49 protein-coding genes and 2 pseudogenes (2 of these 51 running past the window's edge) are annotated in these 56788 nt (G+C 72.9%); 19 read left to right on the top strand and 32 right to left on the bottom strand.

Annotated features, from left to right (window positions below; genetic code table 11):
• From ABZZ79_RS15810 to ABZZ79_RS15795, 4 genes are all read left to right on the top strand, one after another.
• Positions 1–781, top strand: partial view of an acyl-CoA synthetase gene (locus tag ABZZ79_RS15810; protein ID WP_356689500.1) — the 3' portion only. 713 nt of this gene lie to the left of the window's left edge; only the last 781 of its 1494 coding nucleotides appear in the window; its start codon lies off the left edge, out of view; the stop codon is at positions 779–781.
• Between the two features lie 719 nt (positions 782–1500).
• Positions 1501–2001, top strand: coding sequence for a MarR family transcriptional regulator (locus ABZZ79_RS15805; protein ID WP_356689499.1), 501 nt, complete (start codon positions 1501–1503; stop codon positions 1999–2001).
• Between the two features lie 112 nt (positions 2002–2113).
• Entirely contained in the window at positions 2114–2458 is a 345-nt protein-coding gene (locus ABZZ79_RS15800; RefSeq protein WP_356689498.1) for a hypothetical protein, read from the top strand.
• A gap of 729 nt (positions 2459–3187) precedes the next feature.
• Entirely contained in the window at positions 3188–4027 is an 840-nt protein-coding gene (locus tag ABZZ79_RS15795) for an alpha/beta hydrolase (RefSeq protein ID WP_356689497.1), read from the top strand.
• Here the strand turns inward: ABZZ79_RS15795 and ABZZ79_RS15790 are convergent.
• The 8 genes from ABZZ79_RS15790 to ABZZ79_RS15755 form a co-directional block, all read right to left on the bottom strand.
• Complete coding sequence (locus tag ABZZ79_RS15790) at positions 3964–5973, bottom strand: sulfatase (RefSeq protein ID WP_356689496.1); 2010 nt, start codon at positions 5971–5973, stop codon at positions 3964–3966. The two genes, ABZZ79_RS15795 and ABZZ79_RS15790, sit on opposite strands and share 64 nt — an antisense overlap.
• A gap of 145 nt (positions 5974–6118) precedes the next feature.
• Positions 6119–6550, bottom strand: coding sequence for a hypothetical protein (locus tag ABZZ79_RS15785; protein WP_356689495.1), 432 nt, complete (start codon positions 6548–6550; stop codon positions 6119–6121).
• A gap of 30 nt (positions 6551–6580) precedes the next feature.
• On the bottom strand, positions 6581–7048 hold the full coding sequence (locus ABZZ79_RS15780) for an SHOCT domain-containing protein (protein WP_356689494.1): 468 nt from the start codon (positions 7046–7048) through the stop codon (positions 6581–6583).
• Positions 7049–7178: 130 nt separating this feature from the next.
• Entirely contained in the window at positions 7179–7808 is a 630-nt protein-coding gene (locus tag ABZZ79_RS15775) for a DUF308 domain-containing protein (protein WP_356689493.1), read from the bottom strand.
• Between the two features lie 323 nt (positions 7809–8131).
• The gene (locus ABZZ79_RS15770) at positions 8132–8329 is read right to left on the bottom strand and encodes a hypothetical protein (RefSeq protein ID WP_356689492.1); all 198 of its coding nucleotides are present in this window, start codon (positions 8327–8329) and stop codon (positions 8132–8134) included.
• A 136-nt stretch (positions 8330–8465) separates the two neighbouring features.
• On the bottom strand, positions 8466–8996 hold the full coding sequence (locus ABZZ79_RS15765; RefSeq protein WP_356689491.1) for a hypothetical protein: 531 nt from the start codon (positions 8994–8996) through the stop codon (positions 8466–8468).
• On the bottom strand, positions 8993–10612 hold the full coding sequence (locus ABZZ79_RS15760; RefSeq protein WP_356689490.1) for an MFS transporter: 1620 nt from the start codon (positions 10610–10612) through the stop codon (positions 8993–8995). The genes ABZZ79_RS15765 and ABZZ79_RS15760 overlap by 4 nt, the downstream gene beginning before the upstream one ends.
• A gap of 194 nt (positions 10613–10806) precedes the next feature.
• Positions 10807–13482 carry a LuxR C-terminal-related transcriptional regulator gene (locus ABZZ79_RS15755; RefSeq protein ID WP_356689489.1) on the bottom strand — a complete coding sequence of 892 codons (2676 nt, stop codon included), beginning with the start codon at positions 13480–13482 and terminating at the stop codon, positions 10807–10809.
• 241 nt (positions 13483–13723) lie between these two features.
• Between ABZZ79_RS15755 and ABZZ79_RS15750 the strand changes: the two are divergent.
• The 6 genes and pseudogenes from ABZZ79_RS15750 to ABZZ79_RS15725 all read left to right on the top strand — a co-directional run.
• Positions 13724–14547 (top strand): annotated as a pseudogene (locus tag ABZZ79_RS15750) (thiolase domain-containing protein); the annotation flags it as partial.
• Positions 14548–14631: 84 nt separating this feature from the next.
• The gene (locus tag ABZZ79_RS15745) at positions 14632–14874 is read left to right on the top strand and encodes a DUF397 domain-containing protein (RefSeq protein ID WP_356689488.1); all 243 of its coding nucleotides are present in this window, start codon (positions 14632–14634) and stop codon (positions 14872–14874) included.
• Positions 14875–15072: 198 nt separating this feature from the next.
• Complete coding sequence (locus ABZZ79_RS15740) at positions 15073–15975, top strand: universal stress protein (protein WP_356689487.1); 903 nt, start codon at positions 15073–15075, stop codon at positions 15973–15975.
• 29 nt (positions 15976–16004) lie between these two features.
• Positions 16005–16598 (top strand): CGNR zinc finger domain-containing protein, encoded by a 594-nt coding sequence (locus tag ABZZ79_RS15735; protein WP_356689486.1) that lies wholly within the window; start codon positions 16005–16007, stop codon positions 16596–16598.
• A gap of 136 nt (positions 16599–16734) precedes the next feature.
• Positions 16735–19638, top strand: coding sequence for an AAA family ATPase (locus ABZZ79_RS15730; RefSeq protein ID WP_356689485.1), 2904 nt, complete (start codon positions 16735–16737; stop codon positions 19636–19638).
• Between the two features lie 256 nt (positions 19639–19894).
• Positions 19895–20392: a hypothetical protein gene (locus ABZZ79_RS15725; protein WP_356689484.1), complete on the top strand. Its 498-nt coding sequence runs from the start codon at positions 19895–19897 to the stop codon at positions 20390–20392.
• Positions 20393–20445: 53 nt separating this feature from the next.
• Here the strand turns inward: ABZZ79_RS15725 and ABZZ79_RS15720 are convergent, their stop codons facing one another.
• Complete coding sequence (locus tag ABZZ79_RS15720; protein ID WP_356689483.1) at positions 20446–22431, bottom strand: peptidoglycan recognition family protein; 1986 nt, start codon at positions 22429–22431, stop codon at positions 20446–20448.
• Between the two features lie 259 nt (positions 22432–22690).
• Positions 22691–23869, bottom strand: a complete 1179-nt coding sequence (locus ABZZ79_RS15715) for an aminoglycoside phosphotransferase family protein (protein WP_356689482.1) — start codon at positions 23867–23869, stop codon at positions 22691–22693.
• A gap of 244 nt (positions 23870–24113) precedes the next feature.
• Here ABZZ79_RS15715 and ABZZ79_RS15710 point away from each other — a divergent pair, with 244 nt between their 5' ends.
• Positions 24114–25610, top strand: coding sequence for a hypothetical protein (locus ABZZ79_RS15710; protein ID WP_356689481.1), 1497 nt, complete (start codon positions 24114–24116; stop codon positions 25608–25610).
• Between the two features lie 74 nt (positions 25611–25684).
• Here ABZZ79_RS15710 and ABZZ79_RS15705 read toward each other — a convergent pair whose 3' ends face one another.
• Complete coding sequence (locus tag ABZZ79_RS15705) at positions 25685–27142, bottom strand: SpoIIE family protein phosphatase (protein ID WP_356689480.1); 1458 nt, start codon at positions 27140–27142, stop codon at positions 25685–25687.
• A 404-nt stretch (positions 27143–27546) separates the two neighbouring features.
• On the opposite strand from ABZZ79_RS15705, the gene ABZZ79_RS15700 reads away from it, so the two are divergent.
• On the top strand, positions 27547–27960 hold the full coding sequence (locus tag ABZZ79_RS15700) for an SsgA family sporulation/cell division regulator (protein ID WP_356689479.1): 414 nt from the start codon (positions 27547–27549) through the stop codon (positions 27958–27960).
• Positions 27900–28346: pseudogene (locus ABZZ79_RS15695) on the top strand (alkaline phosphatase family protein); the annotation flags it as partial. The gene ABZZ79_RS15700 and the pseudogene ABZZ79_RS15695, both read left to right, overlap by 61 nt.
• 76 nt (positions 28347–28422) lie before the next feature.
• On the opposite strand, the gene ABZZ79_RS15690 reads toward ABZZ79_RS15695, so the two are convergent.
• The 3 genes from ABZZ79_RS15690 to ABZZ79_RS15680 form a co-directional block, all read right to left on the bottom strand.
• Complete coding sequence (locus ABZZ79_RS15690) at positions 28423–29436, bottom strand: Gfo/Idh/MocA family oxidoreductase (RefSeq protein ID WP_356689478.1); 1014 nt, start codon at positions 29434–29436, stop codon at positions 28423–28425.
• Between the two features lie 129 nt (positions 29437–29565).
• Entirely contained in the window at positions 29566–30660 is a 1095-nt protein-coding gene (locus tag ABZZ79_RS15685) for a chemotaxis protein (protein ID WP_356689477.1), read from the bottom strand.
• A gap of 76 nt (positions 30661–30736) precedes the next feature.
• Positions 30737–32350 (bottom strand): alpha/beta hydrolase, encoded by a 1614-nt coding sequence (locus ABZZ79_RS15680; protein WP_356689476.1) that lies wholly within the window; start codon positions 32348–32350, stop codon positions 30737–30739.
• A gap of 477 nt (positions 32351–32827) precedes the next feature.
• Between ABZZ79_RS15680 and ABZZ79_RS15675 the strand changes: the two genes are divergently transcribed.
• Entirely contained in the window at positions 32828–33505 is a 678-nt protein-coding gene (locus ABZZ79_RS15675; RefSeq protein WP_356689475.1) for a chaplin, read from the top strand.
• Positions 33506–33638: 133 nt separating this feature from the next.
• On the top strand, positions 33639–35540 hold the full coding sequence (locus ABZZ79_RS15670; RefSeq protein ID WP_356689474.1) for a glycoside hydrolase family 15 protein: 1902 nt from the start codon (positions 33639–33641) through the stop codon (positions 35538–35540).
• Here ABZZ79_RS15670 and ABZZ79_RS15665 read toward each other — a convergent pair.
• The 10 genes from ABZZ79_RS15665 to ABZZ79_RS15620 form a co-directional block, all read right to left on the bottom strand.
• Positions 35500–36246 (bottom strand): class I SAM-dependent methyltransferase, encoded by a 747-nt coding sequence (locus ABZZ79_RS15665; protein WP_356689473.1) that lies wholly within the window; start codon positions 36244–36246, stop codon positions 35500–35502. The two genes, ABZZ79_RS15670 and ABZZ79_RS15665, sit on opposite strands and share 41 nt — an antisense overlap.
• A 70-nt stretch (positions 36247–36316) precedes the next feature.
• Positions 36317–40747 carry an aminotransferase class I/II-fold pyridoxal phosphate-dependent enzyme gene (locus tag ABZZ79_RS15660; protein WP_356689625.1) on the bottom strand — a complete coding sequence of 1477 codons (4431 nt, stop codon included), beginning with the start codon at positions 40745–40747 and terminating at the stop codon, positions 36317–36319.
• Between the two features lie 189 nt (positions 40748–40936).
• Positions 40937–42028 (bottom strand): UDP-glucose 4-epimerase GalE, encoded by a 1092-nt coding sequence (gene galE, locus ABZZ79_RS15655; RefSeq protein ID WP_356689472.1) that lies wholly within the window; start codon positions 42026–42028, stop codon positions 40937–40939.
• A gap of 5 nt (positions 42029–42033) precedes the next feature.
• On the bottom strand, positions 42034–42210 hold the full coding sequence (locus ABZZ79_RS15650) for a hypothetical protein (RefSeq protein WP_356689471.1): 177 nt from the start codon (positions 42208–42210) through the stop codon (positions 42034–42036).
• A gap of 117 nt (positions 42211–42327) precedes the next feature.
• Positions 42328–42825, bottom strand: coding sequence for a nucleoside deaminase (locus ABZZ79_RS15645; protein ID WP_356689624.1), 498 nt, complete (start codon positions 42823–42825; stop codon positions 42328–42330).
• 126 nt (positions 42826–42951) lie between these two features.
• Positions 42952–43335, bottom strand: a complete 384-nt coding sequence (locus tag ABZZ79_RS15640) for a hypothetical protein (protein ID WP_356689470.1) — start codon at positions 43333–43335, stop codon at positions 42952–42954.
• Positions 43336–43339: 4 nt separating this feature from the next.
• The gene (locus ABZZ79_RS15635) at positions 43340–45031 is read right to left on the bottom strand and encodes a zinc ribbon domain-containing protein (RefSeq protein WP_356689469.1); all 1692 of its coding nucleotides are present in this window, start codon (positions 45029–45031) and stop codon (positions 43340–43342) included.
• A 53-nt stretch (positions 45032–45084) separates the two neighbouring features.
• The gene (locus ABZZ79_RS15630; RefSeq protein WP_356689468.1) at positions 45085–45450 is read right to left on the bottom strand and encodes a hypothetical protein; all 366 of its coding nucleotides are present in this window, start codon (positions 45448–45450) and stop codon (positions 45085–45087) included.
• Positions 45451–45496: 46 nt separating this feature from the next.
• Entirely contained in the window at positions 45497–46123 is a 627-nt protein-coding gene (locus ABZZ79_RS15625; RefSeq protein WP_356689623.1) for a hypothetical protein, read from the bottom strand.
• 17 nt (positions 46124–46140) lie between these two features.
• A complete protein-coding gene (locus ABZZ79_RS15620; protein ID WP_356689638.1) occupies positions 46141–46479 on the bottom strand; it encodes a hypothetical protein in 339 nt (112 codons plus the stop codon).
• Between the two features lie 154 nt (positions 46480–46633).
• On the opposite strand from ABZZ79_RS15620, the gene ABZZ79_RS15615 reads away from it, so the two are divergent.
• On the top strand, positions 46634–47410 hold the full coding sequence (locus tag ABZZ79_RS15615) for a GNAT family N-acetyltransferase (protein ID WP_356689467.1): 777 nt from the start codon (positions 46634–46636) through the stop codon (positions 47408–47410).
• A 117-nt stretch (positions 47411–47527) separates the two neighbouring features.
• Positions 47528–48292: a metalloregulator ArsR/SmtB family transcription factor gene (locus ABZZ79_RS15610; RefSeq protein WP_356689466.1), complete on the top strand. Its 765-nt coding sequence runs from the start codon at positions 47528–47530 to the stop codon at positions 48290–48292.
• Positions 48293–48489: 197 nt separating this feature from the next.
• On the opposite strand, the gene ABZZ79_RS15605 is transcribed toward ABZZ79_RS15610, so the two are convergent.
• Positions 48490–48930, bottom strand: a complete 441-nt coding sequence (locus tag ABZZ79_RS15605; protein ID WP_356689465.1) for an SPW repeat protein — start codon at positions 48928–48930, stop codon at positions 48490–48492.
• Between the two features lie 234 nt (positions 48931–49164).
• Here ABZZ79_RS15605 and ABZZ79_RS15600 point away from each other — a divergent pair, with 234 nt between their 5' ends.
• Positions 49165–49353, top strand: a complete 189-nt coding sequence (locus tag ABZZ79_RS15600; protein ID WP_356689622.1) for a hypothetical protein — start codon at positions 49165–49167, stop codon at positions 49351–49353.
• Positions 49354–49411: 58 nt separating this feature from the next.
• Here the strand turns inward: ABZZ79_RS15600 and urtE are convergent, their stop codons facing one another.
• The 6 genes from urtE to ABZZ79_RS15570 all read right to left on the bottom strand — a co-directional run bounded on the left by urtE (position 49412) and on the right by ABZZ79_RS15570 (position 55492).
• The gene (urtE, locus tag ABZZ79_RS15595) at positions 49412–50104 is read right to left on the bottom strand and encodes an urea ABC transporter ATP-binding subunit UrtE (RefSeq protein WP_356689464.1); all 693 of its coding nucleotides are present in this window, start codon (positions 50102–50104) and stop codon (positions 49412–49414) included.
• Positions 50104–50898, bottom strand: coding sequence for an urea ABC transporter ATP-binding protein UrtD (urtD, locus tag ABZZ79_RS15590; protein ID WP_356689463.1), 795 nt, complete (start codon positions 50896–50898; stop codon positions 50104–50106). Before urtD ends, urtE begins: the two co-directional genes overlap by 1 nt.
• Complete coding sequence (gene urtC / locus ABZZ79_RS15585; RefSeq protein ID WP_356689462.1) at positions 50895–51998, bottom strand: urea ABC transporter permease subunit UrtC; 1104 nt, start codon at positions 51996–51998, stop codon at positions 50895–50897. The genes urtD and urtC overlap by 4 nt, the downstream gene beginning before the upstream one ends.
• The gene (gene urtB / locus ABZZ79_RS15580) at positions 51995–52891 is read right to left on the bottom strand and encodes an urea ABC transporter permease subunit UrtB (protein WP_356689461.1); all 897 of its coding nucleotides are present in this window, start codon (positions 52889–52891) and stop codon (positions 51995–51997) included. The genes urtC and urtB overlap by 4 nt, the downstream gene beginning before the upstream one ends.
• Positions 52892–52905: 14 nt before the next feature.
• Positions 52906–54162 carry an urea ABC transporter substrate-binding protein gene (gene urtA / locus ABZZ79_RS15575; protein ID WP_356689621.1) on the bottom strand — a complete coding sequence of 419 codons (1257 nt, stop codon included), beginning with the start codon at positions 54160–54162 and terminating at the stop codon, positions 52906–52908.
• Positions 54163–54388: 226 nt separating this feature from the next.
• On the bottom strand, positions 54389–55492 hold the full coding sequence (locus ABZZ79_RS15570; RefSeq protein ID WP_356689460.1) for a substrate-binding domain-containing protein: 1104 nt from the start codon (positions 55490–55492) through the stop codon (positions 54389–54391).
• A gap of 101 nt (positions 55493–55593) precedes the next feature.
• Here ABZZ79_RS15570 and ABZZ79_RS15565 point away from each other — a divergent pair, with 101 nt between their 5' ends.
• Positions 55594–56046: a MarR family transcriptional regulator gene (locus ABZZ79_RS15565; protein ID WP_356689459.1), complete on the top strand. Its 453-nt coding sequence runs from the start codon at positions 55594–55596 to the stop codon at positions 56044–56046.
• A 138-nt stretch (positions 56047–56184) separates the two neighbouring features.
• Here the strand turns inward: ABZZ79_RS15565 and sph are convergent, their stop codons facing one another.
• On the bottom strand, positions 56185–56788 hold the 3' portion of the coding sequence (sph, locus tag ABZZ79_RS15560; RefSeq protein ID WP_356689458.1) for a sphingomyelin phosphodiesterase. The gene runs 383 nt beyond the window's last position; 604 of the gene's 987 nt are visible here — the last part of the coding sequence; its start codon lies beyond the right edge, outside the window; it ends in the stop codon at positions 56185–56187.

Below are 56788 nucleotides of genomic sequence, written 5' to 3'. Positions count from 1 at the left end.
ATCCGGCCGCGTGGACAGTCTGTTCGCCCCGCCGACGGTGTGGATCGGCCTGTCCAACCGTGCCGACTTCGCCACCCGCGACCTCGACGGCCTGCGCAAGGCGTACTACGGCGCGTCGATCATGCCGGTGCCGGTGCTGACCCGGCTGCGCGAGCGGCTGCCCCGGCTGGCTTTCTACAACTGCTTCGGCCAGAGCGAGATCGGCCCGCTGGCCACGGTCCTCGGCCCCGACGAGCACGACGGCCGCCCCGCCTCCTGCGGCCGGCCGGTGCTGTTCGTCGACGCGCGCGTGGTCGACGCGAGCGGCAAGGACGTCCCCGACGACACCCCCGGCGAGATCGTCTACCGTTCACCGCAGTTGTGCGAGGGTTACTGGGGCAAGCCCGAGGAGACCGAAGAGGCCTTCCGCGACGGCTGGTTCCGCTCCGGCGACCTCGCGGTCCGGGACGCCGAGGGCTATCTGACGATCGTCGACCGGGTGAAGGACGTCATCAACTCCGGTGGCGTCCTGGTCGCGTCCCGGCAGGTGGAGGACGCCCTCTACACCCATGAGGCGGTGGGCGAGGTGGCCGTGATCGGCCTGCCCGACCCCAAGTGGATCGAGGCGATCACCGCGGTCGTGGTCGTCCGGGGCGAGGCCGGCGAGGACGACCTGCTCGCACACGCCCGTGAACGGCTCCCCTCGTTCAAGGTGCCCAAGCGACTGGTGTTCGTCGACGCCCTTCCGCGCAACGCCAGCGGCAAGATCCTCAAGCGGGAGCTGCGGGACCGGTTGGGCTGAGCGGGGGGTGCGCGCGGGCCGGCCCAAGGCGATCGCCGTCTCCAGACGCTCCAGCGCCGGCGCGCACAGGGACCGGGCGAAGGGCTCATGCCCCGGCCCCCGGCGGCCCGTCCGGTCCTCGGCTCCGGGCCGCCCGGTCCTCGACCTCGGTCCGCCCGGTCCCAGGCCCTCCGGGCCCCGTCCCGCCGGGTCTTCGGCTCCCGGTCCTCGGCCTCGGTCCCCGGGTCCGCCGGGTCTTCGGTCCCGGTCCCCGGGTCCGCCCCCCCCGGGCCCGCCGGGTCGGTCCCCGGGTCCGGCCCCCGGTCCGCCAGATTCCCGGTCCCCCGGCCCGACAGGCCCGGTCCCCGGGCCCGCCGGGTCCTCGGTCCAGTCCCGGGCCCCCGGCCAAGGCTGGCCCTGCCCGCGGCTCAGCGTGGGGCGCGCCCACGATTCGGCGGATCTTGCCCCTGCCGGGTTTCCGGCGGCAGCGGCTTATTGGTCGAGTCCGGAAGTCCTTCGGGGGTTGACACAGCGGCGGGTGCTGCGTCCCGGGTGTTGTTGGTCAGATGTCGGGGGCGGTGAGTGAGGGTCCGAGGGTGTCCCCGGGGACGCCAGGGCTTGGCAAGCTAGTGAAGCCGGCATTAAAGTCCTACTTCATTATGAAGCAAGTACATAACTCTCCGTCCAGCCTCGCTCGTGACCCCGATGGCAGCCTCTTCGACCCCCGGGTGAGGTCTGCCATGGCCCAGTTCACCGCAGGAGAGGACACCTTGGCCCTCGAAGGCGCAGGAGCGGTCCGCGGAGCCTTCCACGCCATCGAACGCTTGCGTGCCCGCGGGGCCGAGGGGCGAGGGCTGAGCGCGGGGGCGCTCGACCTCCTGATCCGTCTGAGCGCCGCATCCGATGATGGGATCAGCATTGGCGCGTTGGCCCAGGCGGCCGGAGTGAGCTCACGCAATGTCACCGGACTGGTCGACACCCTCGAACGCGACGGACTGGCTGAGCGGATCCCCGACCGGCGTGACCGCCGTTCAGTACTGGCCCGGGTCACACCCGCCGGGCTGGCCTGGGTGGACTCCTTCCGTCGACCCACCCAGGCCGCCATGGCAGCGGTCTTCCGCGGATTCACGCCCGCCGAAGTGACCCAGCTGCGGCATCTGTGCCTGCGCCTCGTCGAGAACCAGCATCGACTCGACCAACACCTGAGCCAGGCCGACGGGACGAACACCACCCAGCCGTGAACCGGACATCCACCGTCCGAAGAAGCGACCAAAGGACCGCGCCGCGATGACACCCGAGACCCGGACCCGGCAGATCGTCCGGGGCTATCACGACGCCAGGTTCAGTGGGGACGTGCCCGCAGCTGTCGCGCACCTTGCCGAGCCGTTCACCTTCCAAAGCCCGCTGATGGGCTCCGAGGATCCCGTCGGCCACCTGGCCGGGCTTCCCGGATTCCTCCAGGTAGTCACCGGCGTCGACATGATCAGCGAACTGTACGGCGAGAGCGAGGCCACACTCGTCTACGACGTGCATACCGCCACCCCAGCCGGCACCCAGCACACCGCCGAACACTTCCGCCTCGACGGCGCCGGAATCACATCGATCAGGCTGATCTTCGACGGAACACCCTGGCAGGCGATGCTGGCAATGATGGGCCAGGCCCCGCCCGACACCGCTGCGGCGAAACGCGCACGCTGAAACGCCACCAGTCGAACTCGGCGAGGCGACAAGGCCGTCCCGTTCCTTCCGTCGTGTCCGCCATGGGGACGCCTCCCTCACCAACCGCATCAATTCGGACGACCGATCATTCGGTCGAGGTGCTGGAGATCAGTTGTCCAGGCGTGCGGGGGCCTGGCAAGGGGTCGGTCCCGGCCTTCTCGGCGCGCGTCGCGAACCGGTGGGGCGACAACACATGGACGGCGATCATCCCGATTGGTGAAATATGCCAAATGCATGAGTGAAGCGGTATTTGCCTGGTCAAAGCTGCTTCTGAGCAACTGCCGTCAGCAGCGAAGGGATGTTCATGGCGGACAACAAGGTCGACACGGGCAGGTCGACAAGGTCAGGAGAGCCGCCGCCGCAATAGGACTCGTGACCCCGCTGGGCACACCGGCGGCGCCCCCGCCCGACGAGGAGTGGCCGCTGCCCGGCGGCAGCGCCCGCGTGTACTGCGGCGAGGGCCGAAGGGGGTGGTCCGGCCGGTCGTCCCGGCCGCCGGGTTCAACCCCGGGCCGGCCGACTTCGCCCGGCTTCGGAACGGGCTGGATGGCGGGCGGTTCCCGTTCAACGGCGAGCTGCGCCGCCGCGGCCGCACCCTGGCGTGACGTCCGTGCCCTCCCGGGTCCGCGTCCCGCCGGCGGGGCCGGGGCTTCGGCCGTGCCGAAAGTCCCTTGCCGACCCGGTCGCCCGACGCACATGATCGGCCGCATGCCGACCTTCGCCGCGTACGACGGGACCCTTCTGGCTCACCACTCGCTCGGGGGGAGTGGTGAGCCCGTGGTCGTCCTGCCCGGAGGTCCGATGCGTGCCTCGGCCTACCTCGGCGACCTGGGCGGACTCGCCGCGCGGCGCCCGCTGGCCCTGCTCGACCTGCGCGGCACCGGCGACTCCGCCGTACCCGCGGACCCGGCGACGTACCGCTGCGACCGGCTCGTGGACGACGTGGAGGCGCTGCGCGTCCACCTCGGCCTGGAACGGATGGACCTGCTCGCGCACTCGGCGGGCGGCAGTCTGGCGATGCTCTACGCCGCCCGGTACCCGGCGCGTGTGCGGCGGCTGGCGCTGATCACCGCCACGCCGTGGGCCCTCGGCATGCCCGCCACGCCCGAGCACCGGCTCGCGGCGGCCCGGCCGCGGGAGAGCGAGCCGTGGTTCCCGCGGGCCTTCCCCGCCTACGAGAAGTGGCTCACCGGCGGCGGCGACTTCGACGACGTCTTCCTGCCCTTCTTCTACGGCCGCTGGGACGAGACCGCCGCCGCGCACGCCGCGAGCGACCTGGAGCAGACCAACGAGGAGGCGTGCGAGCGCTACGGGTCCGAGGGCGCCTACGACCCGCCCGCCACCCGGGCCGCGCTCGCCGCCCTCACCGCGCCCGTGCTCGTGTACGCGGGCGCGGCCGACGGCGGTCCCCGGCCGGAGCTCGCCCGGCGTGCCGCGGAGGTATTCCCGCACGCCGAGCTCGTGGTGCAGCCGGGCGCGGGTCACTACCCCTGGCTGGACGACCCGGAGTGGTTCGCCGACCGGGTCGCGGGCTTCTTCGCGGGCTGATCGCCGTAGGCCGTCATGAAGCGGTCCCGGAAGCGGTCCATGTCCCACACCGGGGCGGTGCGCGCGGGCTTGAGGCCCTCGGTCCAGCCCCAGTCGGCGATCCGGTCCAGCACCTTCGGATCGCGGGCGACGAGCGTGACCGGGACGTCGCGGCTGGTGCTGCCGGCCGTCACCGTCGGCACCGGCTGGTGGTCGCCGAGGAAGACCAGGACGGTGTTCTCGTCGCCGTAGCGCTCCAGCCAGCCGGTCAGGCTGCGCAGCGAGTACTCGATGGCCCGCCGGTACTCGGTGCGCACGCTGTCGGGGTCCCGCCACACCTCCTCCGGGTCCTTGCCCTCGGCCGCGATGCCGTGGAACACCGAGCCGTCGCCGAGGTCCTCCCAGTCGATCATGTGCGCGACCGGCGCCCAGGGGTTGTGGCTGGAGGCGAGGATGATCTCGGCCATCAGCGGACCCCGGCCGGCGCGGCCGTGCTCCAGGCGTTCGAAGGCCTCCATGCTGAACTGGTCCGGGACCGGCGTCCAGCTGAAGTACGGGCCCCGGTAGCCGAGATGCTCCGAGTCGTAGATGTGGTCCAGGCCGAAGTACCGGCCCTCGGGCCACGCGCGGCGCACCCCCGGCACGATGCCGACCGTGCGCCACGCACCCGACCTGCGGAAGTAGCCGGTGAGCGTCATACGGTCGCTCGTGGTCAGACTGCGGTAGCGCTGCTGGTTCTTGATCCACAGACCGGACAGGAAGGTGGAGTGCGCCAGCCAGCTGCCCGCGCCCGTCACCGGGGAGCGCAGCCAGCCGCTGCGCGCCTCGAACCCGGCCGCCTTCAGTGACGCGGTGCCGTCGGCCAGCACCGCGCCCACCCGCGCGGCCATGTCAGGGTCCTCGATCGCGGTCCGGCCGTAGCTCTCGACGAACGTGAACAGCACGTCCTTGCCGCGCAGTCCGGTCAGCAGCCGGTCCGGCGGAGTGGCGGCGAACGCGTCGACCGCCGCCTCCTTCTCGAAGACCTCGGCGTCCTCGATCCCCGCGCGCACCATCTCCACACGGTTGCCCAGGAATTCGGATGTGCCCCTGGTGGCCAGCGGGACACCGACGCCCGGCACGGCGAAGGTGACACACACGATCCACGCGGTGCCGAGGATCACCGTCGTCCGTGCCGCCACCGGACGGTGACGGTCCATCAGCCGCGCCAGCCGCGTCGTCGACCAGGTCATCAGCGCGACCACCACGACCAGCAGCACCGACGCCCCGCCCACGGCGAGCACTTGACCCGTCCGCCCGAACGACTCGTGGACGAACTCCACGGCGTCGTCGAGCAGGATCCAGTCCAGGACCAGGTCGAAGGGGCGGGCCAGTACCTGGTAGAAGCCCATGTCCAGGCACTTCAGGACGGTGACCAGACCGAGGAACACCCCCGTGGCGACCGCCGCGATACGCCGGGGCCTGGGCGGCAGCACGAGCAGCAGCCCGGCCAGCAGGACCCCCTCGGCGGGGATGCGCAGGAACGCCCCGAACGACAGCCTTTCCAGGCGGTTGGGCAGGAGCAGGGCGCACAGGGGCAGGGCCACGGCCAGGACGGAGGCGGTCACGGCGGCGCCCCGGACCGTGCGCGGATGCCGCTGCCGCCATCCGCGCGGTCCGGGGCGCCCGGCCGGGGCCTCGGCCTCCTCCCGGCCGGTCCGCTCCGACGAGGCCGGTTCCCGCCCGGCGTCCGACGAGGCCTGTTCCCGCCCGGGGGCCAACGAGGACTGTTCCCGCCCGGTGCGCTCCCGCTCGGGGTCCGACTCGGCCTGCTCCTGCCCGGCGCGCTCCGGCTCCGGCTCCGACCCCTCTGTCTGCTCCGCCCTCGCTGTCTGCTCCGGCTCCGTCTGCTCCGGCTCCGTTTCCTCCGGCTCCGGCTCCGTCTCCTGCGCCTCCGCGTCCGTCGGTTGCCCCGCGCCCTGCGACACCCGTGGTCCTCCCGTACCTGGCCCGTAGACATGCGTACGGCCCGCCGTCGCCTTACGTTCAGACGCCGGGCGGGCCGGACGCACACGCTACGCGCGAGGGCGGTGTCTCACCGCCGCGGGCGGTGCTCCGCGCGACCGTGTCGGCTCACGGGCCGGTGGTCCCGGTGCGCTTCACGCACAGAGCCCAGATCACCAGAGCGGAGATGGCGATCGCGACGATCGACCACACCGGATAGTAGGGCAGGGACAGGAAGTTGGCGATGATGACGAGCGAGGCGATCACCACGCCGGCCACCCGCGACCAGGTCGCCCCGGTGAACAGTCCGTAGGCCACCAGAAGGGCGAGCACGCCGAGGATCAGATGGATCCAGCCCCAGGAGGTCAGATCGAACTGGAACACGTAGTTCGGGGTGGTGAGGAAGACGTCGTCGTCGGCGATCGCCATGATGCCGCGCATGATGTCGAGGATTCCCTCGATCATCAGCATCACGGCGGCGAAGACCGTCAGTCCCTCGGCCCAGCTCTGCTTCGCCGACGAGGGCCGGCCGGCGCCGGTCGCGGAGGGGGTCGTGGTCATGTGGTTGCTCCTCTCCCTACGGTGCCGGACTCAGGTGCCGGCGGCCGGGGCAGTGGGTTCGTGCTTGGCGCCCGCCGGTCCGTGGCCCGACAGCACCAGTTCCTTGGCGCGGCGGTACTCGTCCTCGGAGATGTGGCCGCTGGCCCGCAGCTGCGACAGCTTCGTCAGCTCGTCGGCGCTGGACGGGCGTCCGCTGCCGGCGGTCTCCCGGACGTAGTCGTCGAACTGCTGCTGCTGCTGACGGGCCTGGTCGATCTCCCGGCGCCCCATGTTCTTGCCCCGCGCGATCACGTAGACCAGGACGCCGAGGAAGGGCAGCAGGATCACGAACACGAGCCAGCCCGCCTTGGCCCAGCCGCTCATACCGTCGTCACGGAAGATGTCGACGATGATCCGGAAGAGCAGGATGAACCACAGGATCCACAGGAAGAACCACAGCATGGTCCAGAACATGCTCAGCAGCGGGTAGTCGTACGCGAGGTAGGTCGCAGTGCTCATCTTCTGCCTCCGTCCCGGCCCCGTGCCGGGTAGCCGTTGACTGCACTCTCAGCGTGCCCGGCTCGGCACCCGCCGCCCTCACCCGAATCGGGTGATCGCGCAGGGCCCCGGGCGCCCGGGAGCGGCCCGCTCAAGGTGCCGGATGCCCGCCGACGCCCGCGCGGCGCAGCGCGGACCGCCAGGCGAAGGCGACGGCACCCTCCACCACACCCATCAGCACCATCCACAGGCCCAGCAACCGGGTCAGCGCCACCGCCGACTCGCTCGGCAGGGCGAGCACCACGATGCCCGCGACGATGCCGAGCAGGGCCGCGCCGAAGACGAACCCGCGGTGCGGAAGGCTCTTCGTGGCGATCGCCGCGTAGGCGGTCAGCATCCCGGACACCAGCCACACCACTCCGACGATCACCGACAGCGCCGCGATGGTCTGCAGCGGGTTGCGCAGACACAGCACCCCGGCCAGCACGAACAGCACCGCGAGCAGCAGCCCGGTGAGCCGGTCGCCGCGTTCCTGGGCGAACACCGCCACGAACCGGAAGACACCGCCCACGAGCAGATACAGCCCGATGAGGACCGCGACCACGTGCAGCGTGACATCCGGCCAGACCAGCAGCAGGATGCCGGGGATCAGCGTGGCGAACGCCGACGCGAGCAGCCAGGTCCACGAACGGCCGAGCTCCGCCAGCGCCTGTTCGGTGTCGGCCCCGCCGGACCCCGGTCCTGACGCGGCAGGCTGTGCCGATGTGCGCGATTCGGTCATGGCTCCCCCTCGGCGGTTCGGCGGTTCGGCGGTTCGGCGGTTCGGTTGGGCGTGCCGGCGGGCAGCCGGCGGGACGGGCTGCGGAGAACCCTCGCGGCCCACCCTGCCGCGTCCGCCGGACGCCCGGATCACCCACGACGGGTGATCCGGGCGAGGGGAGCGCCGGTGAGGGCGGACACGGACCGTCGCCCGGAAACGGGGGCGCAGGAGTGGCAAGCAGGGGGTGGCAGAAGGCCGGACATGACGGCGGACAGTGCGCCCACCCCCACCGTGACGCCCGCGCGGGGCCTTGCTCCGGCAAAACGGCCTCGACCCCGAGCGCCTCACTCCGGCACCCGCCGCATCTCCACCACCCGTAGCCCCAGGGACTGACAGCGGGCCAGCAGTCCGTACAGCTGGGCCTCGTCGATGACCGGGCCGAACAGGACGGTCTGGCCGGACATGACCACGTGCTCCAGCTCCGGGAACGCCTTGGTCATCGTTTCCGACATGAGCCCGTCGACGCGGATCTCGTAGCGCATGAGCTGCCCTCCCGCGGGTGGCGTGGGGGTGGGCGGAGTGGGCCCCGCACTGCGATCGTCCCTCCCGTTCACCCGTTCGGCTTCACCCCGAACAGGTGAACCAGGGCCGACGGCCGTGGGCGTGCGCCGTGCGGCCTCAGTGTTTGAGCATCAGCTTCAGCGCGACGATCGCCAGGCCGAACAGGAGGTTGACACAGGCGGAGGCTGCGACCAGCCCCCAGGAGGCACCCGCCCGCCGGGCCGCCTCGGCCGACCAGCCCACCTGACCCGCCACGGCGACGCCCAGTGCCAGCCACGCGGCGCCCGCCACGTCCAGGCCCAGCAGCGGACTGACGGCCACCGCGACGGCCGGCGGCACGGCGGCCCGCAGGATCGGCCACTCCTCGCGGCACACCCGCAACACGGCCCCGAAGTCCAGCGGGTCCTGCGCCAGCCGGGCCCCGAACACCTGGGCGTGCACATGCGCCAGCCAGAACACCGTGCCGGTCAGCAGCAGCGTCAGCACCAGCTGCACACGAGGGAACTCGCCGAGGGTGCCCGCGCCCAGCACCACGGAGGCGGCGAGCATCGAGCCGTACACACCCCCCGTGTAGTCGGTGTGGGCCCGCCGCTCGGCGCGCCGCGCGGCGGCCGCGGTGTCGTGGGCCCGCCGCGGCAGAGGAGTCACCGCTTCTTCCCGGCCCCGGGGCGCGGGGCGTCGGCGTCGGCGCCGCCCACCGGCGCGCCGGGCAGCTGCGAGGTGACGAGGAAGCTCGCCAGGGTGATCGCGCCGGCCGCGAGGACACCGGCCTTCAGGCCCTTGAGCTGCGCGGACGCATAGGACTCCGTCAGGGCGTCCACCTCGGCGGGGGGCAGCCCGGCCTCCTCGGCGGTCGTACGGATCTGGTCGGCGGGGACGAAGGAGATCCCGGCCTCCAGGGCGATGCCGGTCTGCTCGCGGGCCGCGTCCGACACCGCCGGATTGTCCTCGATCTGGGTGGTGAACGCGGTGGCGAGGGCCCCGATCAGCAGTGACCCGATGAACGCGGTGCCCAGCGCCGACCCCAGATTCTGCGCCGTGTACTGCAGACCGCCGGCCTCGCTGCGTTCGTTCTCGGTGGCGCCCGACTGGACCACGTTGCCCAGTTGCGACACCAGCAGGCCCATGCCGATGCCCAGCAGGGCCATCGCGCCCGCGAACTGACCGTCGTCGATGACCGGGTCGATGGTGGCCAGCAGCCACACGACGGACGCGGCCAGTGTCAGCAGGGCCACCCTGACCATCCGGCGCGGGCTCACCCCGCGTCCGAACCGCGAGGCGCAGAACGAGGCGACGACCATGCTCACCGAGACCGGGAGCAGCCGCAGCCCGGTCTCGAAGGCGTCGAAGCCCTGGACCACTTGGAGATACAGCGGGATGGCGAAGAACAGCCCGAGCAGGATGAGGTTCTGGCTGAGCAGCGTCAGCAGTCCGGACCGCACGGCGGGCCTGCGTATCAGCGGCAGATGCACCAAGGGGTCGGCGCCGAGGGCGACCCGGTGGTGCTGCCAGCGGACGAACCCGGCGAGAACGGCCACCGAGGCACCGATGACGAACAGCGTCGGGGCGAACCCGAAGACCGTGAACGGCGGGTTCCGCGGCTCCACCCAGCCCCAGGTGCCGCTCTGCAGCACACCCAGCACGCCCAGCGCCAGCCCGGTCGCGGAGAGGACGGCACCGACCACGTCCAGCCGGGGGCGCGGTCCGGTCATCGGGGTCTCCCGGATCACGCGCCTGCAGAGCAGCATGGCCAGGACCACCACGACCTCCCCGGCGAAGACCAGCCGCCAGGTGAGATACGTCGTCACCCAGCCGCCCAGCAGGGGACCCACGGCGATGCCCGCGCCGGCCAGACCGCCGATGACGCCGTAGGCGACGGCCCGGTCCGCGCCCCGGTACGACTCGGCGACGAGCGCGGCCATCGCGGGCAGCACCAGCGCGGCGCCCAGGCCCTCGATGACCGACCAGCCCAGGGCCAGCACCCAGACGGTCGGGGCGGCCGCGGTGAGCGCCGAGCCCACGGCGTAGACGACCAGGCCGACCAGGAACAGCCGGCGGCGGCCCAGGATGTCGCCGAGCTTGCCGCCGACGATCATGAACGCGGCCATCACCAGCGCGTACAGCGTGATGACGGCCTGGATGGCGGTGACCTCGGTGTCGAAGTCCTCCACCAGCTGGCTGATCGAGACGTTCATGACGGAGGTGTCCAGCACCATCAGGAACTGGGCCGTCCCGAGGACCATCAGAGCTTGCCAGTGCCGCACCCTGTCACCTCGATCACGTCGACCGATCGGCCCCGACCCGGCCTGCGGGCATCCGGGCGGAGGCGAGTTGCGCCGCCGCTGCCATGGCACCCGAAACCCCGGAGCGGCGCCTCACCCGCCACGGGGGAGTGCCCGGACCGGGATCAAGGGGCCGCCGTCCGGATCATGCCGGCGTCCGAACGCCACTCCCCGGGTCACAGCAGCCCGCGTTCGCGTCCGCGGCGCACGGCTTCGGTGCGCCGGTTCACCGCCAGCTTGCGGTAGACGCTCTTGAGGTGCGTCTTCACGGTGTTCACGGACACATGGAGATCGTCGGCGATCTCCTCCGTGGACATCATCCGGGACAGCCGCACCAGGACGTCGTGCTCGCGGGCACTGAGCTCCTCCACCACCAGCGGTTCCGGCCCGGCCGTCCGGCGCTTCGCGTGGGCCCCGCTGCCCGGCGGGCGGGGACCGAGGCTGAGCCAGCCGTCGGCCAGCGCGGCCAGCGGGTCGGTGTCCAGCAGCGGCTGGACCCAGGGTCCGGCCTCCAGGAACGGCCGCCGCAGCCGTTCGCGGCGGGCGAGGGCCAGCGCGCGGCCGAGCGCCCGGCGCGCGCCGGCGCCGTCCCCGGCCCGGTCGGCGGCCTGCGCCCGCACCAGCAGCGCCCGGACGGTGACCGCCGGACCCGCGGCGACCCCGGGCGGTACGGCGTCGAGCACGGCCATCGCACGGTCGGGCCGGCCCGCCGAGACCAGGGCGCGGGCCGCCTCGACCCGGCAGGCCACCTGATCGTCCGGCACGTCCAGCAGGGTGCGCACCGCATCCTCCGGGCGGCCCTCGGCCAGGTGGGCGGCCCCGGCGATGGCGGCCGCCTGGCCCTGGACCCACGGGGAGCCGAGCCCGGCGGCGGCCACCGGCTCGGCAGCGGCGAGCGCGGCCCTGGCGTCCCCGAGGGCCAGCAGCAGCCGCCCCCTGGCGATGGCCCGGCCCGCTTCCAGCACCGGGTCCTGGCCCACCAGACCGGACGTCGCGACCTCGTCAAGCAGGCCCTGGGCCTCGCCCAGTTCGTCGCGTTCGACCGCCACGGCGGCCCGCACCAGGGGGCCGACGCCGGAGCCGGCCGACGGGGGCAGGCCGAACCGTTCCGTCTCGGCCTGCGCCGCGAGCGCCTTGCGCTCCGCCCGGCTCGGCCAGCCGGCGAGGTAGTCGATGAGCGCGAGATGGCCCAGGCACTCCTGACGAGGCAGCGCCGTCGCGGCCTCGCCCGCCGCCCCGACGACCGCGGACAGGGCCTCGCGCGCCTCGTCGAACCGTCCCGCCCACAGCCGCGCGGTGCCCAGGTGCGTCAGCAGCAGCGCGTTCAGCTCGGGATGCTCGTCCAGCAGCCGCTCGGGGACCTCCACCCGAAGCTGCCGAGCCCGCTCGGCGGCCTTCTCCGCCCGATCGGGGTTGCCGCCCAGCCGGGCGGTGTGCACCTCCAGCAGCGCGGCGCTCAGCCGGGCCGCGGCGGGCTCGGACGCCTCGGTGGCCAGCGTCTCCTCGGCGCGGTGGAGATGGGCCAGGCCGTGGTCGACATCGCAGTGGGACAGCGCGCGGGCCGCCCGGACGAGATCCGCCGCGGGGCTGCGTGCCTCGGGCGACATCCGGGAGAACAGCTCGTCCATCGTGTCGGTTCGCAGGCCCGTGAACAGTTCCCCGATGGCGAGCTCGTCGACCAGCGCCCCGGCGGTGAACTCCCAGTCCTCGGCGGCGGCGCCATGGGCGAGCGCCTCGGACAGGAACCCGGCGTGCCGCAGCCACCGGGCGGCCCGTGCGTGCAGCTCGGGTGCCAGGCCGGGCGCCCGTACCTCCAGATGGGACCGCAGGATCTCCCCGAACAGGGGGTGCAGCCGGTACCAGGAGTGCCCCAGCTGGTCGACGAACGCGTTCTGGCGGCGGAGCTCGTCCAGGATCGGCCCGGCGTCGGTCCGGCCGGTCAGCGTGTTCGCCAGGTCGGGGCAGAACCGCTCCAGGACGCTGACCCGCAGCAGCAGCTCCTGCGTCTCGGACGGCTGCCGCTTGAGCACCTCGGCCAGCAGGAAGTCGGCGACCGTGCTCTGCCCGGCCTCGAACTCCTTCAGGTACGTCGTCGGGTCCCCGGCCTCCCGCGCCGCGAGCGCGCACAACCGCAGGCCCGCCGCCCAGCCCCCGGTCCGCTCCACCAGAGAGCCCGCGGCCTGCACACTCAGGTCCAGTCCGTGCAGCCGCAGCAGCGCGGCCGCCTCCTCGGGGGTGAAGGCCAGCTCGGCGTTGCGGATCTCCGTCATGGTGCCGGCGGCGCGGTACCGGTGCAGCGGCAGCAGCGGCTCGTTACGGGTGACCAGGACCAGGCGCAGCCCCCGTGCCGCGTGGTGCAGGACGAACTCCACCTGCTCGGTCAGGTCGTCCGAGGTCACCCGGTCGAACTCGTCGAGCACCACGACGACGGGCCGGTCCAGCCCGCTGAGCCCGACGGCGAGCCGGGACAGCAGTTTGTGGTCCACCTGGTTGGCGTCCGCCGGGCAGCCGACGTCCTCCGGAACGGGCACGCCCCGGGTGCGCAGTGCCTCCAGCAGATACGCCCAGAACTGGCCGGGGGCCTCGCCCGCCCCGACGGTGAACCAGACGGCGGGCTGCTCCAGACCGGCCGCCCAGTCGGCCACCAGCAGGGTCTTGCCCGCGCCGGCGGCGCCGTTGACCATGATCAGCGGTGTGCCCAGACCCGCGTCGAGCCGTGCGCGCAGCCGTTCGCGGCGCAGGAAGGTGTGGGGCCTGGCCGGTACGGCCGTCCGCACGGGCAGGTAAGGGTCCCCGAGCGGATCGACGTCCTGCTCCGCCGATCCGTCCCCCTTTCCGTCCTGCGCGCTCATGACGACACCACCGTCCCTCACACCCCCTGGCAGTGCCCCCTCTCCCTTTCCAAGGATCTCAGCTCTCCCGCGGGTCCGCCCGGCGGACGGGGGCCGGGGGCCCGGGGCGCCTGGACCGGACAGGTGCCGTTCGATGGGCTCGGCGGAGGTGAGGGCAGGTGCCGTTCCGTGGGCTCGGCAGAGGTGAGGGCGGATGCCGGTGGTGGTGAGGGCAGGTATCGGCGGAGGTGAGGACCGGTGCGAGAAGCAGTCCGAGTCCAACGCCATGTGGGGCCTGTCCCTGCCGATCCCCTTCCAGCAGCCGCTGCTGGCCGGGGCGGGCGACTACTTCGCCCCGCACGTGCGCGCCTACATGCGGCGCAGCGGGGCCCGGACACGGTCGGCTCGCTGGTGGCGTACAAGGACCGCCGCAACGCGCTCAAGAACCCCTACGCGCACCTCCACGAGCACGGCATCACCCTGGAGCGGGTCCAGTCCTCGCCGATGCTCTGGACCCCGATCCGCTACTCCGAGACCTGCCCCTCCTCCGACGGGGCCTGCGCGATCGTGCTCACCGGCCGCGCCGGCGCGGCCCGCGCGCCGCGGCCGCCCGCCTGGATGCTGGGCGGCGCGATGCGCAGCGAGCCGACCCTGTTCGCGGGCAAGGACTTCGTCTCCCCGCAGGCCGGCAAGGACTGCGCCGCCGACGTCTACCGGCAGGCCGGCATCACCGACCCGCGCAGGGAGATCGACGCGGTCGAGTTGTACGTGCCGTTCTCCTGGTACGAGCCGATGTGGCTGGAGAACCTCGGCTTCGCCGCCGAGGGCGAGGGCTGGAAGCTCACCGAGGCGGGGGTGACCGAGCTGGACGGCGATCTGCCGGTCAACATGTCGGGCGGCGTGCTGTCCACCAACCCCATCGGCGCCTCCGGCATGATCCGCTTCGCGGACGCCGCGCTCCAGGTGCGCGGGCAGGCGGGGGAGCACCAGCTGGAGCGGGCCCGCCGGGTGCTGGGCCACGCCTACGGCGGCGGCTCGCAGTTCTTCTCCGTGTGGCTGGTGGGCGCGCGGCCCCCACAGTCCTGAAAGGTCGTCCACACGCGGCCTGTCCGGGGCGCGGGACGATCGCTAGGCTGGCCGCGGACGACGCGAACCGGGAGGAGCACGGACGTGGCCGAGAGCACCATCCAGCAGCAGCCGCTCAGGGGCTGGGGCAAGCCGGAGCTGGACCTCAGCAACGCCGAGTGGCAGTCCAGCAGCCGGGGACGGGGGGATGTCCAGATCGCCTTCGTCGAGGGCTTCATCGCCATGCGCAACAGCGACCGCCCCGAGAGCCCGTCCCTGATCTTCACCCCCGCCGAGTGGGGCGCGTTCGTGTCCAACGCGCGCGAGGGCGAGTTCGACCTGACCTGAGCCGGACCGGCGCCGGGAGCCGAGCCGCACCCGGCGCCGAGGGCCCGCCCCTGCCGGAGGGGCCCGCTTTCGAGGGTGTTCCGATCCGGCGGTGTTCCCGCCGATTTCCCGGACACGCGACCGCACGCCCGCCCCGGGGCCGCCGCCTGCGCCAGGCTGGCCCCAGCAAGCGGAAGGTCGTACTCGGAGGTGAGGGACATGAGTACCCTGCCGGTCATCGCGGCGGTCGACGGTTCGGACGGCAGCCTGCGGGCCCTGGACTGGGCCGTCGACGCCGCACGGCGCCACAGGGCGCCGCTCACCGTGGTCCACGTACGGCACGACCTGGCCTGGACCCACCCCGGCGCCCCCGTGGTCCTGCCCCCGCCGGCCGAGGAGGACCCCGTGCTCAGCGACGCGCGCGCCCGGCTGGCGGAGCTCGCCGACGCACCGGACGCGCAGTACGTCGCCCTCGACGGCGCCCCCGCGGTCTTCCTGCCCGAGCTGGGCGCCGAGGCCGGGCTGCTGGTCCTCGGCACACGCGGCCGGGGTGGCTTCGTCGGCCTGCTGCTGGGCTCCCACAGCATCGCCGCCGCACAGAACGCCGACTGCCCGGTGGTCGTGGTGCCCCCGCCCGGACGCCAGGCCGCGGACCCCCTGCCCCAGGAACCGGGGCCGCGCGTGGTGGTCGGCCTCAAGGTCGACAGCCCCGACGACGCCGTCCTCGACCTCGCCTTCACCGAGGCCGCCCTGCGCGGCGCCCGGCTCCAGGCGGTCGCCGCCTACCCCTGGCCCGTCCAGGACTGGTCCCCGCCCGGCGAACTCGTGCCCGTCATCATCCGCCAGGGCGACCTGGCGGGCGAGACCCGGGCCCTCGCCGAGGGCTTCCTCGCACCGCACCGGGCCCGGCACCCCGACGTCCGCGCCGACGTGGTGCCCGTCCCCGGCGACGCGGCCGGGGCCCTCGTCGCCTCCTCCCCTGGCGCCGAGCTGACCCTCGTCGGCCGGCACCGACGCCGCCTGCTCGCCCCCGCCCCCATGCTCGGCTCCGTCACCCACGCCGTCCTGCTGCACGCGGCGAGCCCCGTCGCGGTGGTCTCACCGGCCCCGGCCGGCGTCTGACCGGGCGGGGCCCGCCTATCATCGGCCCCATGCCCGCCCAGGACGCCCGCGTCACCCTCGACCTCGCCCTCACCATCAGGCACGACGGGCACGGCGGCGTGGCCGACGACCTGACCGACCCCGCCGGGCTGACCACCTGGGTCCGCGCCCACCCCGGCCTGCTGCCCGGCACGGCCGCCTACACCGCGGACGAGCCCGCCCTGACCGCCGTACGAGAACTGCGCGCCGCGGTCCGCGCCCTGTTCGCCCGCAGCGTGCCCGGCGCGCCCAGCCCCGCGGACGCCGCCCGGCTGCTGCCCGTCGAGGACGCCGTGGCCCGCCTCAACGCGGCCGCGGCCCGCACCCCCACCGTGCCCGTCCTGCACTGGGCCGACGACACCGAGCCGGGCCTGCGGCACCTTCCCGCGCACGGCGAGGACGACCTGACGGCCGTGCTCGCGCGAGCGGCCGCCGCGTTCCTCACGAGCCCCGACCGCGCACGCCTGCGCGCCTGCCACGCCCCGCGCTGCGTGCGCTACTTCCTCAAGGGGCACCCCCGCCAGGAGTGGTGCAAGCCCTCCTGCGGCAACCGCGCCCGCGTGGCCCGGCATCACGAGCGGCGGCAGCGACCGTCCGGTCGGTGACCGCGGCGAAGACCGTCCGGTCAGTAACGTCTAGACCGCAGCGAACGGCCACCCGGAAGCGTACGCTGAGCTGCCTGAGGGTCACGGTACGCGCCCGTATCCCGCACGGACGCAGCCCGTGACAGGGGGGTAGGACATGGGGCAGCACACACCGCGAAGCGCCCGCACGCTCTTCGAGCGCGAGGACGAACTCGGCGCCGTGGACGAGGCGTTAAGCGAGCTCGTCGGCCTGCGCGCGGACGGCGCCGGGCCGCGCGAGCGCCCCGGCGGGGCCCTGCTCGCCTTCGCCGGACGCGCCGGCATCGGCAAGACGACCCTGCTCGCCGAGGTCCGCCGGCGCGCCGCCGCCCGCGGCTGCACCGTCCTCAGCGCCCGTGGCGGCGACCAGGAACAGCGCGTCGCCTTCCACGTCGCCCGCCAGCTGCTGCAACCCCAGCTCGCGGGCACCGCCGAGCCGGAACTGCGCGCATCGCTGGGCAGTTGGTACGACATCGTCGGCCCCGCCCTCGGCCTGTGCGCGCCCGTGGGCGGCGCCCCGCCCGATCCGCAGGGACTGCGCGACGGCCTCGACTGGGTCCTCACCCACCTCGCCGTGCGCCGCGCCCCCATGGTCCTCGTGCTCGACGACGCCCACTGGGCGGACCCCGAATCCCTGCGCTGGCTCGCCGCGTTCGCCCCGCGCGCCGAACAACTCCCGCTGCTGATCGCCGTCGCCTACCGGCCCGACGAACTCCCCGAGCACGCCGAGTCGTTCCGGAGCCTGCCCGGCCGCGCCGGGTCCCGCCCCCTCGACCTCGAACCGCTCAGCGCCCGCGCCGTCGCCGGCCTCGTCCGCGAGACCCTCGGCGCCCACGCCGACGACGCCTTCTGCCGCGAGTGCTGGGCCGTCACCGCCGGCAACCCCTTCGAGACCGTCGAGCTCGCCGCCAAGGTCCACGACCGCGGCCTCAACCCCACCGAGTCCGGCGCCCACCTGCTGCGCGACCTCGCCGCCGCGGTCAAGGGCCGCGGCCTGATCGACCGCATCGACCGCCTCGGCGCCGCCACCGTCCGGTTCGCCTGGGCCTGCGCCGTCCTCGGCACCGAGATCCGCCCCTCCCTCGCCGCCGCCGTCGCCGGACTCGGCCACGAGGGGGCCGCCGACGCCGCCGACGCGCTGCGCAGCGCCCGCATCCTCACCGGCCCGGTCAACGACACCGGCACCCTCGAATTCGTCCACCCCCTCATCGCCACCGCCGTCTACCGGGCCATCCCCGCCGCCATCCGCGTCGCCCTGCACGGCCAGGCCGCCTGGTGCGTCGTCGAGGGCGGCCAGGGCGCCGACGCCGCCGCCCGCCACCTGCTGGAGACCCACCCCGAGGGCGACCCCTGGGTCGTGCGGAACCTGCGCGCCGCCGCCGCCGAGACCCTGCGCGCGGGCGCCCCCGACGCCGCCTGCCGCTACCTCGCCCGCGCCCTGCGCGAACCGCCCGCCGACAAGGACCGCGCCGCCGTCCTGTACGAACTGGGCTGCGCCTCCCTGCTCACCGAACCGGCCACCACCGTCAACCACCTGCGCGCCGCCCTCGAAGAGCCCATCGCCGAACCCGAGTTGCGCCATCACGTCGTCTACCGGCTCTCCCAGGTCCTCGCCCACAGCGACCGACTCGCCGAGGCCTCCGACACCCTCGCCCGGGAGATCCGCGTCACCGACGACGCCCGCGTCCGGCTGCGCATGACCGCCGAGCAGTTCATGTGGGACGCCTTCCGCGCCGACGAACCCGACCACCCCGCCCGCTCCCGCCGGATGGCCCGGCTCGCCGACCGCCTCCAGGGCCGGGACCTCACCGAGCGCTACATCATCGGACTGCGCACCTGGGACGCCGTACTGCGCGGCGAGCCCGCCAAGGTCGCCCTCGACCACGCCGAACGCGCCCTGGCGGGCGGCCTCGGCTGGGCCGAGCCGGACCGCGGCTTCGAGGTGCCCGTCCTGGTCGCCCTCGCCTTCATGTACGCCGACCGGCCCGGCCGGACCGAGGAACTCTTCGCCGCCGGCACGGCCGACTTCGAACGCCAGGGCTGGCGCGGCGCCCACCTCTCCTTCGCGTACACCCTGCTCGGCTACGTCCGCTACCGCCGCGGCCGGCTCGCCGAGGCCGAGGACTTCGTGCGGGCCGGGCTGCGCCTGGCCGAGCGCGTCGGCCCGGACACCCCCGCCCACTGGTACGCCGTCGGCATCCTCGTGGAGATCCTGCTCGCCCGCGGCCGGGTCGCCGAGGCCGCGAGCGCCGCCGACACCTACCACTTCGCGGCCCCCTTCCCCGCCGCCGTCGTCTTCCCCGACGCCCAGACCGTGTACGGCGAACTGCTGCTCGCCTGCGGCCGGATCGAGGAGGCCGCCGCCGAACTCTCCGCCGCCGGCCGCCGCCTGGACCCGCGCGGCATCCGCAACCCCGCCTGGTGCCCCTGGCAGCTCCACCTCGCCCGCGCCGAGCGGCACTACGCCCCCGAACGCGCCCTCGTCACCGCCGAGGAGGCCCTCTCGCGCGCCCGCCAGTTCGGCACCCCGTCCGCCATCGGGCAGGCCCTGCGCACCCTCGCCGAGGTCTCCACCGGGGCCGCGAGGATCAAGCACCTCGAAGAGGCCGTGGACCACCTCAGCCGCTCCCCGGCCGCCTACGAACTGGCCTGCGCCCTGGTGTCCCTGGGCACGGAACTGCGCCTGGCCGGCCACCACCGCGAGGCCGCCGAGCACCTCTACCGGGGCCTGGAGGCCGCCGTCCAGTGCGGCGCCGACGGCCTGGCCACCACCGCCCGCGAGGAGATCTGCGCCGCCGGTCTGCGCCCGCGCCGACTGCACGGCACCGAGACCGACACCCTCACCGCCCGCGAGCGCCGCGCCGCCGCCCTCGCCGTCGGCGGCCACACCCCGGCCGAGATCGCCCGCGACCTGCGCACCGACGAACCCTCGGTCACCCGCCTCCTCTCCGCCGTCTACCGAAAGATCGGCACAGACCCCACGGGCCTCCCCGCCGCCCTGGCCGACCGCCCGGCCCAGTAGCACTCCGGCGCCCGAGCCCCGGCCGCGGGCCGCCGGTGGCCGGGCGCGCGGTTCCCCGCGCCCCTCAAGGCGTCCGCGGCCGCCCCCGTCCGGCCTCTGGGCTCCCGAGCAGACGGCCGAGCAGAGGCGGGACCACCTCAAAAGGGGCGCGGGGAACTGCGCGAGCAACCACGGACAAGCCGCACACGGACCACGCACCGAGAGGCCACCCGCTCCCTCGGCTGAACCGCCGGACGGCAAGCCGTACCATGGCGACATGTCGTTCCTCCGCCGCCGCAGCGCCACTCCCGCCGGGCCCGACTTCGACGTACTGGCCATGGATCCGGGCGACTGGCCCGGCAACCTCGGCGCCGGGCTGCTGCCCGCCCCCGACGGCTCCTGCCAGGGCGTCTTCCTGCGCTACGACCTGTTCGGCGGCCGCGGCCCCGCGATGATCATCGGCAATCTGCCCGAGGGCTCCCCGGCCCGCGAGGTCACCGAGGGCCAGATCCCCTTCGAGGTGGCCCAGCTGCTCGTCGCCCTGGAGAACGACGAGGAGGTCACCGTCACCGGCGTCGAGGACGTGCCGGTCATGCAGGGCGACAACCTCCTCATCGTGCGCCGCCTCAAGCTCTCCGAGAGCCGTATCGCCTGCGTGCAGTTCGACCGCAGCGACAACGTCCTGGTGACGATCGCCGCCTGGGACCGCCCCATCACCGACGACCTGTACGCGCTGCTGAAGCCGCTGCCCGCGGAGCTGTTCCAGCAGGGCTGAAGCCCGCGAGGGGCCAGGCCGGGCCGCCGTCACGGCGACCCGGCCCGTCCCTGTCAGGACGTCGACGCCCCCACGGTCACATCGGCCGCCCGGACGAACGCCACCCGGTGCCCGAACTGGATCTCGTAGTAGAGGTCCTCGCCCCGCACCACGCGATGAGAGGCCGTGTCGAAGGTGACGGCGTAGTAGTACTCGCCGGGCACCAGATCGCCCGCCACGTACTTCTGCCCCGCGAGCAGCTTGTACGGCAGCGGGGACACGGCCTGCGCCGGGACCCCGGCCGGGTAGGCGCTCGCCTCGGGGTAGGCGCGGCCGTAGACCGGGACGCTCTCCAGACCGGCCTTCGGCGTGATCACCAGGCCCTTGGCGGACACGGCGGTCGGCTCCTGCCTCGGGTTCTCGAACCAGGCCTTCTGGCCCAGGTACCAGATCGCCGTCCAGTCGCCCTCACGGCCGGCCACCGCGTACTGCTGACCGGTGGACACCCGCGACCCGATGTCGTTGACGCCGATGGTGGAATCCTGGCCGCCCGGCCGCAGCCCGATGTCCTTGACCAGCGGGTACGACGTACCGGGCCCGGTGTGCAGCCGCACCGCGCTCGACCCGTGCACCGCGCACGGCTCGCCCGAGCCGACGCACCCCGTGTAGGCGGGCCGGTTCGCGGCGTAGTCGGGCCGGATGGTCACCAGCCCGCCGTTCGGGCCCGCGGTCGGTTCCAGGGGCCGGCCCAGCAGCGTGAAGTAGTGCGCCCAGTCCCAGTACGGGCCCGGGTCGGTGTGCATGCCGCGGACCGTCGCCGTGGTCGGGCCCGGCACGGTGTCGTGGCCGAGGATGTGCTGCCGGTCCAGGGGGATGTCGTACTTCTGCGCCAGGTAGCGCACCAGCCGGGCGGAGGAGCGGTACATCGCCTCCGTGTACCAGGAGTCCGGATAGGCCAGGAAGCCCTCGTGCTCCAGGCCGACCGACTTGGCGTTGACGTACCAGTTGCCCGCGTGCCAGGCCACGTCCTTCGCCTTGACGTGCTGGGCGATGTACCCGTCCGTGGAGCGCAGCGAGTAGTTCCAGGACACGTACGTCGGGTCCTGCACCAGGTTCAGGACGCCCTCCCAGCCGCCCTCCGTGTCGTGCACGACGATGTACCGGATGCGCTGCGAGGCCGGCCGGTCGGCGAGGTCGTGGTTGCCGTAGTCGTTGTCGCCGAACGTCTCGTACGGCGCCGGGATCCACTCGCAGGACACGTTCGACGGGCACTCCGTGCCCGCGGCGGACGCCCTGCGCAGACCGGTGCGCGCCAGCTGCGAGGTGTCGGGGGCCAGGTCCGGGCGGGCCGCCAGGGCGACGTGCTGACCGGCGTCGGTGAACCGCTCGGCGCCGGTGCGCAGCACCTCGTACACGTCGTTCGCGTACGCGGCGGCCGTCGCCGTGTCGTCGGCGCCGGAGAAGCGCGCCACCGCGCCGTACCAGTCCGCCGGGTCGGAGCTGAGCGGCTCGCCCAGGTCCTTCTGCGCGGCCGCGAGCAGTGCCGCCCCGCCCGCCACGTTCGCGGCCGGGTCGGTGCGCAGCGCCTCGGGGCTCAGCCCGGTCAGCCCGGCGGCCTCGGGCAGGGTGCGCAGCCGGGCGGGCAGCCTCGCCGGGTCCGGCGGTGCCGTCTCGGGCAGCAGGGCGGGGCGGGCGCCGTCGCCGCGGGCGTCCTCGGTGCCCTCGCTGTGGTGGGGCGCGTTCGCCAGTGCCGTGCGGGCGTCGGTCAGGTGCATCGGGCCGTAGCCGCCGGTCACGCTCGGGGACCCGGCGTGCGCGTCCCAGCGGGACTGGAGGTACGACACGGCCAGCAGCACGCTCTGCGGCACGTGGTGGTCGGCGGACGCCGAGGCGAACGCCAGCTGGAGACGGTCCGCCGACCCCGCCTCCGCCTGCGCCCCGGAGGGCGCCGCGCCCAGCAGGGGCAGCAGCAGCGCGGCGGACGCGACCGTCCCCGCCGCAGCCCTTCGCCTGCGTCTCGGACCTGCGGCACTACGGGGATCGGTGACGGGGCGTCGCAAAGCAGCCTCCTGTGACGGTCGGGCGCGATGAGCCGTGCGGGGCGTGTCAGTGGTACCGGCTCTTCGACGATCCGTCAATCATGCCCACAGGAGGGCGATTTCCCATGTCAGCGCAGGGTGTGCGGAGTTTCGTGGCGGCGGCCGACGGGCCTGCGGGGCGTCAGTGGCGTACACCTGTGGTCCCGGATCCGGGCCCGCACACGGCGAGGTCCGTGGTGCCCCGCCCCGTCCACGGGCGCACCACGGACCGCCGTCCCCGTCAGCGAGTGCCGACCGCCGCTCGGACGGCCCGGCGGGCCATCTGGCAGTCGTCGTGCAGCCGCCTGAGCAGCAGCCGCTGTTCCTCGCCGGACGGCGCAGCAGCCGGGTGGGGCGTGCCCGGTGCCGCCGGGGTCGTGTCGTGCAGCGAACGCTGCATCGCCGTCTCGTACGTACGGATCTCCCGGGTGAGGACCAGCATCAGGTTCACCAGGAAGGCGTCGCGCGAGGCGGGGCCCGCCGACTGCGCGATCTGGCTGATCTGCCGCCGGGCCACGGGCGCGTCGCCGAGCACCGACCACAGGGTGGCGAGGTCGTAGCCGGGCAGGTACCAGCCCGCGTGCTCCCAGTCGACCAGCACCGGTCCGGCCGGGGACAGCAGTACGTTGTTGAGCAGCGCGTCACCGTGGCAGAACTGGCCCATGCCCTGCCGGCCCGCGCCGGTGGCGATGCCGTGCAGCAGCTTCTGCAGGTCGCCCATGTCCCGGTCGGTGAGCAGCCCCAGCTCGTGGAAGCGGGCGATGCGGGCCGCGTAGTCCAGGGGGGCGTCGAAGGTGCCCGCGGGCGGCCGCCAGTGGTTGAGGCGGCAGATCGCGCCCAGCGCCGCTCGGATGTCGGCGCGTGGCGGGGCCTCGGCGGGGTGGCGCTGCAGGGCCGCCACCCGGCCCGGCATCCGCTCGACGACCAGGGTGCAGTTGTCCGGGTCCGCCGCGATCAGCCGGGGCACCCGCACGGGCGGGCGGTGCCGGACGAACGAGCGGTATGCAGCTATTTCGTGCCGGATGCGCTCGGCCCAGGCGGGCGAGTGGTCCAGTAAACACTTGGCGACGGCGGTGCTGCGACCGGTCGTGCCGACCAGGAGCACGGCCCGGCTGTTGCGGCGCAGTACCTGCACCGGGGTGAACTCCGGGCAGATCCGGTGCACCGCGGCGATCGCCGCGCGCAGCTGGGCGCCCTGGGGGCCGGACAAGTCGAGTCTCCCGCTGAGCGGTTGGCCGCCCGGTCCCGCGCCAGGCCGCGCCCTGCCCGCGCCGAGCACGGGAGCGGCCGATCGCTGGGGGGCGAGGTAGGGGCCGCCGCCCGGCAGGGGGACTTCCCCCACTCGGGCCGTGCCAGGCGTCTGGGGACGCGGGCGGAGCGACCGGGGCGGGGCGGACACGGAGGACGATGCTGCGTACATGGGCGATACAGATCCCTTCGTGAGCCCTACGAAAACGCGCTGCCCGACCCGGCCGTACGGGTGCACCCTGGGGAGTGCACCAGTTCCGGGAGAACCGGCGACCGGGTCGGGGTGGCGCGTTCCTACCTGACACCCGGCGGCCCGTGGCACACCATCTGGCGCACCCTGGCGAACCCTGGCGAATAGTCGCCCGGCAACTCTCCAAGGGCTACGGTCAACTCAGCCGAGAACCTGGGGGCTTGACGTGAGCGGACAACCCAACACCCGCCTTTCGGACCTGTTCGGCCTGGCCGGCTGGTCCAAAGGCGAACTCGCGAGGCTGGTGAACCGGCAGGCGGTGGCCATGGGCCACCCGCAACTGTCGACCGACACCTCGCGGGTGCGGCGGTGGATCGACATGGGAGAGATCCCGCGCGATCCCGTGCCGCGGGTGCTGGCGGCCTTGTTCACCGAGCGTCTCGGCCGTGTCGTGACCATCGAGGACCTCGGTCTGGTCCGGCACGGGCGCACGGGGAAACGGCAGGGCGGCGGGATTCAGGAACATCCCGACGGCGTGCCGTGGGCGCCCGAGCGGACCGCCGCGGTCCTCACCGAATTCACGGGAATGGACCTCATGCTCAACCGACGCGGCTTGGTGGGCGCGGGTGCCGCGCTCGCCGCGGGATCCGCACTCAGCAGCGCCATGCACGACTGGCTGCACACCGATCCGGCCCTGTCCGCCGACGCTCCCGTCCTCGACAACCCCCTGCACGCCGACCCCGCCGGGTTCGACCGCTACGAGGCCGCCCCCATCGGGTCGCAGGAGATCGAGGAACTGGAGCGCTCGGTGGAGGTGTTCCGGGCCTGGGACGCCGCCCGCGGTGGCGGGCTTCAGCGGAAGGCGGTGGTGGGCCAGCTCAACGAAGTGGGCGGCATGCTCGCCTACCGCCACCCTCCTCACCTCCAGCGGCGCCTGTGGGGCGTCGCCGCCAACCTGGCCGTCCTCGCGGGCTGGATGTCGCACGATGTCGGCCTCGAACCCACGGCCCAGAAGTACTTCGTCATCGCCGCCCATGCCGCGCGCGAGGGCGGTGACCGGCCCCGGGCCGGCGAGGCGCTCTCCCGGGCGGCCCGCCAGATGGTGCACCTGGGCCGGCCCGACGACGCGATGGACCTGATGAAGCTGGCCCAGTCCGGCTCCGGCGAGCGGGTGCTGCCGCGCACCAAGGCCATGTTCCACACCATCGAGGCCTGGGCGCAGGCATCGATGGGCAAGGGGCAGGCGATGCGGCGCACCCTCGGCCGGGCGGAGGACCTCTTCGTCTCCGACAAGGCCGACGAGGCGCCACCGTCCTGGATGCAGCTGTTCAACGAGGCGGACCTGTACGGCATGCAGGCCCTGGCCTATCGCACGCTGGCCGAGTACGAGCCGGAGGCCGCCGTCCACGCCCGGCACTACGCGGACAAGGCCCTGGCCCTGCGGGTCGACGCACAGGAGCGGTCGAAGATCTTCGACTTCCTGTCCATGGCCTCGGCCTGCTTCATCGCCGACGATCCCGAGCAGGCGGACAGTTTCGCCCGGCTCGCCCTGGTGTCGATGGGGCAGAACTCCTCCCGTCGCACCTGGGACCGGCTGCGCCAGATGTACCGGCTCACCGCCGCGTACGCCGAGTACCCGAAGATCGACGAACTGCGGGAGGAGATCCGGCTGGCGCTGCCCAGGATGGCGAAGGGCAGGGGAGGCAGCACGGCACCGGCGTAGGGGCCGCGGCACCGCCGGGGCGGCACCCGGCCGCCGCACAGAAGTCGGATCAAACGGCGGCGTACGTCACGGCGTCACGCCTCGACCCTGGCGACCAGCACGCAGGCGTCGTCCTCGCGCGCGCCCTCGCCGAACTCCTCCACGACCACCCGCACACAGTCCTGTGCGGTGGCCGCCGCGCCCAGCCGCGGGGCCAGGCCGAGGAGGCGTCGTACGGCGGCCGCCTCCTCCCCGCTCCCGGCCTCGCTCGGGCGGGGGGACCCGCAGTCGCCGGGCAGCAGTCCGGCGGTGTGCAGGAGCAGGACGTCGCCGGTCTCCAGGGTCACCTCGGCCTCGCCGTAGGAGGCCCCCGTGGTCGCGCCGAGCAGGACTCCGTCCGGTGCGTCCAGCCGGCGCCCCGTCCCGCCGCGGAACAGCAGCGGGGCGGGGTGTCCGGCCTGCGCCCACACCAGCGTGCGGGTCGTGGGGCGGTAGCGGCAGCACACGGCGCTGCCCAGGGCGGGCTGCGCGGTGGCGTCCAGGAGTTGGTTCAGCCAGGACAGCAGCGGCCCCGGCCCGGTGCCGGCCATCGCCATGCCGCGGACCGCCCCGAGCAGCATCGCGACGCCCGAGGCGGCGGCGACGCCGTGGCCGGTGAGGTCACCGACGCTCAGCAGGGTCTCGCCGTCGGAGAGTTCGAGGGTGTCGTACCAGTCGCCGCCGAGCGGTGTCCGGGTGGCGGGCGGCAGCCGGTGCGCGGCCAGGTCCAGGGTGGGCCGGCCCTGGTGCGGGAGTCGCAGGGTGCCGCGCCACGGGGGGAGCACGGCCTCCTGCAACTCGACCGCCAGCCGGTGCTCGGTCTGCGCCTGGTGCCGCCGGCGCTGGAACGAGTCATGGGTCTCGCTCACGGCCCGCTGGCTGCGGCGCAGCGCGCTGACGTCGCGCAGCACGGCCCACATCGAGGCGGTGCCGCCGTCGCCGTCGAGCACCGGCTCGCCCATCATGTGGACCGTACGGACGCCGCCGTCCGGCCGCACGATCCGGAACTCGCCGTCGATGCGCTTGGCGTCGACGAGGCAGTCCGTGACCATCGTCGTCAGCAGCGGCCGGTCCTCGTCGTGGACCAGGGACGGCAGTTCGTCGAGGGTGAGCGGGGGAGCGGCGGGGTCGCGGCCGAGGATCTCGTACAGCTCGCCGGACCATCTGGCCACGTCCGTCAGGAGGTTCCATTCCGCGCTGCCGACCCGGCTGAGCAGGGACTCGCCCTGCGGTTCGCCGGCGGGCACCGGCGCGGGTGCGGTCTCGGCGGCCGGGGCCGCGGGGCCGTCGCGCAGTTGTGCCAGATGCTCGTCGAGGTCGTTGAGCTGGTGCAGGGCGAGGTCGTACAGCGCGCGCTGCCAGCGGTCCTGCGGGTCCGATCCGTCGCCCGGCACGTCCCGCCGCACCGCGTCCACGTCGCCCCTGAGCCGCCGGGTCTGCGTGATCAACGCATCGACCGTGCCGCGTCCTGGCGGCTGGGCGGCTGGGCGGTCCGCGGAGAGATGGGGCGGCATGACGCACTCCGGAAGGCGGGACGGAACGACCAAGGCTGTAGATGGGACCGCTACGACTGTTGCACAGCCCGCGACGCCCTGTAAGGGATTCGGCAACACACGATACGGTGGTGCTTCTGGCATATGTCAGGGTCTTCCCGGAGGGGTTGCCGCACGTCTTTCGACTACCTCCCCCGAAGGGCAAGTCGTAGACAAGGTACGCGACTTGACGCAGGGTCGGGTGCTGTCCGAGGGTTCTGTCCATGCGTTCGACGCCACTTTGTTCTAGGTGGCAGGGGTGTTGTGGGGCTTGTGACGCAGGTCACATCAAATCTTTCTGGGGTCGGTGTAATGCAAACGCCCCCTGCGAGGTCGTAACTGCGGGCCGGAACACCGGCCGACGTCCCGCCCGCAGGAGGTCGCCCATGGACATCACGCTCGAACAGCCCGCCCGCGCCCGGCTGATCACCGCCGAGGAGCTGGAGGTGCCGGTCCCCGCCACGCTGCGGTACGACTCGAAGGACCCGCTGGCGGTGCAGATCGACTTCCCGCCCGAGGTGTCCCTGGAGGGCGAGGGCGTCACCTGGACCTTCGCCCGCGCACTGCTGGCCGACGGACTTCAGGGCCCGGCCGGGAGCGGGGACGTGCACATCTGGCCCTGCGGCCGGGCCCGCACGGTGCTGGAGTTCCACTCGCCCTACGGCATGGCCCTGCTCCAGTTCGACACCGCCGCCCTCGGCCGGTTCCTGGTGCGCACCTACGCGGTCGTGGGCGCGGGGTGCGAGGACCTCGGCGAGGCCGTCGACCGCGGCCTGAACGCGCTGTTCGACGGCGTGTAGCGGACGGTCCGGCGGCGGGCGCGCAGGGCGCGGTCGCCCCTTCCCCCGCTGTTCACCACCGGCTACCGCACGGGCCCGGCCTCCTTCGCGCGGCGTACCGCAGGGCTGCGCCGGTGACGAAGGCGGGGCGAACGACACCGGTCAGCCGACGGGGGTTCGTGGGACTCGCCGGGCGAGTGCGGCGGCCGGCGTGGCCGCGTGCGGCGCCGACGGCGAGAGACCCTCGCCCGGCGCACCGGCGACCTGCCGCACTCCTGGACCTGGACCGCGGCGACATCCCCTTCCACCACGCGCTCGCCGACCACTGCGCGATCTGCGACGCCTGCTTCGGCTCCGCGCTCGGCGCGACCGGCCCCGACCGCACCTGTCCGTGGAGCGGCAAGGCCGACTCCGCCGGCTGCGACGGTGGCGAGGAGTCCGGCCCCACCCGGGAGAACCACGCCGAGGGGCGTCAGCGGCCGATCACCCGTACAGCGCCGGGCGCGGGGCGAGGTCGACGGCCACCCGGCCGCCGCTCTCCTGCGCCCGGACCCCGGCCTCGGCGACGACGGAGGCCGCGTAGCCGTCCCAGGCGCCGGGCCCGGTGACGCGGCCCTGCCGGGTGGCGTCCACCCAGGCCTGCACCTCACGGTCGTAGGCGTCGGCGAAGCGCACCAGGTAGTCCTGCGCCACGTCCTCACGCGCGGCGCCCGCCGAGGTGACCAGCATGCCGTGGCCCTCGCCGATCCGTGCGCTGCCCGACTCGCACACGGCCTCGCAGCGCACCTGGTAGCCGAAGCCGCAGTTGACGAACACCTCCACGTCCACCAGGGCCCCGCCGTCCGTCTCGAACAGCACGAACTGGGGGTCCAGCAGCCCTTCGGGGGCACCGGCCGAGGGGCGCGGGCGCAGCACGGTCACCGCGGTCAGCTCCTGGCCGAGCAGCCAGCGCGCGGCGTCGATCTCGTGCGTGACCGAGCTGTCGATCAGCATCGCGGAGGTGAAGTGCGGCGGCGAGGACACATTGCGGTGCACACAGTGCAGCATCAGCGGCCGCCCGAGCCGCCCTTCGTCCAGTACGGCCTTCAGCTGCCGGTACTCGGCGTCGTAGCGCCGCATGAACCCGATCTGGACCAGCCGCCGCCCCAGCCGGGCCTCGGCCTCCAGCACCCGCAGGGCGCCCTCGGAGCCCGGCACCATCGGCTTCTCGCACAGCACCGGCAGCCCGCGCGCGAACGCGGCGAGCAGGGCCTTCTCGTGCGCCTCGCCCGGTGAGGCGATCAGCACCGCTCGCACCCCGGGCGCGTCGAGCGCGGCTTCGGCCTCGGTGTGGACCTGGGCCCCGGAGATGCCCGCGAGTGCCTGCTCGGCGCGGTCGACGTCCGGGTCGGCCACCGCGGCGACCCTGGCACCGCTCACCACCTGGTCCAGGCGTCGTATGTGGTCGGCTCCCATGTGTCCGGCACCCAGCACCGCCACACCCAGCAGGTCACTCACGTCCGCACTCCCTCGTCGCAGCCCGTCCCGCCGTAGCGTAGGCCGCGGCGGGACGGGCAGGGGATCGAGGGTCCGCCCAAGGGCGGGGACGGTTGGGCGCTCGGTGTCTTCGGGGCCCGGCGGGCGCGCTCAGTAGCGCAGGACGCCGGCGATGCCACCGGCCTCGCCGAGCATGCCGTCCGGGACGAAGCGGACCTCGGCGCCGGTCTCCAGGCACTGCTCGACGATCTCGTCGACGATGTCCTCGCGGGCGTCGAGGTCCCCGCTGATCGCCGGGATCAGATGGTCGCCGTCGTCGCGCACGGTGATCCGGTAGTTCTCCTCGACGGCCAGCAGCCGCACCCGGGCCTCCCGGGCGTTCTGCCAGACCTCGTCGACGCCGGCCGCGAACTCCCTGCGCCCGCGTGCCGATTCCAGCTCGCCGGCCACCCGGTCGGCGCCGCGCTTGGCCTCCTCCTCGACCATCGGGTGCAGCGCCTGCCAGACGGCCTCCGCACCGGCGTGCGCCAGTCCGCCACGGGGCACCTGGACGGCGTCCCGGGTGTGCAGGCCCATCTCGTCCAGCGCGGACAGCGCGGCCTGCTCGCCGGTGACGTAGACCGGGCGCGGGGCGGCGCGCAGGATCGCGCCCAGGGCCGTGTCCGCGTCACGCAGGAAGCGCCGGGTGTCCTCGTCGCGGAAGGTGCTCGGGTTGTCGCCGATCCGCTCGCGGCGTTCGGGGTCGAAGTTCTCCTCCGGCCGGACGAGCGGGAAGCCTCCGGAGCGCTCCTCGACGACCCGGTCGGCCCCGCCGTTCCACAGCGTGACGCGGTCGGCGGCGACCGACAGCGCCCAGAACGGCTGCTCCGCCGCCTGGGCGGAGACCAGGTTGCGGGTGAGGAAGGTGTCCGAGAGCACCACGCGTTCGGGTACCTCCCGGGCGAGCGACCACACCTGGTGCTCACCGGGAGCCGCGAAGATCACCAGGCCTTCCTCGGTGTGCGCGAGGTCGACCTCGGCGAGGGCCCGGTCGAGATGGGTCACCACGTCGTTGCGGCGCTCCCGGGTGACCGCGGGATCGGCCTCCAGCTGCCGCTTGGCCTCGGCCACCACATTGCGCAGCCGGACCGGGTCCTGGGCGTTCTCGGGCTCGCGGCGATGCGTCGGCGTGAGCACCGACACCGCGGGGTAGGGGCGCGGGCGCCGCAGTTCGCTGAGGATCGTGGGGGTGAGTGCGTGCTCCATGACAGCACCATAGGTCCAATTCGCTTATCGGGCATTCGGGGTAATCAGCCCATACTGTCACGGCTGTTACGGCCGCTCAGCGCTCCTGCTCGGAGCCGCAGGAGCTGCCGTCGGCCGGCAGGGAGCCGTACAGCAGGAAGTCGTCCACCTTGCGGTGCACACAGATGGAGGAGCCGTAGCCGGTGTGGCCCTCGGAGCGGTTGTCGAGCACCACCGCCGACGAGCCGAGCCGCTCGGCGGTCTCCACCGTCCAGCGGTACGGCGTCGCGGGGTCGCCGCGGGTGCCCACCAGCAGCATCCTCGGCGTGTCGACGTCCTTGACCTTCTCGCGGATGAAGTCGGTGCCCTTCGGGCGGCCGTGGCACATCAGCACCTGGGTGAGCCGGTAGGTGCCGAAGACCGGTGACGCACGCTCGTAGTCGGCGCGCAGCCGGGCCAGGTCACGGGTGACCTGCTCGGCCGTCGGGCGGTCGGGATCGTCCGCGCAGTTGACCGCCATCAGCGCCGCCGGGAGGTTGTCCAGCGGGATGTCCTCCTCGTTCACGAGCGTGCCCTCGGCCCCCTCCCCGGACTTCGAACGCATCGGCGGCGGCAGGGCGAAGCCGCCGCCCCCGAAGCTCTCGATCGCGCGGGTGTCGCCGTCCTCCAGCAGGGAGGCGAGCGCCCGCTCCAGCGACGGCCACAGGTTCTCGCTGTAGAGCGCCTGCCCCAGGGCCCCGACCAGGTCCTGACCGGAGAACGGCCCGCCGAAGGCGGTGGGCACCGGGTCCTCGTCGAGCGAGCGCACGAGGCTCACGACGTCCTCGCGGGCGGTGCGCGCGTCCTGTCCGAACGGACAGGCGATGTCCCGCACGCACCAGTCGATGAACGACTCCAGCGCCGTCTGCTGCCCCTTGGCCCCGGCGATGCCCTGCTCGGTCAGCGGCTCGGTCAGCGTGTCCACGCCGTCCAGGACCATCCGGCCGACCTTGTCCGGGAACTGTGCCGCGTACACCGCGGCGAGCCGGGTCCCGTAGGAGAAGCCCAGGTAGTTGAGCTTCTTGTCGCCCAGGGCCTGGCGGATGACGTCCAGGTCGCGCGAGACGTTCACCGTGCCGATGTGCGGCAGGACCGGGCCGGAGTGTGCGGCGCACTCCTTGGCGATCCGCCGCAGCTCCCTCAGCACGGTCTGCGGATCACCGAGCGGGTCGCCGGCCTCCTCGGTGTCCTCCGGAGCCTCGACATCGCCGTCGCCACAGCTGACGGGGGAGGACCGGCCGACTCCGCGCGGGTCGAAGGAGACCACGTCGTAGCCCTCGGCCAGGTCCATGAACTCCTCGCCGCCCCAGGCGAGTTCGTTCACTCCGGAGCCGCCGGGGCCGCCGAAGTTCAGCACCACCGAACCGTGTGAGTCGCCCGTGGCCCGGTAGCGGGCGAGCGCCAGCTCCAAAGTGCCCGCGCCCGGGTGGGCGTAGTCCAGGGGGACGGTGACCTTGCCGCACTGGAGGTCCTCGGGCCGGTCCGCGGGCTCGCCGCCCCCGCACGCCTTGGCCGACCAGGAGATCTTCTGGTCGTAGAAGCGCGCAAGACCGGGGTCGTCGTCGTCGGCCGTCGCGGCCGGGAGCCCCGCGCCCAGCAGGGCCAGCCCCGCGATGCCGGCGAGCGCGCAGCGCCGGACCGCGGGCCACCAGTCGGACAGCTTGGTCGGCATCGGTCCCTCCTGCCAGTGGCGGGAAGCAAGGCCCTGAAACCTCGGGGGCTGCCGTACGGATCAGGTCGGCTTCGCGGGGTCCGGTGCGCACATCCGCGGCGTTGTCGTCGGTTGCCGGCGCTCCGCGTCGACTCCCTCCTCCGCCTTGCGGCCGCACGCACCGGACCCCGCCCGGGTCGGCTGAGAGGTGCTGTCCCCTTTCCTGGCCGATCCTGGCCGCCCTGATCCGGACGGCAGCCCCTAGCTCACGATATGCGGCCCCGCCGAGGCCCGCCCGTGGGCGGGCGGAGCGGCCTGAAGCGGCGTACCCTGCGCCCCTTTCGCCGGATGTCGCGGCGAATTCGATCTTTTACCCCTTGTTCGGTGGTCATGGCACTCGATGGGGTGAAAGGTCGTTCGGCCATAACTCCGCCGGCTCGCCCGCGTTCTACCGGGTGCGGGCGAGTGCCCGTATCCATGTCTGGAAGGCAGGGACCTATGAGACGGGTTACCCGAAACGGTGTCATCGCCGTCGTCGCCGCCTCGGGCGCGTTCGCCGCGGCGGGAGCCGCGCACGCCGACTCCGCGGCCGACGGGACCGCGGCCGGCTCGCCCGGCGCGGTCTCAGGCAACAGCATCCAGCTCCCGGTGCACCTCCCGGTCAACGCCTGCGGCAACACCGTGAACGTGGTGGGACTGCTCAATCCGGCCGCGGGCAACGCCTGCGCCAACACGTCGGACTCCGCCCACCCGGACGGCCCGCCGCCCGGCGCCGGCGCGGTCGGCGACACCGAGGGCTCGCCCGGCCTGATCTCCGGCAACGGCCTCCAGGTGCCGGTCGAACTGCCCGTCAACCTCAGCGGGAACTCGGTCGACGTGGTCGGCATCGGCAACCCGGCCTTCGGCAACGTGTCCGTCAACACACCCGGCACCCCCGCGCAGCCGCGGCCCCCGCAGAAGCCTCAGCAGCCCGTGGAGCCCGAGCGCCCGGCCGAGCCCAGCCCGCCGAGGTCCCACCCGGACACCCCGCCGGCCCCCGAGCACGCCCCGGCCGGGCACAGCGCGCTGGCCCACACGGGCACGGACATGACCCTGCCCGCCGCCGCGGGCAGCGCCGTCCTGCTGCTCGGCGGTCTCGCCCTGCACCGCGGATTCCGCCGCCGGGCGACGGACTGACCGCGGCGAGATCGCGATACGGAGGACCCCATCGGCCCCCGCCCGATGGGGCTCCGCACGCACGCCGGGCACGCCGGCGGGCACCGGCGTACGCTGGAAGTGCGGCTAGGTGTACGACGGCGTGGTCCCGATCATGAGCAGTCTCATCGAGGATTACGCCCTCCTCAGCGACCTGGAGACCGCCGCTATGCTCGGCAGCGACGGGTCGGTCGACTGGCTGTGCCTGCCCCGCTTCGACTCGCCCGCCTGTCTGGCGGCCCTGGTGGGCAGCGCCGACAACGGCTTCTGGCGCATCGCCCCGCGCGGCGGCCGAGGCCCCTGCACCCGCCGCGCCTACCGGCCCGACACCCTGGTGCTGGACACCGAGTGGGAGACCGCCACGGGCAGCGTCCGCGTCACTGACTTCATGCCGCCGCGCGGCCAGGACCCCTGCCTCGTCCGCATCATCGAGGGCCTGACCGGCACCGTGACCGTACGCAGTGAGCTGCGGCTGCGCTTCAACCAGGGCCGTGTCCTGCCGTGGACCCGCGGCGACGCCGGGCGCTGCCGGGTCGCGGTCGCCGGACCCGACGCGGTCTGGCTGAGCACCGACGGTCCCGGGACCCGCGGACCCGGCACCCGGAATACGGACGCCGTCCCGTTCCGCGCCGAAGGACCGGGCGCCATGTGGCAGGCGGCCGAAGGGTCCGGCGCCCTGTGGCAGGCGGCCGACGGCTCCGTCGCCGACCGCGGCGAGGACGGCTCCACCGTCACCGACCTCACGATCCCCGCGGGCCGCCGCGTCGCCCTCACCCTCGCGTGGACGCCCTCCCATCACACGACCGCGCCCGGCGCGCTCGGTGTCCCCGCCGACACCGCCCTGAAGGAGACCACCGACTTCTGGCGCCACTGGGCCGCGCGGTGCCGCTACCAGGGCCCGTGGCGCGAGGCCGTCGTCCGTTCGCTGATCACCCTCAAGGCGCTGACCTACGCCCCCACCGGCGGCGTGGTCGGCGCGCCCACCACCTCCCTGCCCGAGCACGTCGGCGGCGAGCGCAACTGGGACGACCGCGTGTGCCGGCTGAGCGGGTCCTCCTTCACCCTGTCCTGCCTGCTGCGCAGCGGCTACCACGAGGAGGCGGCCGCCTGGCTCGGCTGGCTGGTCCGCACCGTCGCCGGGGACCCCGCCGCCCTCCAGAGCGTCTACGGCGTCGCCGGACAGCGCCTGCTGTCCGAGACCGAGGCGCCCTGGCTGAACGGCTACGAGGACTCGACGCCGGTACGGTTCGGCACCGCGCCCCCGGGCGGCCGTGGCCGGCTCGACGCCTACGGCGAGGTCCTGGACGCCTTCTGCCAGTCGCTGCGGGCCGGCATCGACCTGCCCCGGCACGCCTGGAGCCTGGTCGGGGCCGTGATGGACGACGTCGCTGCGCACTGGCGCGAACCCGACCGGGGCCGGTGGCACGGCCCCGCCCGGCAGTCCGTCCACACCAAGGTCATGGCCTGGGTCGCCGCCGACCGGGCCGTCGCGCTCGGCGCGCTGCTCGGGGCCGAGGTGCCGGACGCCTGGTGCGTCATGCGCGACGAGGTGCGCGCCCAGGTCCTCAGCGAGGGCAACCGCCCCGGTCCGCGCTCCTTCGTGCAGAGCTACGGCAGCGACCGGCTGGACGCCTCCGCGCTGCTGCTGCCCGCACTGGGCTTCCTGCCCGCCCACGACCCCCGGATGCGGGACACCGTCCACGCCCTGGGCGCCCTGGAGCACGGCGGCTTCCTGCGCCCCCACACCCCTGACCCCTCGCTCGCCCCGGGGGACGGGCGCGAGGCGCCCTCCATCGCCCGCACCTTCTGGTACGCCGACGCCCTCGCCGCGCTCGGCGAGACCGGCCGCGCCCAGGACACCTTCGAACGGGTCCTGGCCGTCCGCAACGACCTCGGGCTGCTCGCCGCCCGCTGGGACCCCGACGCCCACCGCCAGCTGGGCAACGCCCCGCTGGCGGTCAGCCATGTCGCGCTGGTCAGGACCGCGTTCGCGCTGCGCGACTCGCCCGCGCGGTGAGCAGCACCATCCCGGTGTCGCCGTAGTCCGGCAGTGTCGTGTCGGCGTCGATCCGGGTCACCGCCAGCTCCTCGGTCAGCGGGGCGAACACCTCGGTGACCGAGTCGGGGCCGACCGGGCAGCCCGGCCAGCGTGTGGCGGGCCCGATGCGATAGGTGGGCATGTTCTCCATGAACGCCGCCACCAGATAGCCGCCCGGCGCCACGGACCGCACGAACATCCCGCAGAACTCGGCGAACTCGGCGTAGTCCTCCGTGGCGCCCTCCGCCACGAAGTGCATCGACGCCAGCCCGTAGTGCCCCGGTTCCAGCTCCCGTACGTCGGTGTGGACCACGCTCACCCCGGCCAGCGAGGCCGCGAGCGTCGGCGGCACCTGCGGATTCAGCTCTCGGCACAGCGCGTGGAAGGGCAGCCAGCTCGCCTCGGGCGTGCACATCAGCTGCCGCTCCAGATAGGCCACGTTGCTCGCCCCCGTCTCCACCGCGTCGATCCGGCGGCAGGCACCCGAGGCGAGGATCAGCGGGTACAGGTTCGGCCCCGCTCCGAACTCCACCGCGCGCTCCACGCCCCCGCGCGGCAGGCGCCGGTAGAAGGCCGAGTGATGCGTGATGACCGCGGCGTCCGAGGGGTGCAGATCCCGGTAGTTCTCGGCGAGATAGTCCGCGACCGGCCAGCTGTCCCAGTCCACGTCGTCGTTGTGTGTCATGTCGCCCACCCGGGTCGTCGAACTCGCGCGTGCGGTGCCCGTGCGGTACGTCGCCATCGCCCTGCCCCCCTCACCCTCGGGCCGTCGTGCGCAGCGGGAAGCGGGCCGCCAGCCGGGTCAGCGTCCCGTTCAGCCGCTCGATGTCACTGTCCGAGTTCAGCGCGGTGACCTGGATGCGGAACCCCACCCGGTCCCGCGGCACCAGCGGATAGGCGGCCAGCGTCACATAGATGCCCGACTGCCACAGGAAGGTGCCGACGTCGTCGAGGTCGTCCGGCTCGGCCAGCGGCACCTCGATGATCGGCAGCCGGTCGCGGTTGAGGGTGGCCACCCCGAGCGCCTCCAGATGCTCCAGCACCCGGCTCGTCTTGCGGTAGAGGTCGGCCCGGATGACGTCGCCCCGCCGGTCGTTGACGTCCAGTCCGGCCAGCGCGGTCGCCAGCGAGGCCGTGGGCGAGGGACCCGAGTACAGATACGGCCCCGCCGCGACCTTCAGCCGGTCCTTCATCTCCGTGGGCAGGGCCAGGAACGCCAGCAGCGACGAGTAGGCCTTCGAGAAACCGCCGACCAGCACGACCCCCTCGTAGGACTCCCCGGTGTGCCGCACGACGCTGTTGCCGCGCGCACCGTACGGGCACAGCTCCGCCGGGTCGCGCTCGCCGATCACGCCGAAGCCGTGGGCGTCGTCGACGTAAAGGGTCGCGCCGTGCTCCCGGCACACCCCGGTGAGCGCGGGCAGGTCGGGGATGTTGCCGCTCATGCTGTTGACGCCGTCCAGGCACACCAGGCGCGGCGCGCCCGTCGGGGCGGCGGCCAGCAGCGCGGCCAGCTCCTCGACCCGCTCGCCGTGGAAGCGGCGCAGGGTGGCGCCCTGGGAGCGGGCCGCCACACAGCCGTCGTAGATGGTCTTGTGCGCGGTCGCCTCCACGAACACGCTGCCCTGCTCGGCCAGGACCGGGATCACCGAGGAGTGGATGAGCGTGATCGTCGGCAGCAGCAGGGTGTCCGGCGCGCCCAGCAGATCGGTCAGCCGCTCCTCGATCTGCGGGTACAGCAGCGGGCTGCCCAGCAGCCGGGACCAGCTCGGGTGGGTGCCCCAGGCGCGCACGGCCGGTTCGACCGCGGCGATGATCTCCGGCTCCCAGTCGAAGCCGAGGTAGTTGCAGGAGGCGTAGTCGATCAGCCATTGGTCGCCGCTGCGGATGTGCCGGCCGCGGACCTCGTCCAGGACCGCGTCGCTCATCGGGCTGGTGCGCCGCAGATGCTCCAGGCCCGACACACGGGCCGCGGGGCGCGGCGCGGGCGGGTCGGGCGGGTCGGGCTCGGGTGCGACCGGGGTGCGGGTGCCGATGCCCTCGTCCCCGGAGCCGGAGCCGGAGCCGGAGCCGCCGCCCCCGGAGCCGACCACGGAGCCGCCGGCCCCGGCCCCGGCCCCGGCCCCGGCCCCGGAGCCGGAGCCGGAACGGAAGCCGGAGCCGATGTCGGAGCCCGAGCCGATGCCGAGCAGAGCCAGTTCGCTCTGCTCGACCGTCATCGGCCGCGCGAACAGGAACCCCTGCCCGAACCGGCAGCCCATGCCCGCCAGCAGGTCCCGCTGGCCGGGGTCCTCGATGCCCTCGGCGATCACCTGGAGGCCCAGGGTGTCCGCGATCCGCACGATGCCCTCGACCAGGGCGACCTGCTGGGAGTCGTGGGTGATGTCGTCGATGAACGACTTGTCGATCTTCAGTACGTCGATCGGGAAGTCCCGCAAGTAGCGCAGTGAGGAGAAGCCGGTACCGAAGTCGTCGACCGCGATGTGCACGCCCAGCTCCTTCAGGGAGGAGAGCACCGACTGGACCTGCGCGTCGTGGCGCAGCAGCACCGTCTCGGTCAGCTCCAGCTGGAGAGTGCCGGGCGCGAGGCCGGGAGTGCGCAGCGCCTGCGCCACCTGGTCCAGGAAACCGACGTCCCGGAACTGCCGGGCGGAGACGTTGACACTGACGTACAGCGGATCGCCCGGTGCGGGCAGCTTCTGCAGCCCGACGATGTCGTGGACCGCGTTCTGCAGCACCCAGGAGCCCAGCACCGCGATGTGGCCCGTCTCCTCCGCGATCTCGATGAACTGCTCCGGCGCAACCGGCCGGCGCGAGCCGTTGGGCCAGCGCACCAGCGCCTCGAAACCGACCACCTCACCGGCGGTGATGTCCACCACCGGCTGGTAGCGCAGCGCGAACTCCCGCCCGGCGACGGCCTGCGCGAGCCGGCTCTGCAGGTCGTGCCGCTCGACCATGCGGGTGTGCAGCATCGACTGGAACCGCCGCCACTGCCGCTTCCCGGCCGCCTTCGCCGCGTACAGCGCGAGGTCGGCATGGCCGAGCAGCTCCTCGGCGTCGGTGCTGTCGCGGGCGGTGGCCACACCCACGCTGGCGGACACGGTGACCTTCTCGTCGGCGAGGTCGAAGGGCCTGCCGAGGGTCTGCACGACCTGGGCGGCGAGCAGCTCGGCGTCCAGCGGGCGGCGCGCGTCCTCCATCAGCACCGCGAACTCGTCCCCGCCGAGGCGCGCCGCGGTGTCGGTGCGGCGCAGCATCGCGGTCAGCCGGCTCGCCACGGCGATCAGCAGATGGTCGCCCGCCGAGTGCCCCATCGTGTCGTTGACCAGCTTGAAGTCGTCCAGGTCGATGAAGAGCAGACAGGTCAGCGAGCCCTCGCGGCGGCCGCGCAGCAGGGCCCGTTCGATGCGCTCCAGCAGCAGCGTGCGGTTGGGCAGGCCGGTCAGGGAGTCGTGGAAGGCACGCTGGGTCAGCTCGTGCTCCAGCCGGCGCTGCTCGGTGACGTCCCGCAGCGTGATCACGAGTCCGGCCACGGTGCGCTCGTCGCGGAAGTCGCTGCACCGCACCTCCACCTCGACCCGGTCCTCGCCGCGCCGCACCCACCAGTGGTCGTGGGCGTTGCGCGGCCCGTTCTCCCGCACCGAGGCCAGCTCCCGCGCGGCACGCCGCCGGTCGCGGGGGTCCAGCAGTTCGGGCAGCGGGCGGCCGGTGAGGTCGGCGGTGCCGAACACGGACGCGGCCGAGGGGCTGGCGTATCTGATCCGGTCGTCGTCCTCCAGGATCAGGATGACGTCGGAGGCGTTGCGCACCAGGGTGCGGAAGTAGGCCTCGCTCTCCCGGCGGACCACCTCCTGGCGCAGGACGACCCGCTCCAGGGCGAGGCCCGCGTGCGAGGCGAGGATCTCCAGCGACCGCCGGGTCTCGGTGAGCCGCCGGGCCGGGCCCGCGACCAGCAGGACACCGCGCGCCTGCTCGGAGGCACGCTCGCGCGGCGTCAGCGGGCACACGAGCGCCGCCTCCAGGCCGCCGACCTCGTCGGCGAGGTCCTGCTCCGGTCCGAGATGGTCCGCCCGCAGCAGCCGAGGCGCGCGCAGCCCCAGCTCGACGGCCCGGTCCGCGGGCAGCAGCACCGTGCGGTGCGGCACGTCCGGACCCAGCAGCGTGTCCACCGCCCCCTCGCAGGACCGGGTGACCTCCTCGGGCCGCACCGCCGACACCAGCGAGGCGGCCGCCCCGCGCAGGGCGTGCTCGCGGTCCACGGCCCTGCGGTGGGCCACCACCATGACCGCGAGCCGCAGGATGACCAGCAGGAAGAGCACGCCGGAGAAGGCGGCGATGACCGGGGCGTGCCGGGGCGTGCCGGTCAGGCCCTCGATCAGCAGGATGGCCGGCGCGATCAGGGTGATCAGGGCGAGCAGCACCAGTCGGCGCGGCAGCGCCAGCAACGACTCCCTGTGCGGCACCGGCGCCGTCAGCTCGACCATGGACGGGTGCAGCGCGGCCAGGCCCCAGGCCGTGTAGAAGATGATCCACCCGGCGTCCAGGGCCGTGCCGGTCTGCCAGCTCGAGTTCAGCTGGACGAGGCCGTAGAGGATGTCGAAGCCGAGCAGCGTGGCGGTGCCGAGGACCAGCAGCTGTACCGAGCGGTTGGGCCCGGTCAGCGGGCCGCGGATCAGCAGATGGGCCAGCAGCGCGAGGACGAGCACGTCACCCAGGGGGTAGGCGACGCTGATGGCCTTCTGCTGCCAGGTCAGGCCCTCCACCTCCGACTGTGGCTGGACCAGGTACAGCCACACGGGCAGCGCCAGACCCGCGGTGACGATCAGCGAGTCGAGCAGGCCGGGCAGGTCGCGCCCGGAGGAGCGATAGCGCACCAGGCCGGACAGCCCGATCGCGAAAAGTGGATAGGTGACCAGATAGCAGGCGTCGGCGGGGGAGGGGAACGGGTTGGAGGCGCCGAAGTACTCCTCCACCGTGTTGTAGTACGTGTCGCCCGCGATGAAGATCAGCAGCGCGAGGGCGAGCACCCACCACGGCCAGGAGTGAACGGGCCGGTGGACCAGGGTCCCGGTGGCGACGGCGGCCGCTCCGGCCAGCCCGATCAGCCCGTACACCATGACAAAGGCGCTGGGCACCGTCAGATAGACGGTCGTCAGGATCACGACCAGCGTGATGTAGGCGGCCATGAGCCGCTGGGGAGGCAGCAAAGGCGGTCGCCTCCTCGTGGGGGCGGGCGCCGGGCCGTCTGCCTGGTCCGGACTGATCTCGATCGTAGGCATCGAGGGTGCGCGCCTGCATCTCGTGGGGATCAGAGCCCGTTACCGGGCGCGGACGCGAGGACGGCGTCCACCTCGGAGAAAGCCCACTTTATCGGCTCACTCCTTCGTGCTCGGGCGTCGCGCGGAACCGGCGTAGCCGCGCGGGTTGAGCAGCTGGAAATGCCAGGCGTCACGGCACATCGCGAACAGGTCCCGGGTCGGGCGCCAGCCCCAGGCGTGGTCCACCGCGCTCGCGTCCGCGACCAGTTCGGCCACGTCCCCGGGACGCCGCTCGACGATCTCGTAGGGGATCGGCCGGCCGCATGCCGAACCGAAGGCGGTGGCCACGTCCAGCACCGAACTGCCGATGCCGGTGCCGATGTTGAAGACGTGCATGCCGGGTGCGTCGCTGAGATGGTCCAGAGCCACCCGGTGCGCCTCCACGGTGTCCATGACGTGCACATAGTCACGGATCGCGGTGCCGTCGGGGGTCGGGTAGTCGGCGCCGAACACCCGCAGCCGCTCCCGGCGCCCCACGGCGACCTGGGCGATGTACGGCATCAGGTTGTCGGGTGTGCCGCCCGGGTCCTCGCCGAGCAGGCCGCTGGGGTGGGCGCCGACCGGGTTGAAGTAGCGCAGGCACAGCACCGTGAACTCCGGCCAGTGCCGGCATACGTCCGCCAGGATCTGCTCGCACAGCCACTTGGAGCGGGCGTAGGGGTTGGTCGGGCGGGCCGGGGTCGACTCGTCGAGGGGGCCGCCGCCGGCCTCGCCGTAGACCGAGCAGGACGAGGAGAACACCAGCCGGCGCACATGGTGCTCGTGCATCGCGGTCAGCAGCGCGGTGGTGCCGCCGAGGTTGACGTCGTAGTACGGGACGGGCATCCGGGTCGAGGCGCCCACGGCCTTGTGCGCGGCAAAGTGCACGACGGCGTCCACGGAGTGGCGGTCGAAGACGGCCGAGAGGGCGCGCCGATCACGGATGTCCAGCTCGTACACGGCGCCGACGAAACGGCCGGCGATCCGTTCCACCCTGGTCAGGACCTGGGGTGAGCTGTGGGAGTAGTCGTCGACGACGATCACCTCGTAGCCGTGGTCGAGCAGTTCGACACAGGCGTGGCTGCCGATGAATCCGGCGCCGCCGGTGACCAGGACCGTGGACGGAGTGTCCACTGCCCCGGTGCTGTCGTAGGACCTCCGGTTGTCCACCGTGCTCACCGGACCGGGGGCGTCGCCTCGTGCAGCAGCCGTCCCCGTGCCGGGCACGAGGGGACCATGGTGGACTCCGCGGGGGCGCCGGTCACGGCGGACGCGAACGGCAGAGCGGGGCTCGCGAGGCCGGAGCCGACCCGGCGCGCCCGCGGAGCGGGAGATGGCTCGGTGTGCGTCATGGCGGACGCTCCTGCGCGTAGCGCTGTACGCTGACGAGGTATGTTTACGACGTATATGTACGACTGTGCGCGCCTTGCGGGCCTACGTCAAGCCATGGGCCGACCGGATTCTCCGAGTCACTCCGCCAGGCCCCCCTCGCGCCCGTAGCAGCGGTTCACCAACGCCCGCACCTCGGGGACCAGCTCGGGGACCGGGCCCGCCACCGTCACGCCGGGGGCCACCTCGTTGACCGGCAGCGTGCGCACCGGGGGCGCGGGGACGCCCAGCTCGCCGAGCCACTCGCCGAACTGCGCCGAGGACGCCACGTACACGATCCTGCCGAGGCCCACCCAGGCGTGCGCCGCCGCGCACATCGGGCAGTGCTCGCCCGAGGTGTACACGGTCGCCGCCGCGCGCTCGCCGGGGGTCATGTGCTCCGCCGCCCAGCGGGCGAGGGCGAACTCCGGGTGCCGGGTGCGGTCGCCGTCGGCCACCCTGTTGCGGTCCTCGGCCAGGACCTTGCCGTCCGCGTCCACCAGCACCGAACCGAACGGCTCGTCCCCGGCCTCCACGGCCTCGGCCGCGAGCTCCACACACCGGCGCAGACAGGCCAGCTCGGCATCCGTCACCATGATCAGGTCCCTCCTCGCGTCATGATCCCCGGCGCCCACCCTACGGCGGGCGGGAGGCAGGACGCGGTGGGCCGCTGTCCGGTGCGCCGCGAGCGGGCCGGGCCTCGCTCGCGGCGCCCGGGGCGCTCCTCAGAACAGGCCGGTCACGCTCTCCTGGATCGCCGCCACATCGGCCGCGACGGCCGCCGACGCGGCCACACCCGGGGCGAGCGAGCCGAGCCAGCGCAGCAGGCGGGTGCGGCGGGGTTCCTGAGCGGCCAGTTCGGCCTCGACCAGCTCGGCCGTCTCGACGAGGTCGTCGCCGTCCTCGCACCGGTCGCGGTGCTCGCGCAGATGCTCCACCAGCAGCCGGGCGGCGGTGCGCAGTTCCTCGACGGCGCTCGCGCGGTCGGCAGGGCCGGCGGAGTTCACCGTGGCCGTCGAGCGGTTCACGGCGACGGCGCTGTCGTCGACGGTGAGGTCGCCGCCCACGCTGATGCCGCTGTTCCCCTCGGCGGCGTGCTTGTCCGGCATGCGGTCACCTTCCCCTGGGGGCCGTACGGGCGGGCGAGGCGGCGGCGGGCGCGGGAGCCGTTCCCCGGGCATCCGCGCCGCCGGACTGGCCGCGCTGGAAGACGCGGGCGATGCTGCCGCCGGTGCCGACGGCGGAGCTGTTCAGAGTCACGTTCCCGCCCGCGTACAGGCCGTTGTTGTAGATGGTCGTCTGGCGCTGGACGAGCTCGGAGGAGTCGATGTCGTGCAGCTCCAGGAACTCCACCAGCGCGTCCAGCACCCGGTGTTCGACCGTCTTGGCGTACAACTCGCCGTCCAGTTGCTGGAAGTAGCGGTAGTAGCGCTGGTCGCTCGCGGCGTCGCGGATGCTGAAGGACGCCCCGTAGTTGAAGGAGCGGTGGCGGATCTCCCGGGCCTGGCGGCGCTGTTTGCGGTACTCGAAGAAGGGCGAGAACAGGCCCGCCACGACCGAGAAGGGCGCGCCGAGAAGCAGGAAGAACGAGCGCATCCCGGCCCGTCCCACCAGCCCCCACCACTGCCGGAACGTCGGCGAGTCGAGCAGCTGGTCGGCGATGCGGTACTGCTCGCGCACCGGGGCCAGCAGTGCGCTGCTGCCCTCGACGAACAGCATCCTGCGGTCGGAGAGCAGGGCGCAGCGGACGAACAGCGTGCTCACCAGCTCGCCGCTCCAGCCGGTGACCCGGATCGCGAGGTAGGGGCGGGCCCGGCCCTTGCCGTCCTCGCGCAGGTCCCGTAACAGGCCGTCGGACGCCTTCTCCCGCGGCGGCCCCGCCTCCTCGGGCAGCAGCTCGGCGCGGGTGCGGTCGTCCACGCCGTACAGCAGGTCCTGCCCGTTGACCAGCAGCAGGTCCTCGATGTTGACGCCGGGCAGCTTCAACTCGCCTATGCGGAGCCGCAGATGGTCGTTGAGCTCATGGACGGTGAAGGGCCGGACGGCCGCTCCCTCCACCGGGCGTTCGGTGTTCAGCGGGAAGGACCAGGTGCTCATCTCCTGGCCGTAGCCGATGAAGGGCGCGTAGTGCGAGAAGACCACGACATTGCCGCGGTCGCGTCGCTCGATCGCCTCGATGCGGCGCCGGTTCTCGCCGGACAGCGGCCGGGGCGCCCGCGTGTGGTCGAAGTTCTCCCGCTTGAGCCGCCGGGCGATCACGCCGTAGTGCACCGACAGCGAGTCGACGGCGACGATCACCCAGGCCGCGAGGATGCCCAGGAACAGGCTCAGGCCCGCGGTGAACGGGATCGTGACCAGCACGGCCAGCAGCAGCACGCTGAGGACCACGTCCCGGCGCACCTGGCGGCGGCGGGCCGCCAGCGCGTGCTTGAGGACGCAGCCGAGGTCCACCCCGGGCGAGGTGGCGACGGCACGCCGCGGCTCCTCCAGGATCTCCTCGACGGCGCGGCGGGCGAACTTGGTGTCGATGTGCACGGCCGCGCACAGATAGCGGGTGACGTCACGGGCGAAGCGCGGCCGGGACGCCGCAGCGGCCGGGGAGCCCCCGGCGGGCGGGGAGACGGGCGCGGGGACGGTGGGCGGCGGGCTCCACTTGGGCGGGGCCGGCTTCGCGGCGGGCGCGGCCGTGGTGGTCGTACCGGCACCCGGGTCGAAGACACGCACGCCGCCGCACAGGGCGCAGGTGGTGTAGTTGGGGTCGTTGTCGGCTCCGCAGCGCGGACACCGTGACGTCGGACGGGTCATGGTCGTCTGTCTTCTGTTCGGCACGCCGGAACGTGCGGTGGGCTGAAGCCCCGTCAGGGCCCCGCCGGGTCGTACTGCTGCGGCGGCGTCCGGGGCGGGTCCGGGTACGAACGCGAAGGCGACGTACCGGACTTGGGAGCGGTGGTGCCGGGGTCCGGGTCGGCCGTGGACCGGGACCCGGAGGGGGACGGTGACGGTGAGGCGGGGCGGGTGGTGCGGCTCGGGGCGGGGTCCCCGGCCGACGGCGCGCTCCGACGGGTCGGCACGGAGGACACGGTCGACGGGCCCCGCTCGGGCTCGGGACCCTCGTCCGCCCCGCCGTCCGGGGACGTGAGGCGCAGCAGCGCGGCCACGGCCACCAGCCCGGTGGCCAGGAACAGGCGCCTGTTCTGCGAACGGGCTGAATGACGGGCGGACACGGCCGCTCCTCGGGGTAGGCGCGATGGTCTCTTCGGTCCGCGGCGGTCAGTCCATGTACTCGGCCGACACCGTCAGGTACTCCGGGTTCACCGGCTGCTCGGTGAACCCCGGCGTGTGCCGCGGTATCTGCATCTCGCCCGCCCGGGAGGAGGCGACCAGGGAGTTGAGCCAGCTGCCCAGCGCCTCCAGCAGCGCCCGGTCCTGGTCGACCCCCGCGTCGGCGAGGAACGCCGCCTTGGTGGCGACCTTGCCGAGCACGTCCGGGTTGGCCGCCCCGAAGCCGTAGCTGATGACGTGCGGATAGCGGTGCCAGGAGCGGTCGACGAGCCTGCGGAACGCGTCGTGCCAGTGCTCGTCGGTCGGCGCGCCGTCGGTGAGCAGGAACATCACCGGCCGCAGCACGGCCATGCCCATCGCGCGCAGATCGTCCACGTCCGTCTCGATGCGGCTGCGCACCAGGTCGAAGGCCGCGGAATAGTTGGTGAGGCCGTTGCACACGACTTCCGGCATCACCTCGATACGGTCGAGGTCGGTCATTTCGATGATCAGATGCGCATCGGTCGAGAAAGCGATGAGCGACATGTGCGCGAATTCCGAGACCCGAGGGCTCTCGGAAATCGTCGCGTGCAACTGCGCCAGAGTTCGATTGAGCGTGTTCTGGTGCGGCTGCATCGAACTCGACGCGTCGATCACGAGATAGGTCGGCAGGCATTTCTGCCGCAGGTGATAGATCTCGGGGCCCGCACCGGGAACCGCGTCCTGGGGGTATACGGCGCCGGGCCGGAGCCGTTCGGCGATCCGGTCACCACGGGGCCCGGACAGGGCGTCATGGAAGGTGCCGGCTGTGCCATGGCGGTCGTCGGCGAGAACCACTCACGGACCGACAGGAACAGAATTCCCACGGCCGGTAGAACCAGTAGATCGATCACCAGCCGAAAGAAGAGATCTTCGGCAGGGAAATAGATCACCAAGAAAATTCCCGCGAAAAGAAACAACGCCCAGACCGCGAGCCCCCGTTGCTGCGACATGGCTGGAAGGTAGCAGTCGGCCGACGTGTGATGCGAGGGTTCAGGCATATTCTCGTGGCGCTTCTTCGGCCGCTTCTCATGATTCTTTTGAGGCGGAGTTGCATAATTCTAAATTGCGTTGCGTGCGGTGGTGGATGGTGCTGGAGTGACGCCCATGGATCATGCGACGGTACTTCTCGAACACGACCGGCAGCTGCGCCGGCACGCCCGCCCCGACGGCCCCGACGCGCGCGTCGAGCGGTCCGGGCCCGTGGTGCGCCAGGTGTCCTCCGCGCTCGGCTGGAACGGCGTCCTGTGGTCCGGCCTGGACGCCGCGGGAGCCGATGCCGCCATCGCCGAACAGGTGGCCTACTTCAGCGAGTTCGGTCACGAGTTCGAGTGGAAGGCGTACGGCCACGACGAGCCGGCCGACCTCGGGCGCAGGCTCCTCGCGGCCGGGTTCACCGCCGGGCCCGAGGAGACCGTGATGGTCGCCGAGGCGGCCGCCCTCGACCTCGACGGGCCGGACCCGGACGGCGTCCGCGTGGTGCGCGTGACCGACGCCGCGGGCGTCGAGCAGGTGGCCGAGGTGCACGAGAAGGCCTTCGGTACGGATGCCTCCCGGCTGCGTCACCGTATGCTCGCCCAGCTCGCCGCGACGCCCGACACGGTCCTGGCCGTCCTCGCGCTGGCCGGGGACGAGCCGGTGAGCTCGGCGCGGATGGAGCTCGTGCCCGGCACCGATTTCGCCGGGCTCTGGGGCGGCGGGACGGTCGAGGCGTGGCGCGGCCGGGGCATCTACCGCTGTCTGGTCGCCCATCGCGCGCGGGCCGCCCTGGACCACGGCTACCGCTATCTCCAGGTCGACGCCTCCGACCAGAGCCGTCCGATCCTGCGCCGCCTGGGCTTCGCGCCGCTGACGACGACCACGCCGTACGTGTACACGCCCTGAGCGGGCCGGCCGTACCGCGCGCCACATCGGGGGCGGGACGGCCCCATTGACATGCAGGTAATTGCCTGCATAACGTGGAGTGTGCGATCGGAGAGCGGTCCGGGACCCGATCCCGGTATGGACAAGGTCTTCAAGGCGCTGTCGGACGACACCAGGCGACGCCTCCTCGACACGCTGCACGAACGCGGCGGGCAGACGCTCGGCGAACTCTGCGAGCGCTTCGAGATGACCCGCCAGTCCGTCACCCAGCACCTCGGTGTCCTGGAGGCCGCCAACCTGATCGGCTCCGTGCGGCGGGGGAGGGAGAAGCTGCACTACCTCAACCCGGTTCCGCTCCACGAGGTCCAGGAGCGGTGGATCGACAAGTTCGAGCGCCCGCGCCTGCGCGTGCTCGGCGCCGTCAAGCGACAAGCCGAGGCAGCCATGACCGACAAGCCCACCTTCGTCTACGTCACCTATATCGCGAGCACCCCCGAGAAGGTCTGGGAGGCGCTCACCGACGCCGATCTCACCGCCGCCTACTGGGGTCACCGCAACGAGTCGGACTGGCGGGCCGGCTCCCGCTGGGCGCATGTGCGCACCGACGGTTCCGGTGTCGCCGACGTGGTCGGCCGGGTCGTGGAGAGCGAGCCTCCCGCCCGGCTGGTCACCACCTGGGCCGCGCCGGACGAGGAGAGCCGGGAGGACCGGCACTCCCGGGTCACCTTCGACATCCGGCCGCACGGCGGCATCGTGCGGCTGACGGTCACCCACGAGGACCTCAACGACGAGGGCGAGCTGTCCGACGCGTCGGCCGGCTGGCCCGCCGTGCTCGCCAACCTGAAGTCCCTGCTGGAGACGGGACAGGTGATGCCGCAGGCGCCCTGGGAGGTCCCGTCCTGACGGGGCGCCGGGGACGGCCGGTCCGCCGGGATGCGGCACGGGGCGTCCCGCCGGGATGCGGCAGGGGGCGTCCCGCCGGGATGCGGCAGGGGGCGTCCCGCCGGGATGCGGCACGGGCCGGTCCGCCGGGACGGGTGAGGGACCGGTCCGCCTCGCGCGGACCGGCCCCTTTCGTCCGTCCCTCTCCTCCCCGCCGGCTACGGCTGGGATGCGCTCCTGGCCGCCGTGACGGCGCAGATCATCCCCAGCACCACGGCCAGGCCGCCGATGATGACGTTGTTCAGGACCACGCCCGCGTCGGGGCCGTCGCCGACGATCCACGGCGAGACGATCATCCACACGCCCAGCGCGCACATGGCCCAGCTCAGGCCGTACATGCGCTCCGGAGCCCGGGTGAAGCCCAGGGCCAGCACCGCGATGGCGAGGCCCATGATCAGGTTGTGGACCACCAGGTCGGGCTGGCTGGTGGTGTAGTGGAGGATCCACGGCGATACGGCGCAGTACAGGCCGAGCAGGAACACCGGCCCGTCCACGAGCGCCACATCACGACCACCGAGCATGCGGGCGTACCGGGCCCGCATTTCGGAGACATCGGGGTGAGTCGTCATGTCACCCCTGGGATGAGAGACGTTGGCCATGACTCGTCTCCTTCGACTCGCAGGCCGACCGCGTCTGAGGCGGTGTGCGGACAACAGCTGCGTATCTGCATTCTGCGCTTATATCGCCTTTATGTGTAGAGGTGGGCGCGTTACGGACCGTCTCCCGTCGCCGCACCGGGCAGCCGCGCGCGGCGACCGCGGACAAGGCGCGCAACCGGGTGGCGTGTACGCGGCAATCCCGGGCATGCGCAGGGAGGGAAGTCGTCCGTCTCGATCCGGGAGGTGTCTGCGGCTGTGGGCGCGAAGGTACTGGAACGGTTTCCGGCGGGAGCGCCGCGCGGATCGTGGCCGGCCGAGGAGTGCGCGGCCCGCCTGCGCGCCGAAGGCGAGCCCGCCACCGTGGTGATGGACCTGGAGTCCGACTCCTTCCTCGTCGTGGTCCGCACGGGCGAGCGGGCCTGAGGCCGGCCCCGCGTGGGCGGGCGACCGCGGGGCCCGGCCCGGTCCGTGCGCCGCCCGCTCAGACGCTGAGCGCCTCCCGCACCCGGTCGGCGGCCTGTTCGCCGCCCGTGCCCGAGGAGGTCACGCGGCCGGCCTCCAGGACGTAGTAGTGCTGAGCCGCCCGCATGGCGAAGCCGATGTGCTGCTCGACCAGGAGGACCGACAGACCGCCGCGCCCGGCGAGGGCGAGGATCGTCGACTCGATCTCGGCCACCACCGACGGCTGGATGCCCTCGGTCGGCTCGTCGAGCAGCAGCAGCCGGGGCTCCGTCACCAGAGCACGCGCGATCGCCAGTTGCTGCCGCTGGCCGCCCGAGAGCAGCCCGGCACGGCGTCCCGCCAGCGCCCGCAGCGCGGGGAACAGGTCCAGCGCCTCGGCGATGGCGGCCCGGCCGCGTCTGCGCCCGTCGGCGACCAGCCGGAGGTTCTCGGCGGTCGTCAGGTGCGGGAAGCACTGCTGGCCCTGCGGGACGTACGCCATGCCGCGCGCCACTCTCTCGTGCGGTCTGCGGCGGGTGATGTCCTCGCCGTCCAGCACGATCCGGCCCCCGCCGGGCGTGAGCAGGCCCATGGCGGCGCGCAGGAGGGTGGTCTTGCCCGCGCCGTTGTGCCCGAGCACGGCCGCCACGCCGTCCTTCGGCACCTCGACGCTCACACCGTGGACGACGGTGCTGCGGTGGTAGCCCACCCGGATGTCCTCGATGGTCAGCATCACGCCTCCTGCACCGCCGCGTCGACGGGTGCCTGCTCGGGAGCGGCCTGCGCCCGTGGGGCGTCGGCGGACGCCTGGCCGAGGTAGACCTCCTGCACCTGCGGATCGGCCTGCACCTCGGCCACCGTCCCCTCGCTGAGCACCCGGCCCGCGTGCAGCACGCTGACACTGCGCGCGAAGGACCGCATGAAGTCCATGTCGTGCTCGATGACCACCACCGTCCGCTCCTCACTGATGCGCCGCAGCAGCTCGCCGGTCGACTGCCGCTCGTCGTGGCTCATGCCCGCCACCGGCTCGTCCAGGAGCAGCAGCCGCACGTCCTGCACCAGCAGCATGCCGATCTCCAGCCACTGCTTCTGGCCGTGCGCCAGGGTCCCGGCGGGGGAGTCCGCCAGATCCGTGAGCCCGACGGTCTCCAGGGCCCGCGCGACGGGCTCGGGGACGCCGCGGCGCCGGCGCAGCATCGTCCACACGCTCCGGCCGGCGCCCGCGGCGATGTCCAGGTTCTGAAGGACCGTCAACTCCTCGAACACGGTGGCCGTCTGGAAGGTGCGGCCGACACCCGAGCGGGCGATCCGGTGCACACTGCGGCCCAGCAGCTGCTCGCCGCCGAACCGCACCGAGCCCCGGGCACGCACCAGTCCGGTGACCGCGTCGACGAGGGTGGTCTTGCCGGCGCCGTTCGGCCCGATCAGGAACCGCAGATCACCGGCGCGCACATCGAGGTCGACCCCGTCGACGGCCGTGAACCCGTCGAAGGACACCCGCAGTCCGCGTATCTCCAGCTCGCTCATGCCGCTTCTCCCAGTGTGCCGACGGAAGCCGTCCCGCGGGCCGTCCTGCGCCGCCGTACGAGCCCCGCGAGCGAGGCGATGCCGCCCGGCAGGAACGCCAGCGCCACGATGAACAGCAGTCCCTGGAAGTACGTCCAGGCCGCCGGGAACTCCTCCGAAAGGGCCGTCCGCGCCCAGGCGACGGCGAGCGCTCCCAGCACGGCGCCGACCAGACTGGCCCGGCCGCCGACCGCCGCGCCGATCACGAACTCGATGGAGGGCACGATGCCGATCAGCGCCGGCGAGATGATGCCGACCGCCGGCACGAACAGGGCGCCCGCCAGACCGGCCATGCCCGCCGCGACGACATAGGCGACGAGCTTGACGTTCGCCGGGTCGTAGCCGAGGAAGCGCACCCGCTCCTCGGAGTCCCGCACGGCGACGAGCAGTTCGCCGTAACGGCTGTGGATCAGCTGCCGCGCGAGCAGCATCGTCAGCAGCAGGGCGGCCGCGATGACGAAGTACACCATCCGCTGGTTGACCGGGTCCTGGAGGTCGTAACCGAAGAACCCGTGGATGTCGGTGAGGCCGTTGGTGCCGCCGGTCGTGGCCTGCTGCCCGATGAGCCACAGCGCGAACGCGGCGGCCAGCGCCTGGCTGAGGATCGCGAAGTAGGCGCCCTTGACCCGCCGCCGGAAGACGAACGAGCCGAGCAGTGCGGCGACCGCCATCGGCAGCAGCACGGTCGCGGCGAGCGCGAACGCCGGATTGCCGAACGGCCGCCACCACCAGGGGAGTTCGCTCGCCGAGCCGTAGAGCTGCATGAAGTCGGGCAGATTGCCCGGTCCGGCGTCGGCGACCTTCAGATGCATCGCCATGGCGTAGCCGCCGAGCCCGAAGAACACCCCCTGCCCGAGGGTGAGCAGTCCGCCGCGCCCCCAGGCCAGGCAGATGCCGACCGCGACGATCGCCGTGCACAGGTACTTGGCGAGCAGCCCGAGCCGGAAGTCGGACAGTGCGAGCGGCGCGAGGGCGAACAGCGCGACCGCGGCGCCCGCGAAGCCGGCCCAGGAACGGAAACGCCCGGCGCGCGGGGTCGTGGAGAGGACTCCGTGGGTCATACGAGACTCCTCGTGCGCAGCGTGTACAGCCCCTGGGGGCGCCACTGCAGGAAGGCGACGATGGCGACGAGGACCAGCACCTTCGCCACGCTGACGGTGGTGGAGTACTCCAGCACGGCTTGGAGGACGCCGAGCACGAACGCGACGATCACGGTGCCCCGCAACTGCCCGATCCCGCCGACCACGATCACCAGGAAGGCGTCGATGATCACGTTGGTGCCCATGGTGGGCCCGATCGGACCGATCAGCGTGAGCGCGACCCCCGCGACGCCGGCGAGGCCGGAGCCGAGGAGGAAGGCGGTGCGGTCGATCCGTCCGGTGGCGATGCCGGACACCTCGGCGAGGTCCCGGTTCTGCACCACGGCCCTGATCCTCCGGCCGAGGGGCGTCATCCGCAGCGTCAGCGTCAGCGCGAGCACCGCGGTGAGCGCCAGGCCCAGGATGAACAGGCGGCTGTTGGCGACCGTGAGCGGGTCGTCGCCGCCGATCACCGTGGTGTTGCCGGTGAGCCAGTCGGGCGCGCGGGTCTGCACGTTCGGCGCGCCGAAAACGTCCCGGGCGAGTTGCTGGAGCATCAGTGAGACGCCCCAGGTGACCAGAAGCGTGTCGAGCGGCCGCAGATACAACCTGCGGATCAGCAGCCATTCGAGGAGTACGCCGAGAATCCCGGAGACGAGAAAAGCGACGGGAAGAGCGACCAGCAGCGAAATTCCCGCGCTGGAAATGGACTTCTGCAGGACGTATGTCGTATAGGCGCCCGCCATGATGAACTCGCCATGCGCCATGTTGATGACGTTCATCTGGCCGAAGGTGAGGGACAGTCCGAGTGCGATGAGCAGCAGGACCGCACCGATGGAGACGCCGGTGAAGGTCTGACCCAGAATCACGGTCATGCGGGTGCCTCCCCTCAGGACAGGCCGGCGGCCCAGGAGTAGTCCTTGAGGTACGGGTCCGGCTCGACGGGCTTGCCGGAGTTCCACACCTCCTCGATCAGGCCGTCAGAACCGATCTCGCCGATCCGGGCCGTCTTGGAGATGTGCTGGGTGGCGCCGTCCACGGTGACCGTGCCCTCGGGGGCGCCGAAGGCGATGCCGTCGGAGGCGGCCTTGACCTTCTCCGGATCGAAGGAGCCCGCCTTCTCCACCATGGCCTTCCACAGGTAGACCGAGGTGTAGGCGGCCTCCATCGGGTCGCTGGTCGGCTTGTCCTGGCCGTACTTGGCCTTGTACGCCTTCACGAACTTCTCGTTCGCCGCGCCCGTGGTGGTCTGGTAGTAGTTCCAGGCCGTCAACTGGCCCGCCAGGTACTGCGTGCCGATCGACTTGACCTCCTCCTCGGCGATCGACACCGAGACCACCGGCATCGACTTGGCGGTCAGCCCGGCCGACTTGTACTCCTTGAAGAAGGCCACGTTGGAGTCGCCGTTGAGGGTGTTGAACACCGCGTCGGCCTTCGAGGCCTTCACCTTGTTGGCGATCGTGCTGAACTCGGTGGCGCCGAGCGGCGCGTAGTCCTCGCCGAGCACCTTCATGCCGTTGGCCTTCGCGTACGCCTTGATGATCTTGTTGGCGGTGCGCGGGAAGACGTAGTCGCTGCCGACCAGGTACAGCTTCTTGAGGCCCTTGGCCTTCAGATAGTCCAGCGCCGGGACGATCTGCTGATTGGTGGTCGCGCCGGTGTAGAAGATGTACGGGGACTGCTCCAGACCCTCGTACTGCACGGGATAGAACAGCAGCGACCTGTTCTTCTCGAACACCGGCTTGACGGCCTTGCGGCTGGCGGACGTCCAGCAGCCGAAGGTGGCCGCGACACCGTCGTCCTGGATCAGCTTCTGCGCCTTCTCGGCGAAGGTCGGCCAGTCGGAGGCGCCGTCCTCACCGATCGGCTGGATCTTCTTGCCGAGCACTCCGCCGGAGGCGTTGATCTCGTCGATCGCCAGGCGCAGCGCGTCACGGACGGTGACCTCGCTGATCGCCATCGTCCCGGACAGCGAGTTGAGCAGACCGACCTTCACCGTGTCGCCGCTGACGTCGATCTTCGCGGCCTTGTCGGACGACGTGCCGCCCGAGTCGGTCTTGGCACCGCAGGCGGACAGCGCGGCGACGGCCGCGAGCGCCGCGCCCGCGGCCAGGAGGCGACGCCGGAGAATGGATGAACCGCTGATCAAAAGAACCCCCTCGGGTGTGGGAGGAAGGCAAACCTCCCGAAGCGGTCCACAGCCTCAAGTCACGCTGTTTCCAGGGCGTTTCGCGGGACTTTCCCCGAGGCAACAAAAAACGCCCCGACCGGCCGCGGAGAGCGTTTCGACGCTCGTCACGCAATTCGCCCGAGGCATTCTAATTAATTCCTGCGGGAAGTATCTTGACGGGGTGACAGCCTGTCAAGAGCAGCTAGTGCCGGAGGTCCAGTTCGGCGAGCACGTCGAAGTCCAGCCCGTCCGCGCGCGCCAGGTAGATGCGCTGGCGCACATGGCGGTCCCGCAGCCGCAGGAGGCCGCGCGGGCCCTCGTACGACACCGTCTCCGCCGCCGCCCCGATCGCCGCGACGTCCGTCGTCCCGGCCCCCCTCAGCAGCGCGGCGAGCAGCAGCACACCCTCGTAGCACGATTCGCCGAGACTGCCGAGGGCGGGGGCGTCGAGGCCGTAGCGGTCCGCGTAACTGCCGTGGAAATCGAGGGTGTCGCGGTTGGCGAGGGAGGCGAAGAAGCCCGCGGTGCTGTAGAGGCGGCCGGTGGCCGAAGGCCCGCTCGCCATCAGCATGTTCTCGTCCATCAGCGTGCTCAGCCGCAGACAGCGCGCGTCCAGCCCGGCGGCGGCGAAGGCCCGGTTGAAGCGCACCGCGTCGCCGCCCACCAGCAGCATCAGCACCCCGTCCGCGTCGGACCGCTCGATGCGTCGCAGCACGGGTTCGAAGTCGTGTGTGCCGAGCGGCAGATACACCTCGCCGCCGATGTCCGCCCCCGTCGCGCGGGCGTAGGAGTGCGCGGCCCGCGCCGTACGCCGGGGCCAGACGTAGTCGTTGCCGACCACGAACCAGCGCCGCACCAGATGCTCACGGGTCAGCAGGGCCATCGCCGGGCGCAGTTGGTCCTGCGGTGTCTCACTGGTGAGGAACACGCCGGCGGTGTGCTCCCCTCCCTCGTACAGGGCGGTGTAGACATACGGCACGCGATGGGCGACCCTCGGCGCGAGTGCCTGCCGCACCGAGGAGATGTGCCAGCCGGTGACACCCTGCACGACGCCCAGATCCACCAACGCCTCTACCTGGTCCGCCACCTGACGTGGCGTCGCACCCCCGTCGACCGGGATCAGCCGCAGCTCACGGCCGAGGACCCCGCCCTCGTCGTTGACCCGTTCCGCCGCGAGCTGGGCACAACTCTCGCAGGTCGGGCCGAACATCCCGGCCGGGCCCTGGAGCGGGAACACCAGAGCCACGCCGAGCACGGAGCCGTCGGCCGTGAACCACTCGGGAGCGGGCGTCTCGTGCCGGAACATGGCGACATGATTTCGGTTCCTCGCGGTGAACTCCAGTGTGTCTCATACGATGTACGCACCTCGTGACCCAGGACTCCCTCAAGCCAGTCCCTAGGAGCAGGATGGCCCCCTCGTCGCCGCGCCGGCCGTACGAACTGACGCAGCTCCTCACCCGGGCGGAGCGTGCGGCGTCCCGTCGGCTCCAGGCCGCCCTGGACGCCGAGGGCTGCTCCTTGGAGACCTGGCGGGTGCTCGCCCTGCTCTCGGACGGCGCCGGGCACCGGATGACGGCGGTGGCGCAGGCGGCCTTCCTGCCGGCCCCCAGCCTGACCAAACTCGTCGACCAGCTGGTCGAACAGAACCTCGTCCACCGCCGGGTGGACCCCCTCGACCGGCGCCGCATCCTCGCCCACCTCACCCCGCGCGGCCAGGAGTACTGGCGGCGCGTCGACCGCGCGGTCCGGGCGGGCTGGCCAGGGTTCGACCCGGGCGAGGAGGACCTGCTGCGGGCGCTGCTGGGGCGGCTCGTGGTGACGCTGGAGGAGACGACGGCGCCCCGCTCGGCCGAGGTGTGAGGCGGAGCGCGCCGCCCCGCGACGCGCCGGGCTCGGCTCGGGCGCGCCGCCCGTGCCCGGCGAGGTGTCCGGTCCGGCCTCGCGCCGCCTCGCCTCGCCCATGAGGACGAGGCGCGACGGCATCCGGGCGCCGCGGCGTCAGCCAGCGAACCCGGTCACCGGATAGTGGTCCGACAGGTTGGTGTACGTGTACGACGTGCCCCAGCTGGAGACCGTCCAGGGTGCGCTCCGCTCACTCACCACGTCGTTCTTCCACACCGCGGGGCGGGCGTGCCCGGCGCGGTGCAGGACGTGGTCCAGGTCCTCGCGCGGGTCGCTCGGGTAGCGGTCCCGGGCGATGGAGTTGTCCTGCGTGTCGAAGGAGTACGGGTGCCCGGTGCGCGTGTCGGCGCCTGCCAGACCGCCGTCGGCGAGCATGGAGGCGTACTCCGGGGTGCGCGAGTCGACGTTGAAGTCGCCCGCGACCACGACCTGTTCGGCCGCGGGGATGTTCTTGGCGTCGAGGAACGCGTCGATCGCCTTGAACTGACGGCTGCGCACGGCCGCCGCCTCACCCGCGTCGCAGCCCGGGTCCGTGGACTGCGCGTGCGTGCCGACCACGTGCACCTTCGCGCCGTCGACGTTCAGCACGACGTACGCGAAGCCCTTGTTGGACCACCAGTCGGCGCCGCAGGCATCCTTGAAGACGTACTGCTCCCTGCGCACGACCGGCCACTTGCTGAGGATCGTGACACCGCCGTCC

Origin of the sequence: Streptomyces sp. NPDC006458 (genome assembly GCF_040612135.1) — a bacterium.
Lineage (GTDB): Bacteria > Actinomycetota > Actinomycetes > Streptomycetales > Streptomycetaceae > Streptomyces.
The sequence above is the reverse complement of the archived record's forward strand: the minus strand, read 5'-3'. Positions and strand labels throughout refer to the sequence as shown.

What these genes read in the sequence shown, in the direction of transcription:
- ABZZ79_RS15570 (WP_356689460.1), bottom strand. Translation starts at nt 55,492, where the DNA reads ATGTTCCGGCACGAGACGCCCGCTCCCGAGTGGTTCACGGCCGACGGC.
- ABZZ79_RS15680 (WP_356689476.1), bottom strand. Translation starts at nt 32,350, where the DNA reads ATGCCGACCAAGCTGTCCGACTGGTGGCCCGCGGTCCGGCGCTGCGCG.
- urtC (WP_356689462.1), bottom strand. Translation starts at nt 51,998, where the DNA reads ATGACCCACGGAGTCCTCTCCACGACCCCGCGCGCCGGGCGTTTCCGT.
- ABZZ79_RS15780 (WP_356689494.1), bottom strand. Translation starts at nt 7,048, where the DNA reads ATGAGCACTGCGACCTACCTCGCGTACGACTACCCGCTGCTGAGCATG.
- ABZZ79_RS15735 (WP_356689486.1), top strand. Translation starts at nt 16,005, where the DNA reads ATGCCCGCCCAGGACGCCCGCGTCACCCTCGACCTCGCCCTCACCATC.
- ABZZ79_RS15770 (WP_356689492.1), bottom strand. Translation starts at nt 8,329, where the DNA reads ATGCGCTACGAGATCCGCGTCGACGGGCTCATGTCGGAAACGATGACC.
- ABZZ79_RS15785 (WP_356689495.1), bottom strand. Translation starts at nt 6,550, where the DNA reads ATGACCACGACCCCCTCCGCGACCGGCGCCGGCCGGCCCTCGTCGGCG.
- ABZZ79_RS15605 (WP_356689465.1), bottom strand. Translation starts at nt 48,930, where the DNA reads ATGGCCAACGTCTCTCATCCCAGGGGTGACATGACGACTCACCCCGAT.
- urtD (WP_356689463.1), bottom strand. Translation starts at nt 50,898, where the DNA reads ATGAGCGAGCTGGAGATACGCGGACTGCGGGTGTCCTTCGACGGGTTC.
- ABZZ79_RS15620 (WP_356689638.1), bottom strand. Translation starts at nt 46,479, where the DNA reads ATGTCGCAGCAACGGGGGCTCGCGGTCTGGGCGTTGTTTCTTTTCGCG.
- ABZZ79_RS15755 (WP_356689489.1), bottom strand. Translation starts at nt 13,482, where the DNA reads ATGAGCGCGCAGGACGGAAAGGGGGACGGATCGGCGGAGCAGGACGTC.
- ABZZ79_RS15740 (WP_356689487.1), top strand. Translation starts at nt 15,073, where the DNA reads ATGAGTACCCTGCCGGTCATCGCGGCGGTCGACGGTTCGGACGGCAGC.
- urtE (WP_356689464.1), bottom strand. Translation starts at nt 50,104, where the DNA reads ATGCTGACCATCGAGGACATCCGGGTGGGCTACCACCGCAGCACCGTC.
- ABZZ79_RS15730 (WP_356689485.1), top strand. Translation starts at nt 16,735, where the DNA reads ATGGGGCAGCACACACCGCGAAGCGCCCGCACGCTCTTCGAGCGCGAG.
- ABZZ79_RS15675 (WP_356689475.1), top strand. Translation starts at nt 32,828, where the DNA reads ATGAGACGGGTTACCCGAAACGGTGTCATCGCCGTCGTCGCCGCCTCG.
- ABZZ79_RS15795 (WP_356689497.1), top strand. Translation starts at nt 3,188, where the DNA reads ATGCCGACCTTCGCCGCGTACGACGGGACCCTTCTGGCTCACCACTCG.
- ABZZ79_RS15775 (WP_356689493.1), bottom strand. Translation starts at nt 7,808, where the DNA reads ATGACCGAATCGCGCACATCGGCACAGCCTGCCGCGTCAGGACCGGGG.
- ABZZ79_RS15635 (WP_356689469.1), bottom strand. Translation starts at nt 45,031, where the DNA reads ATGACCCGTCCGACGTCACGGTGTCCGCGCTGCGGAGCCGACAACGAC.
- ABZZ79_RS15615 (WP_356689467.1), top strand. Translation starts at nt 46,634, where the DNA reads ATGGATCATGCGACGGTACTTCTCGAACACGACCGGCAGCTGCGCCGG.
- ABZZ79_RS15665 (WP_356689473.1), bottom strand. Translation starts at nt 36,246, where the DNA reads ATGACACACAACGACGACGTGGACTGGGACAGCTGGCCGGTCGCGGAC.
- ABZZ79_RS15670 (WP_356689474.1), top strand. Translation starts at nt 33,639, where the DNA reads ATGAGCAGTCTCATCGAGGATTACGCCCTCCTCAGCGACCTGGAGACC.
- ABZZ79_RS15805 (WP_356689499.1), top strand. Translation starts at nt 1,501, where the DNA reads ATGGCCCAGTTCACCGCAGGAGAGGACACCTTGGCCCTCGAAGGCGCA.
- ABZZ79_RS15700 (WP_356689479.1), top strand. Translation starts at nt 27,547, where the DNA reads ATGGACATCACGCTCGAACAGCCCGCCCGCGCCCGGCTGATCACCGCC.
- ABZZ79_RS15565 (WP_356689459.1), top strand. Translation starts at nt 55,594, where the DNA reads ATGGCCCCCTCGTCGCCGCGCCGGCCGTACGAACTGACGCAGCTCCTC.
- ABZZ79_RS15660 (WP_356689625.1), bottom strand. Translation starts at nt 40,747, where the DNA reads ATGGCCGCCTACATCACGCTGGTCGTGATCCTGACGACCGTCTATCTG.
- ABZZ79_RS15685 (WP_356689477.1), bottom strand. Translation starts at nt 30,660, where the DNA reads ATGGAGCACGCACTCACCCCCACGATCCTCAGCGAACTGCGGCGCCCG.
- ABZZ79_RS15705 (WP_356689480.1), bottom strand. Translation starts at nt 27,142, where the DNA reads ATGCCGCCCCATCTCTCCGCGGACCGCCCAGCCGCCCAGCCGCCAGGA.
- ABZZ79_RS15650 (WP_356689471.1), bottom strand. Translation starts at nt 42,210, where the DNA reads ATGACGCACACCGAGCCATCTCCCGCTCCGCGGGCGCGCCGGGTCGGC.
- ABZZ79_RS15610 (WP_356689466.1), top strand. Translation starts at nt 47,528, where the DNA reads ATGGACAAGGTCTTCAAGGCGCTGTCGGACGACACCAGGCGACGCCTC.
- ABZZ79_RS15715 (WP_356689482.1), bottom strand. Translation starts at nt 23,869, where the DNA reads ATGTACGCAGCATCGTCCTCCGTGTCCGCCCCGCCCCGGTCGCTCCGC.
- urtB (WP_356689461.1), bottom strand. Translation starts at nt 52,891, where the DNA reads ATGACCGTGATTCTGGGTCAGACCTTCACCGGCGTCTCCATCGGTGCG.
- ABZZ79_RS15625 (WP_356689623.1), bottom strand. Translation starts at nt 46,123, where the DNA reads ATGCAGCCGCACCAGAACACGCTCAATCGAACTCTGGCGCAGTTGCAC.
- ABZZ79_RS15725 (WP_356689484.1), top strand. Translation starts at nt 19,895, where the DNA reads ATGTCGTTCCTCCGCCGCCGCAGCGCCACTCCCGCCGGGCCCGACTTC.
- ABZZ79_RS15640 (WP_356689470.1), bottom strand. Translation starts at nt 43,335, where the DNA reads ATGCCGGACAAGCACGCCGCCGAGGGGAACAGCGGCATCAGCGTGGGC.